General features: G+C 70.9%; 58 protein-coding genes (1 of these 58 running past the window's edge). 35 read left to right on the top strand and 23 right to left on the bottom strand.

Features of this window, described 5'->3' with window-relative positions; all coding sequences use genetic code 11:
- The 5 genes from VFZ92_RS05460 to VFZ92_RS05440 form a co-directional block, all read left to right on the top strand.
- Positions 1-1585: the 3' portion of a substrate-binding and VWA domain-containing protein gene (locus tag VFZ92_RS05460; RefSeq protein ID WP_330874651.1), read on the top strand. It extends 539 nt beyond the left edge of the window; only the last 1585 of its 2124 coding nucleotides appear in the window; its start codon lies beyond the left edge, outside the window; its stop codon occupies positions 1583-1585.
- A gap of 168 nt (positions 1586-1753) precedes the next feature.
- Positions 1754-3622, top strand: coding sequence for a molecular chaperone DnaK (gene dnaK / locus VFZ92_RS05455; RefSeq protein ID WP_330874649.1), 1869 nt, complete (start codon positions 1754-1756; stop codon positions 3620-3622).
- Entirely contained in the window at positions 3619-4242 is a 624-nt protein-coding gene (grpE, locus tag VFZ92_RS05450) for a nucleotide exchange factor GrpE (protein WP_330874647.1), read from the top strand. Before dnaK ends, grpE begins: the two co-directional genes overlap by 4 nt.
- Positions 4243-4268: 26 nt before the next feature.
- Positions 4269-5453: a molecular chaperone DnaJ gene (gene dnaJ / locus VFZ92_RS05445; protein ID WP_330874646.1), complete on the top strand. Its 1185-nt coding sequence runs from the start codon at positions 4269-4271 to the stop codon at positions 5451-5453.
- Positions 5450-5887 carry a heat shock protein transcriptional repressor HspR gene (locus VFZ92_RS05440; RefSeq protein ID WP_330874644.1) on the top strand — a complete coding sequence of 146 codons (438 nt, stop codon included), beginning with the start codon at positions 5450-5452 and terminating at the stop codon, positions 5885-5887. Before dnaJ ends, VFZ92_RS05440 begins: the two co-directional genes overlap by 4 nt.
- Positions 5888-6649: 762 nt before the next feature.
- Here the strand turns inward: VFZ92_RS05440 and VFZ92_RS05435 are convergent.
- Positions 6650-7753, bottom strand: a complete 1104-nt coding sequence (locus tag VFZ92_RS05435) for an FAD-binding oxidoreductase (RefSeq protein WP_330874643.1) — start codon at positions 7751-7753, stop codon at positions 6650-6652.
- Between the two features lie 456 nt (positions 7754-8209).
- Between VFZ92_RS05435 and VFZ92_RS05430 the strand changes: the two genes are divergently transcribed.
- Together VFZ92_RS05430 and VFZ92_RS05425 are read left to right on the top strand one after the other, a co-directional pair.
- On the top strand, positions 8210-8671 hold the full coding sequence (locus VFZ92_RS05430; protein ID WP_330874642.1) for a MarR family winged helix-turn-helix transcriptional regulator: 462 nt from the start codon (positions 8210-8212) through the stop codon (positions 8669-8671).
- Positions 8668-10299 carry an MDR family MFS transporter gene (locus VFZ92_RS05425; protein ID WP_330874641.1) on the top strand — a complete coding sequence of 544 codons (1632 nt, stop codon included), beginning with the start codon at positions 8668-8670 and terminating at the stop codon, positions 10297-10299. Before VFZ92_RS05430 ends, VFZ92_RS05425 begins: the two co-directional genes overlap by 4 nt.
- 60 nt (positions 10300-10359) lie before the next feature.
- On the opposite strand, the gene VFZ92_RS05420 is transcribed toward VFZ92_RS05425, so the two are convergent.
- On the bottom strand, positions 10360-10743 hold the full coding sequence (locus tag VFZ92_RS05420; protein ID WP_330874639.1) for a VOC family protein: 384 nt from the start codon (positions 10741-10743) through the stop codon (positions 10360-10362).
- A 138-nt stretch (positions 10744-10881) separates the two neighbouring features.
- Here VFZ92_RS05420 and clpB point away from each other — a divergent pair, with 138 nt between their 5' ends.
- The 8 genes from clpB to VFZ92_RS05380 all read left to right on the top strand — a co-directional run bounded on the left by clpB (position 10882) and on the right by VFZ92_RS05380 (position 18827).
- Positions 10882-13464: an ATP-dependent chaperone ClpB gene (gene clpB, locus VFZ92_RS05415; protein WP_330874637.1), complete on the top strand. Its 2583-nt coding sequence runs from the start codon at positions 10882-10884 to the stop codon at positions 13462-13464.
- A gap of 259 nt (positions 13465-13723) precedes the next feature.
- Entirely contained in the window at positions 13724-14425 is a 702-nt protein-coding gene (locus tag VFZ92_RS05410; protein ID WP_330874636.1) for a hypothetical protein, read from the top strand.
- A 25-nt stretch (positions 14426-14450) separates the two neighbouring features.
- Positions 14451-15245 carry an SDR family oxidoreductase gene (locus tag VFZ92_RS05405; RefSeq protein ID WP_330874634.1) on the top strand — a complete coding sequence of 265 codons (795 nt, stop codon included), beginning with the start codon at positions 14451-14453 and terminating at the stop codon, positions 15243-15245.
- Between the two features lie 41 nt (positions 15246-15286).
- Positions 15287-15841, top strand: a complete 555-nt coding sequence (pyrE, locus tag VFZ92_RS05400; RefSeq protein WP_330874666.1) for an orotate phosphoribosyltransferase — start codon at positions 15287-15289, stop codon at positions 15839-15841.
- Positions 15841-16530 (top strand): hypothetical protein, encoded by a 690-nt coding sequence (locus VFZ92_RS05395; RefSeq protein WP_330874633.1) that lies wholly within the window; start codon positions 15841-15843, stop codon positions 16528-16530. Before pyrE ends, VFZ92_RS05395 begins: the two co-directional genes overlap by 1 nt.
- Positions 16531-16593: 63 nt before the next feature.
- Positions 16594-16980, top strand: coding sequence for a DUF2784 domain-containing protein (locus tag VFZ92_RS05390; protein ID WP_330874631.1), 387 nt, complete (start codon positions 16594-16596; stop codon positions 16978-16980).
- On the top strand, positions 16940-17677 hold the full coding sequence (locus VFZ92_RS05385) for an RNA methyltransferase (protein ID WP_330874629.1): 738 nt from the start codon (positions 16940-16942) through the stop codon (positions 17675-17677). Before VFZ92_RS05390 ends, VFZ92_RS05385 begins: the two co-directional genes overlap by 41 nt.
- A gap of 55 nt (positions 17678-17732) precedes the next feature.
- Positions 17733-18827: a glycoside hydrolase family 76 protein gene (locus tag VFZ92_RS05380; protein WP_330874664.1), complete on the top strand. Its 1095-nt coding sequence runs from the start codon at positions 17733-17735 to the stop codon at positions 18825-18827.
- Here the strand turns inward: VFZ92_RS05380 and VFZ92_RS05375 are convergent.
- The 4 genes from VFZ92_RS05375 to VFZ92_RS05360 form a co-directional block, all read right to left on the bottom strand.
- Complete coding sequence (locus VFZ92_RS05375; RefSeq protein WP_330874627.1) at positions 18824-19906, bottom strand: SDR family oxidoreductase; 1083 nt, start codon at positions 19904-19906, stop codon at positions 18824-18826. The two genes, VFZ92_RS05380 and VFZ92_RS05375, sit on opposite strands and share 4 nt — an antisense overlap.
- Positions 19903-20865 carry a cytochrome P450 gene (locus VFZ92_RS05370; RefSeq protein WP_330874625.1) on the bottom strand — a complete coding sequence of 321 codons (963 nt, stop codon included), beginning with the start codon at positions 20863-20865 and terminating at the stop codon, positions 19903-19905. Before VFZ92_RS05370 ends, VFZ92_RS05375 begins: the two co-directional genes overlap by 4 nt.
- A 305-nt stretch (positions 20866-21170) precedes the next feature.
- A complete protein-coding gene (locus tag VFZ92_RS05365) occupies positions 21171-21833 on the bottom strand; it encodes a hypothetical protein (protein WP_330874624.1) in 663 nt (220 codons plus the stop codon).
- A 228-nt stretch (positions 21834-22061) separates the two neighbouring features.
- Positions 22062-23039: a LacI family DNA-binding transcriptional regulator gene (locus VFZ92_RS05360; RefSeq protein WP_330874623.1), complete on the bottom strand. Its 978-nt coding sequence runs from the start codon at positions 23037-23039 to the stop codon at positions 22062-22064.
- A 71-nt stretch (positions 23040-23110) separates the two neighbouring features.
- Between VFZ92_RS05360 and VFZ92_RS05355 the strand changes: the two genes are divergently transcribed.
- Together VFZ92_RS05355 and VFZ92_RS05350 are read left to right on the top strand one after the other, a co-directional pair.
- The gene (locus tag VFZ92_RS05355; protein ID WP_330874622.1) at positions 23111-23962 is read left to right on the top strand and encodes a PfkB family carbohydrate kinase; all 852 of its coding nucleotides are present in this window, start codon (positions 23111-23113) and stop codon (positions 23960-23962) included.
- On the top strand, positions 23944-24579 hold the full coding sequence (locus tag VFZ92_RS05350; protein ID WP_330874621.1) for a nucleoside/nucleotide kinase family protein: 636 nt from the start codon (positions 23944-23946) through the stop codon (positions 24577-24579). Before VFZ92_RS05355 ends, VFZ92_RS05350 begins: the two co-directional genes overlap by 19 nt.
- Here VFZ92_RS05350 and VFZ92_RS05345 read toward each other — a convergent pair.
- On the bottom strand, positions 24563-25249 hold the full coding sequence (locus VFZ92_RS05345) for a DedA family protein (protein ID WP_330874620.1): 687 nt from the start codon (positions 25247-25249) through the stop codon (positions 24563-24565). The two genes, VFZ92_RS05350 and VFZ92_RS05345, sit on opposite strands and share 17 nt — an antisense overlap.
- 189 nt (positions 25250-25438) lie before the next feature.
- Here VFZ92_RS05345 and VFZ92_RS05340 point away from each other — a divergent pair, with 189 nt between their 5' ends.
- Complete coding sequence (locus tag VFZ92_RS05340; protein WP_330874618.1) at positions 25439-26062, top strand: TetR/AcrR family transcriptional regulator; 624 nt, start codon at positions 25439-25441, stop codon at positions 26060-26062.
- Here VFZ92_RS05340 and VFZ92_RS05335 read toward each other — a convergent pair.
- Positions 26045-27685, bottom strand: coding sequence for an MDR family MFS transporter (locus VFZ92_RS05335; RefSeq protein WP_330874616.1), 1641 nt, complete (start codon positions 27683-27685; stop codon positions 26045-26047). The two genes, VFZ92_RS05340 and VFZ92_RS05335, sit on opposite strands and share 18 nt — an antisense overlap.
- A 124-nt stretch (positions 27686-27809) precedes the next feature.
- Between VFZ92_RS05335 and VFZ92_RS05330 the strand changes: the two genes are divergently transcribed.
- Positions 27810-29189 carry an FAD-binding oxidoreductase gene (locus VFZ92_RS05330; RefSeq protein WP_414719817.1) on the top strand — a complete coding sequence of 460 codons (1380 nt, stop codon included), beginning with the start codon at positions 27810-27812 and terminating at the stop codon, positions 29187-29189.
- A 64-nt stretch (positions 29190-29253) separates the two neighbouring features.
- On the opposite strand, the gene VFZ92_RS05325 is transcribed toward VFZ92_RS05330, so the two are convergent.
- Genes VFZ92_RS05325 through VFZ92_RS05310 form a run of 4 tightly spaced genes read right to left on the bottom strand, consistent with a single transcriptional unit; the run spans position 29254 to position 32377 of the window.
- Entirely contained in the window at positions 29254-30006 is a 753-nt protein-coding gene (locus VFZ92_RS05325) for a DedA family protein (RefSeq protein ID WP_330874612.1), read from the bottom strand.
- A 56-nt stretch (positions 30007-30062) separates the two neighbouring features.
- Positions 30063-30263 (bottom strand): hypothetical protein, encoded by a 201-nt coding sequence (locus VFZ92_RS05320; RefSeq protein WP_330874610.1) that lies wholly within the window; start codon positions 30261-30263, stop codon positions 30063-30065.
- A 27-nt stretch (positions 30264-30290) separates the two neighbouring features.
- Positions 30291-31448 carry an N-acetylglucosamine-6-phosphate deacetylase gene (gene nagA, locus VFZ92_RS05315; RefSeq protein ID WP_330874608.1) on the bottom strand — a complete coding sequence of 386 codons (1158 nt, stop codon included), beginning with the start codon at positions 31446-31448 and terminating at the stop codon, positions 30291-30293.
- On the bottom strand, positions 31445-32377 hold the full coding sequence (locus VFZ92_RS05310) for an ROK family protein (RefSeq protein WP_330874607.1): 933 nt from the start codon (positions 32375-32377) through the stop codon (positions 31445-31447). Before VFZ92_RS05310 ends, nagA begins: the two co-directional genes overlap by 4 nt.
- An 81-nt stretch (positions 32378-32458) precedes the next feature.
- Here VFZ92_RS05310 and VFZ92_RS05305 point away from each other — a divergent pair, with 81 nt between their 5' ends.
- Positions 32459-33223, top strand: coding sequence for a DeoR/GlpR family DNA-binding transcription regulator (locus VFZ92_RS05305; RefSeq protein ID WP_330874605.1), 765 nt, complete (start codon positions 32459-32461; stop codon positions 33221-33223).
- Here VFZ92_RS05305 and VFZ92_RS05300 read toward each other — a convergent pair.
- Positions 33220-33798, bottom strand: a complete 579-nt coding sequence (locus tag VFZ92_RS05300; protein ID WP_330874603.1) for a SigE family RNA polymerase sigma factor — start codon at positions 33796-33798, stop codon at positions 33220-33222. The two genes, VFZ92_RS05305 and VFZ92_RS05300, sit on opposite strands and share 4 nt — an antisense overlap.
- Before the next feature lie 66 nt (positions 33799-33864).
- Between VFZ92_RS05300 and VFZ92_RS05295 the strand changes: the two genes are divergently transcribed.
- Entirely contained in the window at positions 33865-34143 is a 279-nt protein-coding gene (locus tag VFZ92_RS05295; protein ID WP_330874602.1) for a YciI family protein, read from the top strand.
- A 15-nt stretch (positions 34144-34158) separates the two neighbouring features.
- Here the strand turns inward: VFZ92_RS05295 and VFZ92_RS05290 are convergent, their stop codons facing one another.
- From VFZ92_RS05290 to VFZ92_RS05270, 5 genes are all read right to left on the bottom strand, one after another.
- On the bottom strand, positions 34159-34614 hold the full coding sequence (locus VFZ92_RS05290) for a hypothetical protein (RefSeq protein WP_330874600.1): 456 nt from the start codon (positions 34612-34614) through the stop codon (positions 34159-34161).
- On the bottom strand, positions 34598-35119 hold the full coding sequence (locus VFZ92_RS05285; RefSeq protein ID WP_330874661.1) for a SigE family RNA polymerase sigma factor: 522 nt from the start codon (positions 35117-35119) through the stop codon (positions 34598-34600). The genes VFZ92_RS05290 and VFZ92_RS05285 overlap by 17 nt, the downstream gene beginning before the upstream one ends.
- Before the next feature lie 49 nt (positions 35120-35168).
- Positions 35169-35579, bottom strand: coding sequence for a hypothetical protein (locus tag VFZ92_RS05280; protein WP_330874598.1), 411 nt, complete (start codon positions 35577-35579; stop codon positions 35169-35171).
- A gap of 92 nt (positions 35580-35671) precedes the next feature.
- Positions 35672-36577 carry an SDR family oxidoreductase gene (locus VFZ92_RS05275; RefSeq protein ID WP_330874596.1) on the bottom strand — a complete coding sequence of 302 codons (906 nt, stop codon included), beginning with the start codon at positions 36575-36577 and terminating at the stop codon, positions 35672-35674.
- A 36-nt stretch (positions 36578-36613) separates the two neighbouring features.
- Positions 36614-37525: an aldo/keto reductase gene (locus VFZ92_RS05270; protein WP_330874594.1), complete on the bottom strand. Its 912-nt coding sequence runs from the start codon at positions 37523-37525 to the stop codon at positions 36614-36616.
- 83 nt (positions 37526-37608) lie between these two features.
- Here VFZ92_RS05270 and VFZ92_RS05265 point away from each other — a divergent pair, with 83 nt between their 5' ends.
- Together VFZ92_RS05265 and fbaA are read left to right on the top strand one after the other, a co-directional pair.
- Entirely contained in the window at positions 37609-38436 is an 828-nt protein-coding gene (locus VFZ92_RS05265) for an LLM class F420-dependent oxidoreductase (protein ID WP_330874592.1), read from the top strand.
- A gap of 137 nt (positions 38437-38573) precedes the next feature.
- Positions 38574-39608, top strand: a complete 1035-nt coding sequence (gene fbaA / locus VFZ92_RS05260) for a class II fructose-bisphosphate aldolase (RefSeq protein ID WP_330874590.1) — start codon at positions 38574-38576, stop codon at positions 39606-39608.
- 324 nt (positions 39609-39932) lie between these two features.
- Here fbaA and VFZ92_RS05255 read toward each other — a convergent pair whose 3' ends face one another.
- Positions 39933-41039, bottom strand: a complete 1107-nt coding sequence (locus tag VFZ92_RS05255; RefSeq protein WP_330874588.1) for a hypothetical protein — start codon at positions 41037-41039, stop codon at positions 39933-39935.
- Between the two features lie 136 nt (positions 41040-41175).
- Here VFZ92_RS05255 and VFZ92_RS05250 point away from each other — a divergent pair, with 136 nt between their 5' ends.
- From VFZ92_RS05250 to VFZ92_RS05240, 3 genes are read left to right on the top strand one after another with little or no spacing between them, the layout of a single operon-like run.
- Positions 41176-41322, top strand: a complete 147-nt coding sequence (locus VFZ92_RS05250; RefSeq protein ID WP_330874586.1) for a hypothetical protein — start codon at positions 41176-41178, stop codon at positions 41320-41322.
- Between the two features lie 26 nt (positions 41323-41348).
- Entirely contained in the window at positions 41349-41756 is a 408-nt protein-coding gene (locus VFZ92_RS05245; RefSeq protein ID WP_330874585.1) for a DUF3151 domain-containing protein, read from the top strand.
- Positions 41757-41759: 3 nt separating this feature from the next.
- A complete protein-coding gene (locus tag VFZ92_RS05240) occupies positions 41760-42845 on the top strand; it encodes an FUSC family protein (protein ID WP_330874584.1) in 1086 nt (361 codons plus the stop codon).
- Between the two features lie 18 nt (positions 42846-42863).
- On the opposite strand, the gene VFZ92_RS05235 is transcribed toward VFZ92_RS05240, so the two are convergent.
- The 3 genes from VFZ92_RS05235 to VFZ92_RS05225 all read right to left on the bottom strand — a co-directional run bounded on the left by VFZ92_RS05235 (position 42864) and on the right by VFZ92_RS05225 (position 44541).
- Positions 42864-43118, bottom strand: coding sequence for a hypothetical protein (locus tag VFZ92_RS05235; RefSeq protein ID WP_330874583.1), 255 nt, complete (start codon positions 43116-43118; stop codon positions 42864-42866).
- Positions 43118-43759 (bottom strand): HNH endonuclease family protein, encoded by a 642-nt coding sequence (locus VFZ92_RS05230; RefSeq protein WP_330874582.1) that lies wholly within the window; start codon positions 43757-43759, stop codon positions 43118-43120. Before VFZ92_RS05230 ends, VFZ92_RS05235 begins: the two co-directional genes overlap by 1 nt.
- 98 nt (positions 43760-43857) lie before the next feature.
- Entirely contained in the window at positions 43858-44541 is a 684-nt protein-coding gene (locus VFZ92_RS05225; protein ID WP_330874660.1) for a hypothetical protein, read from the bottom strand.
- A gap of 64 nt (positions 44542-44605) precedes the next feature.
- Between VFZ92_RS05225 and VFZ92_RS05220 the strand changes: the two genes are divergently transcribed.
- The 6 genes from VFZ92_RS05220 (at position 44606) to VFZ92_RS05200 (ending at position 50155) form a co-directional block, all read left to right on the top strand.
- Entirely contained in the window at positions 44606-45895 is a 1290-nt protein-coding gene (locus VFZ92_RS05220) for an adenylosuccinate synthase (RefSeq protein ID WP_330874581.1), read from the top strand.
- A 473-nt stretch (positions 45896-46368) separates the two neighbouring features.
- Positions 46369-46440, top strand: a complete 72-nt coding sequence (locus VFZ92_RS42400; protein WP_414719818.1) for a putative leader peptide — start codon at positions 46369-46371, stop codon at positions 46438-46440.
- Between the two features lie 71 nt (positions 46441-46511).
- A complete protein-coding gene (locus VFZ92_RS05215) occupies positions 46512-47342 on the top strand; it encodes an ABC transporter permease (RefSeq protein WP_414719816.1) in 831 nt (276 codons plus the stop codon).
- On the top strand, positions 47327-48028 hold the full coding sequence (locus VFZ92_RS05210) for an ABC transporter ATP-binding protein (RefSeq protein ID WP_330874580.1): 702 nt from the start codon (positions 47327-47329) through the stop codon (positions 48026-48028). The genes VFZ92_RS05215 and VFZ92_RS05210 overlap by 16 nt, the downstream gene beginning before the upstream one ends.
- Positions 48012-49028, top strand: a complete 1017-nt coding sequence (locus tag VFZ92_RS05205) for an ABC transporter substrate-binding protein (RefSeq protein WP_330874579.1) — start codon at positions 48012-48014, stop codon at positions 49026-49028. The genes VFZ92_RS05210 and VFZ92_RS05205 overlap by 17 nt, the downstream gene beginning before the upstream one ends.
- Complete coding sequence (locus VFZ92_RS05200; protein ID WP_330874578.1) at positions 49025-50155, top strand: LLM class flavin-dependent oxidoreductase; 1131 nt, start codon at positions 49025-49027, stop codon at positions 50153-50155. The genes VFZ92_RS05205 and VFZ92_RS05200 overlap by 4 nt, the downstream gene beginning before the upstream one ends.
- A 50-nt stretch (positions 50156-50205) precedes the next feature.
- Here the strand turns inward: VFZ92_RS05200 and VFZ92_RS05195 are convergent, their stop codons facing one another.
- A complete protein-coding gene (locus VFZ92_RS05195; RefSeq protein WP_330874576.1) occupies positions 50206-51333 on the bottom strand; it encodes a glycerophosphodiester phosphodiesterase in 1128 nt (375 codons plus the stop codon).
- Positions 51334-51569: 236 nt separating this feature from the next.
- Between VFZ92_RS05195 and VFZ92_RS05190 the strand changes: the two genes are divergently transcribed.
- The 3 genes from VFZ92_RS05190 to purD are packed head-to-tail and all read left to right on the top strand — an operon-like array spanning position 51570 to position 55843.
- On the top strand, positions 51570-53579 hold the full coding sequence (locus VFZ92_RS05190; protein ID WP_330874574.1) for a TRAP transporter fused permease subunit: 2010 nt from the start codon (positions 51570-51572) through the stop codon (positions 53577-53579).
- Complete coding sequence (locus VFZ92_RS05185; protein WP_330874572.1) at positions 53572-54558, top strand: TAXI family TRAP transporter solute-binding subunit; 987 nt, start codon at positions 53572-53574, stop codon at positions 54556-54558. The genes VFZ92_RS05190 and VFZ92_RS05185 overlap by 8 nt, the downstream gene beginning before the upstream one ends.
- Before the next feature lie 28 nt (positions 54559-54586).
- On the top strand, positions 54587-55843 hold the full coding sequence (gene purD, locus VFZ92_RS05180; protein ID WP_330874570.1) for a phosphoribosylamine--glycine ligase: 1257 nt from the start codon (positions 54587-54589) through the stop codon (positions 55841-55843).
- Positions 55844-56006: the final 163 nt, after the last annotated feature.

Raw genomic sequence — 56006 nt, 5'->3', positions numbered from 1 at the left:
CGTGACGTCCGTCGACTCCGGCACCGCCATGGCCGCCCTGGCACGGGGCTGGACCGAGGCCGACGGCCGCAGGCCCGACGTGTGGTCGCCCGCCGCGTCGGAGTGGCTGCCGCTGGCGCAGCAGCGGGCCACGCCGGAGACGAGGTCGCTGTTCCCGGACGGGAAGGCACCCGCGATCATGACCAGCCCGTCGATCATCGCGATGCCCGAGCCGATGGCCCGCGCGCTCGGCTGGCCCGAGGCCGGGATCGGCTGGGAGGACCTGGCCACGTGGGCGGGCGACCCGCACTTCTGGGCGAGCAAGGGCCACCCGGAGTGGGGCGCGTTCAAGCTCGGCAAGACGAACCCGACCTACTCCACGTCCGGCCTCCACGCCACGCTCGGCGCGCTGTTCTCGGCCAACGGCAGCATCCGCGAGGTGCGCCCGGAGGACGTGGACAAGGACGCGGTGGCGCAGCGGATGAAGGCGATCGAGCACTCCGTCGTGCACTACGGCAAGACCACCCTGACGTTCCTGTCGAACATGCGGCAGGCCGACGCGGAGGACGCGCTCTCCTACATCTCGGCGGTGACGATGTCGGAGAACTCCGTGATCGCCTACAACGCCGGGTACACCTGCGGTTCCTACAGCGACGACGAGGGCTGCTCCAAGACCGAGCCTCCCAAGACCAAGCTGGTCGCCGTCTACCCCGAGGAAGGCGTCCTGCACTCCGACCACCCGTTCATCAAGCTGAACGGGCTCGACCGGGCCAAGAGCGCCGTCGCCGACGACTTCCTGTCCTACCTGCACTCCGACGCCGTGCAGCGCCAGTTCGCCGAGTACGGGTTCCGCGACCACCAGCAGAAGCCGATCGACCTCGGCGGGTCCGCCTACGGGTGGCTGCCCGACGCGGAGATCAAACCGCTCGGCACGCCCACCAACGAGGTCGTCGCCAAGGTGCTGGCCAGCTGGGTGAAGCTCCGCAAGCCCACCAACGTGCTGGTGTGCATCGACTCCTCGCTGTCGATGGAGGAGAAGGTGCCCGGCACCGGTGCCACGAAGCTGGAGCTGGTGAAGCCCGCCATGCGGCAGCTCGCCGACGGGTTCACCGACTCCGACCGCGTGGGGCTGTGGAAGTTCTCCTCCGGCATCGGCGAGGGCGGCGCGGACTTCGTGCCGCTGGTGCCGATCGGGCCGATGGACGGCACCCGCAGGCAGGACATCGCGGCGAACATCGACGGGCTGACCGCGGACGGCGCGACGGGTCTGTACGACACGATCGACCGGGCCGTGGAGGTCGTGCGCGGCACCTACGACCCGAACTCGATCAACGCCGTCGTGCTGCTCACCGACGGGGTCAACGACAAGGCCCGCGGCATCCAGGCGCCCACCGAGCTGATCGACGTGATCAGGGGCAAGGACGCGTCGGGCGACAAGCCGGTCCGGGTGTTCACCATCGCCTACGGCAGCGAGCTCGACGCCAACAACAAGGCGGGCGCGGAGGCGCTGGCGACGATCTCGAAGGGGACCGGGGCGAAGAAGTACGACGCCAAGGACCCGACGACCATCACGAACGTGATCATCGACGTCCTGTCGAACTTCTGACCGGGGGGCGTGGCCCGGATCACTCCGATCGGGGAACAACACCGGTGGGTCGACCGTTGGACAGGCAGGAAGGTTGAGCCCGTTGGACTCAAGTCCGGCGGACCTGGCAAACTTGAGCCGGCAACGCTCAACGCAGTACCCACCAGCACGTACCACCAGGAGGAATTCATGGCGCGAGCAGTCGGCATCGACCTGGGGACGACCAACTCCGTCGTCGCGGTCCTGGAGGGCGGCGAGCCGACGGTGATCGCCAACTCCGAGGGTTCCCGCACCACCCCGTCCATCGTGGCCTTCGCGAAGAACGGCGAAGTCCTCGTCGGGCAGCCCGCCAAGAACCAGGCGGTCACCAACGTCGACCGCACCATCCGCTCGGTCAAGCGCCACATCGGCACCGACTGGAAGACCGAGCCGGTCGACGGCAAGGCCTACACGTCGCAGGAGATCTCCGCGCGCGTCCTGATGAAGCTGAAGCGCGACGCCGAGGCGTATCTGGGCGAGGAGATCACCGACGCGGTGATCACCGTGCCCGCGTACTTCGAGGACGCCCAGCGCCAGGCCACCAAGGAAGCGGGCCAGATCGCGGGCCTCAACGTCCTGCGCATCGTCAACGAGCCCACCTCCGCCGCCCTGGCCTACGGCCTGGACAAGGGCGAGAAGGAGCAGACGATCCTCGTCTTCGACCTCGGCGGCGGCACGTTCGACGTGTCCCTGCTGGAGCTGGGCGACGGCGTCGTCGAGGTCAAGGCGACCTCCGGTGACAACCACCTCGGCGGCGACGACTGGGACCAGCGCGTCGTCGACTGGCTGGTCGAGCGCTTCAAGTCCGCGAACGGCATCGACCTGACCAAGGACAAGATGGCGCTCCAGCGGATCCGCGAGGCCGCCGAGAAGGCGAAGATCGAGCTGTCCAGCTCGAACAACGCCAGCATCAACCTGCCCTACATCACGGTCGACTCGGACAAGAACCCGCTGTTCCTGGACGAGACGCTGTCCCGCGCCGAGTTCCAGCGCATCACGAACGACCTGCTGGAGCGCACCCGCGCGCCGTTCAACAACGTGATCAAGGACGCCGGCGTCTCCGTCGGCGACATCGACCACGTCGTGCTCGTGGGTGGTTCCACCCGCATGCCGTCCGTGGCCGAGCTGGTCAAGGAGCTGACCGGTGGCCGCGAGCCCAACAAGGGCGTGAACCCGGACGAGGTCGTCGCCGTCGGCGCCGCGCTCCAGGCCGGTGTCCTCAAGGGCGAGGTCAAGGACGTCCTGCTGCTCGACGTCACCCCGCTGTCCCTGGGCATCGAGACCAAGGGCGGCGTGATGACCAAGCTCATCGAGCGCAACACGACCATCCCGACCAAGCGGTCCGAGATCTTCACGACGGCGGACGACAACCAGCCTTCGGTGCAGATCCAGGTGTTCCAGGGTGAGCGCGACTTCGCCTCGGACAACAAGAAGCTCGGCATGTTCGAGCTGACCGGCCTGCCCCCGGCCCCCCGCGGTCTGCCGCAGATCGAGGTCACCTTCGACATCGACGCGAACGGCATCGTCCACGTCGGCGCCAAGGACCTCGGCACCGGCAAGGAGCAGAAGATGACGATCACCGGCGGCTCCGCGCTGCCGAAGGACGACATCGAGCGCATGGTCAAGGACGCCGAGGCCCACGCCGAGGAGGACAAGCGCCGCCGCGAGGAGGCCGAGGTCCGCAACCAGGCCGAGACCCTCGTCTACCAGACCGAGAAGGTCGTCAAGGAGAACGAGGACAAGCTCCCCGAGGACGTCAAGGAGAAGGTCAAGGCCGCCGTGGCCGAGACCAACGAGGCCCTCAAGGGCACCGACATCTCCGCCGTCCGCTCCGCGGTCGAGAAGCTCGCGACCGAGTCGCAGGCCATCGGCACCGCCCTCTACTCCAACACGGGCGCGGCGGCCCCCGGTGCCGAGGGCGCCGAGGGTGCTCCCGGCGCGGCGGGCGCGGGCACCGGGGCCAAGGGCGCTGACGACGTCGTGGACGCCGAGATCGTCGACGAGGACGAGAAGAAGTGACCCACCCACAGGACGAGCAGCCCGACCTGGTGAACGACCACCACCGCGTCGAGCCGGAAGCCGACGAGGCTGCCGAGCCCGTGCACGGCGAGGTGCTCGACGTCGAGTTCGAAGGCGGCAAGCACGCGGCGCCCGAGGTCCTCTTCGAGGAGGACCCGGCCGCCGAGTACAAGGCGCAGCTCGACGAGCGCACGGCCGACCTCCAGCGGTTGACGGCCGAGTACGCGAACTACCGCAAGCGCGTCGAGCGCGACCGGGAACTCGTCATCAGCAACGCCAAGGCGCAGGTGGCGGGCGAACTCCTGGCCGTCCTGGACGACGTCGAGAGGGCCGCCGCTCACGGCGACCTGACCGGTGCGTTCAAGGCCGTCGCGGACAAGCTCGTCGGCGCGCTCCAGCACACCGGGCTCGAAGCGTTCGGCCACGACGGCGAACCCTTCGACCCGTCGGTGCACGAGGCGGTGCAGCACGGCACGTCCCCGGACGTGGCGGGCCCCACCGTCAGCGCGGTCCTGCGTCGCGGCTACCGCTTCGGCGACCGCGTCCTGCGGCCCGCCCTCGTCGCGGTGACCGACTTCGAGGCCGGGGACGTGTCCGTGCCCGACCAGGCGCAGGACTAGGCACAAGGGGAAGGAGGAGACGTCCGGTGAGTGCTAGGGACTGGATCGAAAAGGACTTCTACCGCGAGCTGGGCGTCTCCTCCGACGCCTCCGCGGACGAGATCAAGCGGGCGTACCGGAAGCTGGCGCGGGAGATGCACCCCGACGCCAACCCCGGCGACGCCAAGGCCGAGGCGCGCTTCAAGGCCGTGTCCGAGGCGAACGGCGTGCTCTCGGACCCGGTCAAGCGCAAGCAGTACGACGAGGCCCGCAGGCTGTACGGCGGCGGAGGTGGTTTCGGCGGGGGCGGTTTCGGCGGCGGTCGCGGCGGCTTCGACGTGAACGACCTGTTCAACCGCGCCGGTGGAGCCGGGGCGCAGCCCGGCGCCGGAGGTCTCGGCGACCTGCTCGGCGGCCTGTTCAACCGCCGCGGCGGCGCCGGGTCCTCGGCCACCCGGCCGCGGCGCGGCGAGGACGTCGAGACCGACGTCCGCATCGACTTCACCGAGGCGGTCAAGGGCGCGACGGTGCCCATGCGCCTGTCCAGCCCGGCCGCCTGCGGCACCTGCAACGGGTCCGGCGCGCGGCCCGGCACCGTTCCGCACACCTGCGTCAACTGCGGTGGCGCGGGCCTGGTCACCCGCAGCCAGGGCGCGTTCGCGTTCAGCGAGCCGTGCCCCGACTGCCGGGGCACCGGCCGCATCATCGACGACCCGTGCCCCGAGTGCGGCGGCGAGGGCGTGAGCACCAAGACCCGCACGCTGACCATCAGGATCCCCGCGGGGGTCGACGACGGCCAGCGCATCCGCCTCGCGGGCCAGGGTGAACCGGGCCGCAACAACGGCCCCACCGGCGACCTGTTCGTGCGGGTCCACGTGAACCCGCACCCGTTCTTCGGCCGCTCCGGCAACGACCTCACGCTGGACGTGCCGGTGACGTTCGCCGAACTCGCCCTGGGCACGACGTTGACGGTGCCCACCCTCGAAGGCAAGGTGACCTTCAAGGTGCCCGCGGGCACCGCCAGCGGCCGCATCCTCCGGGCCAAGGGCAAGGGCATCGAGAAGCGCGACGGCAAGACCGGCGACCTGCTGGTCAAGCTGCTGGTCACCGTGCCGAACAACATGGACGCCCAGGCCAGGGAAGCCCTGGAGGCCTACGCCGCCGCCACCGCGCAGCACGACCCGCGGGCGGAGCTGAACGCACTGCTGGAGAGCAAGGGGAGGTCGGCGTGAACACCCCCGGTTTTCCCTTCCCGCCGGGCACGGACGAGGACACCCCGTTCTTCGTCATCTCGGTGGCGGCCCAGCTCTCCGGCCTGCACGCCCAGACCCTCCGCAGCTACGACCGGCTCGGCCTCGTGTCGCCGGGCCGGACGTCCGGCGGCGGCAGGCGGTACTCGATGCGCGACATCGTGCTGCTCCGCGAGGTCCAGCGCCTCTCCCAGGAGGACGGCGTCAACCTCGCGGGCATCAAGCGGATCATCGAACTGGAGAACGAGGTCGACGCCCTCCGCAACCGCCTGTCCGAACTGACCCAGGAGCTGGCGAACGCCCTGGCAGCGGCCGACCACGCCGCCGCGTCGGTCCACAAGACCTACCGCCGCGACCTCGTGCCGCTGCGCCACGAGACGGCGCTCGTGGTCTGGAAGCCCCAGCCCCGCAAGTGATCCGAGGCGTTCCGGCCGCTGCGCCGGGACCTCGTCGTCGACCACCGGGCTTTCTTCGTCGACAGGCGCCGCGGTGCCCTCCGCAGGTCGCCCTCACGGCCCCTGCTCACCGTCGTGATCGGTAGGTCGGCGGCCGGTGGTGGCGGGCCCGCTGGATGATCGGTCGAACCCGCCCTCGGAGGTTTCCACGGCCCCGCTAACCCCTGGGAATCGTGAAATTAGTTCACGGAACAACCCTCGGCCACACCCGTCGAACCCGCCCGTCGGCGACTCCGAGTAACACTCGATCTTGAGCAAGCCTCGACTTCCGACGGGGGATCCCCCCGAATTCCACTCTACCCACGAGGTCTGACAGTCTCGGGCTTTCGGTCACTGAAAACCCTTGCTGACCAGCGGCGACGCATTTTCCGAATTCGGCGTCGCACAAAAATGTCGGTGCCGATTGGTAGCGTTGAAATCAGGGTTCCCCCTGGGTGGGGTACGCCTTTGTCGAGGTGGACGAAGTGCGTGAAAGAAGTGGGATGAGCGCGGTCGGTGGACTTGTCGACAATTCAAGACTGTCGGACCACCGCGCTACCCTGTGAATCGGGGGCCCGTCATTCCGGGTGACCCCGTTCCGGTGCTGGGGTCGGCTTGACTCGCCCGAGTCAAGCCGACCGCGCGTGCTCGTGGTGCGGCCGCTCGTGGCCCCAGTGGTTCTCGCCGTCACCACGCGCTCCGGGTGCGGGCGGGCAGCCGGAGCGTCGAACGAACGCGAACCCGTCAGTCCAGGGTGAACGGGTCGTACTTGATGCGGTCCAGCGGTGTCCCCGCGACGAGCATGCGGGAGACGGTCGAGCGGATCATCGCGGGCGAGCCGCAGACGAGGACGTCGCGGTCCTCCCAGGCGCCGTAGCGGGTGACCACGTCGGCCAGCGTGCCCTGTTCGACGCCCCTGGCGCCGGGGTCCGACTCCAGCACCGGCACGACGGTCAGCCACGGGTTGGTCATGGCGATCCGCTGGAGGTTGTCCAGGTCGTACAGGTCCTCGCGGGTGCGACCGCCGACGAACAGGTGGACGCGGGGGTTCTCGCCCCACTGGGCCATTTCGTCGATGATCGCGTGCATCGGCGCGACGCCGGTGCCGCCCGCGACCATCAGGATGTCCTGCTTGGACGTCCGGTCGACACCGAGCCTGCCCATGGGCGGCCCGAGGCGCCACACATCGCCCGGCTGGGTGTGGCCGACGACGGAGCGGCTGACCCAGCCACCCTCCACCGATCTGATGTGGAACTCGATCGTGCCGTCCTCGCGCGGGGCGTTGGCGGGTGAGAAGTACCGCCACAGCCTGCCGCGCTGGGGTGTTTCGACGCTCAGGTACTGGCCCGCCCGGTAGGGCAGCGGGTGGTCGGGCTGGAGCCGCACGACGGCGAGGTCCCAGCTCACGCGCTGGTGCTCCAGCACCGTGGCGCGCCAGAAGGCCGGGCCGTCGTCGGCCGCCGCCGCTTCCTGCATGGACCGGGCCATGATCGTGTACGCCTCGGCCCACGCCATCTCGACCGCGGGGGTCCAGGCGGTGCCTGCGTACTTCTTCACGGCGGCCAGCAGCGCGGTGCCGACGGACTCGTAGTGGATCGACACGACACCGAACTTGCGGTGGTCACGACCCAGCTGGCGGAGGAACGGGATGAGGTCGTCCGGGCGGTCCACCATCTGCACGGTGTGCACGAGGGCGCGCAGCAGGCGGCTGCGCTGCACCTCCATGTTGGCCGGGAACATCTCGCGGGTGGAGGGCGAGAGGCTGAAGAGCATGCCGTAGAAGAACTTGGCGACTTCTTCGGCGCGCGGCTCCACCACCGCGAAGCTCTCCCGGATCATGCGCACCATCGCGGTGACGCCGGGAGGTGGTTCGCGGTGTGGCGGAGTAGGGATGGGACTAAGTACGGCGTTCGCTGTCATGATCCGGGCGCAGTCTCCACGTTCTTAGAGGCGCCAGCAAGGCGCACCGTCCACGTCAAGCATCCAACCCCGACGCGACGACATTAACCCTTCATCTGGCTGGTTGACTCCTTGATGCCACCTTTGAGTGCAGCTTGGTTACATAGCGTCGCACGAATACCGGCCAACGGTGGAACATTCTCCTTGGTGTGTACCTTGATCGCCCCTTGTCTCGCACCCGCCGACGTGCGTCGCCCGGTGTAGTCACCCGGCGTCCCGCCGGGGTCGGCCTCCTGAGACCCGGATTCCTCCTGTCGGGTGGTCCTCCACGTCACAGTCGAGAAGGTTGTATTGGACAACTATCTGGGCATATAGTTGTCATTGACAACTAATGAGGTGATGGACATGGGTCCGACCAGGGAGAGCTGCGTCGACGTCCTCCGAGGGCTGCACGCGGTGTTCCAGCTCAAGCACGTGATCACCACGAGGGTGTGGGAGGAGAGGGACCTCCACCCGGCGGCCGTCGGCCTGCTCGCCGAGCTGGCCCGCCGCGGCGAGTCCCGCGTGTCGGAGCTGGCGCAGGTGCACCTGGTCGACCCGTCCGTGGTGAGCAGGCAGGTCGCGCAGCTGGAGAAGGCGGGCCTGGTCGAACGCCGCGCCTGCCGGTCCGACGGCCGCGCCCAGCTCATCACCGCCACCTCCCGCGGCCTCGAAACCCTCGACGGCTGGCGCGAGGCCCAGGTCACCCTCGTCCAGGAGGCGCTCGCCGACTGGACCGAAGAAGACGTCCACGAGTTCGTGCGCCAGTTCGGCTTGTTCACCGACGACCTGCGTGCTCACCTGCTGGTCCCGGAGGCTGTTCGATGACAGACGCGACACCCATGACCCACCGCAAGATCCTGGAGGCCCTGTCCGGGATCCTGCTCGCGCTGCTGGTGGCGATCCTCAGCTCCACGATCGTCGCCAACGCGCTCCCGACGATCCTGGCCGACCTCAAGGGCAACCAGACCCAGTACACGTGGGTCATCACCTCGACCCTGCTGGCGTCGACGGCCACGACCCCGATCTGGGGCAAGCTGGCCGACCTGTTCAGCAAGAAGCTGCTGTTCCAGATCGCGATCACCATCTTCACGATCGGCTCGGTGCTCTCCGGGTTCGCCCAGGACATGGAGCAGCTCATCGGGTTCCGCGTCGTCCAGGGCCTCGGCATGGGCGGCGTGCAGGCCCTCGCGCAGGTCATCATCGGCGCGATGGTCAGCCCCCGCGAACGCGGTCGCTACAGCGGCTACACCGGCGCGGTCATGGCTGCGGCCACGGTCGGCGGCCCGCTGGTCGGCGGGTTCATCGTCGACACGCCGGGGCTCGGCTGGCGCTGGACGTTCTTCATCACCGTCCCGCTGGCGGTGCTGGCGCTCGGCGTGCTGGCGAAGACGTTGAAGCTGCCCACGGTCCGCAAGGACGTGAAGATCGACTACGCGGGCGCGTTCCTGATCACCGGTGGCGTCAGCCTGGTGCTGATGTGGGTGTCGTTCGCGGGCAGGGACTTCGGCTGGATCTCCCCGGAGACGCTCGCCTACCTCGCCGGTGCGGCGGCGGCGCTCGTGGCCGCCTACTTCGTGGAGCGCCGGGCCAGCTCGCCGGTCGTGCCGCTGCGGCTGTTCAAGCACCGCACGCTCTCGCTCGCCGTGCTCGGCAGCGTCGCCGTCGGCACCTCGATGTTCGGCGCCTCGGTGTTCCTCGGCCAGTACTTCCAGCTCTCCCGCGGCTTCTCGCCGACGAAGGCGGGCCTGCTCACGCTGCCGCTGGTGGCGGGGCTGACGATCGCGTCGACCATCTCCGGCCAGCTGATCTCGAAGTACGGGAAGTGGAAGAACTTCCTGGTGTCCGGCGCGGTCGTCCTGGTCGTCGGGCTCGGGCTGCTCGGCACGATCGACCACGAGACCAACCTGGTGCTGATGGGCGCCTACATGCTGCTGACCGGTGTCGGCCTCGGGCTGACGATGCAGAACCTGGTGCTGGCGGTCCAGAACGACGTCTCGATGGCGGACCTCGGCGCGGCCAGCTCCACGGTCACGTTCTTCCGCTCGCTCGGCGGCACGGCCGGTGTCGCGGTGCTCGGCTCGGTGCTCGCGAGCCAGGTCAGCACGAAGATCGCCGCCGGTCTGCCGCCCGGCACGCCCGCGGGCACGGGTGGCGGCACGCTGGACCTCGTCCACCTGCCCGGCCCGATCCAGGCGCTGGTGCGCGGGGCCTACGGCGACGCGATGGCGACGCTGTTCCTGATCGCGGCCGTCGCGGCCGTCGTCACGGTCGTCGCGGTCGTGATGATCAAGGAGGTGCCCCTGCGGACCTCGATGGACATCCCCCAGCCCGTGGTCGGCTCACCGACGGGTGAGGCACCTGTCCACCTGCCTGTGGATGCCGACCTGCGGAATGTGGATAACTCCACCCCCGGTGTGGACAACTCGCTACTACATGTGGGTGATCGGAGGTAGGGAGAGGCCAAGATGTGCCCTCCGCCGCGCGGCGCTCGCGGCGGAGGGCCTTTCGCGTCCTCAGGGCTTGGCGGCCTTCTCGGCGGCGCTGCGCTCGACGCAGAACTCGTTGCCCTCGGGATCGGCGAGCACGACCCAGCCGCGGCCGTCTGGCTTGCGCTGGTCGTCCACCAGGGTCGCGCCGATGCCGAGCAGGCGGTCGACCTCCTGGTCCCGCGTGGTGTCCGGCTGGAGGTCGAGGTGCACCCGGTTCCTGGCGGACGCCTTCTCGTCGGGCACGGTCACGAACAGCAGGATCGGGCCGCTCGGGGGCAGGACGGAGGCTTCGGGGTCGCCGGGGAAGTCGTCGTCGGCCAGCGGGTAGCCGGTCACCTTGGACCAGAACGTCGCCAGTTCGAACGGGTCGGTGCTGCTGAAGGTGATGTGCTGCGGTTTCGCGCTCATGGTCCGATCTTCCCCAAGGGCGTGGTCGAGACCACAGCGATTATTCAAGTTGAGCGGAACCGACTCAACTTTGCTGACGTTGTGCATGATGGGAGCGCGTGCGGAAGGCTGGCGCGCACATCTGCGATGGGGTGAGGAATGGACGCTTTCAACCCGACCACGAAGACCCAGCAGGCGGTCTCGGCCGCGGTGCAGGCCGCGACGGTGGCGGGGAACCCGGACGTGGGTCCCGTGCACCTGCTCGGCGCGCTGCTGGCTCAGGGTGACGGGCTGACCGCACCGCTGCTGGCCGCGGTGGGCGCGGACCCCGGTGTGGTGCGCAAGGAGCTGGACCAGGTGGCCCGAGCGCTGCCCGCCGCGAGCGGCTCCTCGATGTCCGCCCCGCAGTTCTCCCGCGAGGCCGTGCGCGTGCTCGCCAAGGCGCAGGAGCTCGCGACCGAGATGGGCGACGAGTACGTCTCCACCGAGCACCTGCTGGTCGGCATCGCCCAGCACGGCGGCCAGGTGGCCGACCTGCTGCGCCGCCACGGTGCGACGCCGGACGCGCTGCGCGAGGCGTTCTCCAGGGTGCGCGGCTCGGCGCGGGTCACCAGCCCGGACCCCGAGGGCACCTACCAGGCGCTGGAGAAGTACGGCGTCGACCTGACCGAACGCGCCCGCAAGGGCGAGCTGGACCCGGTGATCGGCCGCGACCCGGAGATCCGCCGGGTCGTGCAGGTGCTGTCCCGGCGCACCAAGAACAACCCGGTGCTGATCGGCGAGCCCGGCGTCGGCAAGACCGCCATCGTCGAGGGCCTCGCCCAGCGCGTGGTCGCCGGTGACGTGCCGGAGTCGTTGCGCGGCAAGCGGGTCGTGGCGCTGGACCTCGGCTCGATGGTCGCGGGCGCGAAGTTCCGCGGCGAGTTCGAGGAGCGGCTGAAGGCCGTGCTCAAGGAGATCACCGACTCCGCGGGCCAGGTCATCACGTTCATCGACGAGCTGCACACGATCGTCGGCGCAGGCGCCACGGGCGAGAGCGCGATGGACGCGGGCAACATGATCAAGCCGATGCTGGCCCGCGGCGAGCTGCGGATGGTCGGCGCGACCACGCTGGACGAGTACCGCAAGTACGTCGAGAAGGACCCCGCGCTGGAGCGCCGGTTCCAGCAGGTGCTGGTCGGCGAGCCGAGCGTGGAGGACACGGTCGGCATCCTGCGCGGCCTCAAGGAGCGCTACGAGGTCCACCACGGCGTCCGGATCACCGACACCGCGCTGGTGGCCGCCGCGACCCTCTCCGACCGCTACATCACCTCCCGGTTCCTGCCGGACAAGGCGATCGACCTGGTCGACGAGGCCGCGTCCCGGCTGCGCATGGAGATCGACTCGCGGCCGGTCGAGGTCGACGAGGTCGAACGGGCCGTGCGCCGCCTGGAGATCGAGGAGATGGCGCTCTCGAAGGAGTCCGACCCGGCTTCGGTGGAGCGGCTGGCGGCGCTGCGCGCCGAACTGGCCGAGAAGCGCGAGGCGCTGGCGGGCCTGACCGCGCGCTGGCAGAACGAGAAGGGCTCCATCGACAAGGTCCGCGACCTCAAGGAGCAGTTGGAGCAGCTGCGCGGCGAGTCGGAGCGCGCCGAGCGCGACGGCGACCTCGGCCGGGCCGCCGAGCTGCGGTACGGCCGCATCCCGGCGCTGGAGAAGGACCTCGACGCGGCGACGAAGTCGACCGAGCAGGCCTCCGCGATGCTCAAGGAGGAGGTCGGCCCCGACGACGTCGCGGACGTGGTCAGCGCGTGGACCGGCATCCCCGCGGGCAGGCTGCTGGAGGGCGAGACGGCCAAGCTGCTGCGCATGGAGGACGAGCTGACCCGCCGGGTCGTCGGCCAGGTCGAGGCGGTGCGGGTCGTGTCCGACGCCGTCCGCCGCACCCGCGCGGGCGTCGCGGACCCGGACCGGCCCACCGGGTCGTTCCTGTTCCTCGGCCCGACCGGTGTCGGCAAGACCGAGCTGGCCAAGGCGCTGGCGGAGTTCCTGTTCGACGACGAGCGGGCGATGACCCGCATCGACATGAGCGAGTACTCCGAGAAGCACTCGGTGGCCAGGCTCGTCGGTGCTCCTCCCGGTTACGTGGGCTACGACCAGGGCGGTCAGCTCACCGAGTCGGTGCGCCGCAGGCCGTACTCGGTCGTGCTGCTCGACGAGGTGGAGAAGGCGCACCCGGACGTGTTCGACGTGCTGCTCCAGGTGTTGGACGACGGTCGGTTGACCGACGGTCAAGGTCGGACGGTCGACTTCCGGAACACGATCCTGGTGCTGACGTCGAACCTCGGGTCGCACGCCATCGCGGACGCGAACCTGGACGAGCGGCAGCGCAACGACGCCGTGATGTCGGTGGTGCGCAAGCACTTCAAGCCGGAGTTCCTGAACCGGTTGGACGACGTGGTGGTGTTCCACGCTCTGGCCACGGAGGAGCTGACGTCCATTGTGGACATCCAGGTCCGCAAGCTGGCGCAGCGGCTGGGGCAGCGGCGGTTGACCCTGGACGTGACGCCGTCCGCGCGGGACTGGTTGGCGTTGAACGGGTTCGACCCGGTGTACGGGGCCAGGCCGCTGCGGCGGTTGATCCAGTCGGCCATCGGGGACCAGCTGGCCAAGGAGTTGTTGTCCGGGGAGGTTCGCGACGGGGACGCCGTGCGGGTGGACGTCCTGGACGACAACTCCGGGTTGATCGTGGGGCGTGGATGAGACCCCGGCCCCCGTCCCGGTTCGCCGGGGCGGGGGCCGAATCCTGTGCTTGCGGGTGTTCTCTTACGCTCGTTAGGTCGTATCGGTCGGGTAACGACCTGGTCCGGCCCGTCCCCGCGCCCACCGTCGCCGCGGGCGATCGTTCGCGTGGAAAGCCGGTGGTGGGGCGCACCCGTGCGAGGTAACGGGTTGATCTGTTCGTGGGAACCACGCCGTTGGTGATCTTCGTAATGCTCGGCGGGACCGCTACCCTCGCACTGTGGGAATACCTGCCTGGGTCTGGTTCACCGTCTGCGCGGTGGCGGGAGTAGCCGGTTTCGCGCTGCTCGCGACCGATCGGGCGCAGCGCACCGCGCGCAACCGCGAGCGGCGGCGGTGGGCCGCGTTGCGCGGCTGGCAGTTCGAGGAGACCGACCACGTGCTCCCCACGCGGTGGGAGAGCGGGGCCATCGCCTACTACGGCACCGGCATCGCCAGGGACGTGGTGGCCGGGTCCACCTTCACCGCCGACGGTCGGCGGCAGGTGTACGTGCTGGACCACGAGACCAACGGCAAGGTCAACTCGGTTCTCGTCGGGGTGCGCTGTCGGCGCCCGTTGTCCGTGGTCATCGAGCTGTGGCTGCCCAGCGTGCCGTTCCAGCGCGACCAGATGCCCGACCTGCTCGGGCCGGTCGGGTCCCGCTACGCGTTCGTCACGGAGCTGGCCGCGGCCCGCAAGCTGATCACCCCCGACCTGGTCGACGCCGCCGAGGAGATCGGCGCGGACGTCACCGTGGTCTGGTTCGAGGGCGACTGGGTCATGGCGGCGGCGCCGCCGAACTCCAGCCCGGCGCGGTTGGAGCGCCTGCTGCGCGACGTGGGCGAGCTGGCCGACGTGGTCGACCCGTTCGACGCCGAGCAGGACGCCGAGAGCGGCGGCGAGGTCTACCGGCCGTCGTTCGGCCGCAAGCCGGCCAGCTAGGGCCGACCCGCTAGCGTTCCGACCCATGCCCACCGCACTGGTCACCGGGGCGACCGCAGGCATCGGAGCCGCGTTCGCCCGTCGTCTCGCCGCCGAGGGCCACGACCTCGTGCTCGTCGCCAGGACCACCTCGCGCCTCGACGAGCTGGCCGAACGGCTGACCGCGCGCCACGGCGTCGCCGTCGAGGTGCTCACCGCGGACCTGTCCGACGCGAAGCAGCGGACCGCGGTGGAGGAGCGGCTCACCGACCCCGCGCGGCCCGTCGACCTGCTCGTCAACAACGCCGGGTACAGCAGCGCGGGCGGCTTCACGGACACCGACGTCGACCGGCTCCAGGCGCAGCTCGACGTGAACGTGACGAGCGTCCTGCGGTTCACCAGGGCGGTCGTGCCCGGCATGGTCGAGCGCGGGCGGGGCGGCGTGGTGAACGTGGCCAGCGTCGCGAGCTTCCTGCCCGGCAGCGGCACGACCTACAACGCCGAGAAGTCGTACGTGGCGGTGTTCTCCGAGGCCGTGTCGATGGCGGTCGAGGAGGCGGGGTCGCCGGTGAGGGTGATCGCCCTGTGCCCCGGCTTCACGCGCACCGAGTTCCACGAGCGCGCCGAGATCGACATGAGCACCACCCCGGGGTTCCTCTGGCTCGACGCGGACCGCGTGGTGCACGACTGCCTCGCCGACCTGCGCGGGGGCAAGCCCGTGTCGGTCCCCGGCCTCCAGTACAAGGCCATCGTGGTGGGGAGCAAGCTCATCCCCAGGGCGCTGCTGCGCAAGGCCTCGGCGCGGTTCGCGAGCCGCCGGGGCAGGACCTCGTCGCGCTGATCCCGGTGGGTGTGCAAAGGTTGGGACCCGTGCGAACCGAAGTGGTCCTTGACGCCGGTGCCAAAGCTGAACTGGCCCGGTTGGTGAGTGAGTTGGCCGTCGTGCACGGCAGGGTGACGCTGTCCTCGGGGCGTGAGGCGGACTACTACATCGACCTCCGGCGGGCGACGCTGCACCACGCCGCCGCCCCGCTGATCGGCAGGCTGCTGCGGCAGCTCACCTCGGACTGGGACTACGTCGCCGCGGGCGGACTGACGCTCGGCGCCGACCCCGTCGCGACCGCGATGATGCACGCCGCGGCGGCCTCCGGTGACGTGCTGGACGCGTTCGTCGTCCGCAAGGAGGCCAAGAAGCACGGGATGCAGCGGCGGATCGAGGGCATCGAGGTCACCGGCCAGCGCGTGCTGGCCGTGGAGGACACGACCACGACCGGCAACAGCCCGCTGACCGCCGTCGAGGCGCTCCGCGAGGCGGGCGCGACCGTTGTCGGCGTGGCCACCGTCGTGGACCGCGGCACCGGCGCGAAGGAGATCATCGAGGCCAGGGGGCTGCCCTACCGCTACCTCCTGGACCTGGCCGACCTCGGTCTGGGCTGATGACCGGGCTGGTCCTCCTCCTCGTGATCCTGGCCATCCTGGGGGCCGGGGTCGCGGTGGGGCTGTCCCGTCGCAAGCGCAACCCGTTCACGAACCAGCAGTTCGTGTCGGAGTGGGAACAGCGGATGCGTGCGGTCGAGGCGAGCCTCGGCTGGAGGTTCGTCGCGGAGGACCAGGGCTTCCAGGAACGCGTGCCGCACGTCGGCCGGATGCTCGAAGCCGACCGCAGCCGGGTGAAGTTCCAGCTCGTGGGCCAGTGGCGCGGCGTGCCCGTGCTCGCCGTCGAGGTCGTGCTGCGCACGGACAACGTGGTGACGCACGAGTTCCGCACCTACTCCGCCGTCGTCGTGCCCCGGCCGATGCCGGGGCCGTGGGTGCTGATCAGCCCGCGCGAGGACAGCGTGTGGGGGATCTTCGAGCAGTTCACGCTCACCGGCGACCCGGTGTTCGACCAGCGCTACGAGGTGCGCCGGGCCAACCCGGCGTTCGCGACGGCCCTGCTCGGCTCCGGTCTGACGCAGGCGCTGCTGCACGACCCGCGCGCGGCGGGGGTGGCGCTCGCGTTCGACGAGCACGCACTCGCCGCCGTCGTGCCCGGCCACCTGGTGCAGGCGCCGCTGGGTCATCTGGCGGACCTGCTGCTCGATCTGGGGGGCCGGGTGCCGTGGCAGGCGCTACCACGCGGGTGAACCGCGCGTTTATCCCGAGCGCTGGGTGGAATCCCCGTTCTACATTGGAACGGGGAGGTGGACGTGGTCTCTCAAGCGCTGGCCGAGTTGGTCATGGTTGTGCACTTCGCCGTCCTGGTGTTCCTCGTCGTGGGCGGCTTCCTGGCCTGGCACTGGCGCGGGGTCATCTACCCGCACCTGGCCATGGCGACGTGGGGGCTCCTGGTCGTCGCGTTCCCGCTGAACTGCCCGCTGACGGCGGCGGAGAACTTCTTCCGCGTTCGCGCGGGGCAGCCGGAGCTGGTGGAGGGCTTCATCGACCACTACATCGACGGGGTCGTCTACCCGCAGGCGGCGGCGGGTGCCGTGCAACTGCTGGTGGCGGTCCTCGTGGTCGGGTCGTGGACCGGGTACTGCCTGCGGTGGCGCGGTGAGCGCCACGCGGGATCGCGCCACGTCGGCGCCCACTGAGCAGACCGTCCTGCTGGAGGGCTTCCACGCGGTGAAGCACGCGTTGCGCTTCGGCGCGCCCGTGGAACCCCTCGTGACGCTGAGCCGGTCCGCGCTGCTGGGCCTCGCGGAGTCGCACGCCCCCGACCTGCTGACGCGGCTCGACCACGCCCGCGAGGTCGACCGGGCGGAGTTCACCGCGCTCGTCGGCCGCCCCCACCCGACCGGGGTCGCCGGGTTCGCCCAGCGGCCCGCCGTCGACGTCGCCCGCCTGGTCGAGGACCGCGCGACCCCGCTCGTCCTGCTCGACAACCCGCGCAACCTCGGCAACCTCGGCGCGGTCGTCCGGGTCGCCGCCGGGCTGGGCGCGGGCGGTGTGCTGTCGATCGGCGACGTGGACCCGTGGCACCCGAACGTCCTGCGCGGCAGCGCCGGGCTGCACTTCGCGCTGCCCGTGGGCCGGATCGACGTGGTCGACGGCGTCGAGGGGCCGGTGTTCGCGCTGGACGCGGACGGCTCGGACATCGCGGACGTGCGGATCCCGTCGAACGCCGTGCTGGCGTTCGGGTCCGAGCGGCACGGGCTGTCCGACGCGGTGCGCGAGCGGGCCGACCACCTGGTGTCGCTGCCGATGCGCCCTCTGGTGTCCAGCTACAACCTGACCACGTCGGTGGCGATGGCGCTGTACCACTGGTCTCTCCTCCAGCGCGCGTCTTGACCGGTCAAGAGATCACGATGGCGTCGTGACGGTCGAGAGGTCCACCCCGAAGCTCATGGCAGCGCGAGCCGGTGTAGCCGAGCGAGCGGTGCAGTCGCGCCACCTGCGCCGGGTCTGGGGGGTGCCGGGCACGCTGCTGGGCGCCGCCGCCTGGCCGGTGGACTGGCGGGGGCGCCTGCACGTCCGGTTCAACTACTGGTGGCAGGCGCACCTGCTCGACTGCGTGGTCGACGCGCAGCTGCGCGCCCCGACCGAGGCGCGCCGCCAGGTCGTGCGGCGGCTGGTGCGCGGGGTGCGGGTGCGGAACCTGGTCGGGTGGACGAACGACTTCTACGACGACGTGGCGTGGCTCGGGCTGGCGCTGCTGCGGGCGGGCGAGGACGTCGGGGTGTCCCGGCCTGCCGGGGTCTCGGCGATAGCGGCCAGGCTGCGCGACGGCTGGACCGACCACGGTGGCGGCGGCATCTGGTGGAAGCGGAACGACGACTTCAAGAACGTCCCCGCGAACGGCCCCGCGGCGATCTTCCTCGCCCGGCTGGCGAAGGCGGGCGGCTCGCACGGCGACCTGGTCCGCGCCCGGTCCACCGTGGACTGGATGGAGTCGGTCCTGGTCGACCCCGAGTCGGGGCTGGCGTGGGACGGCCTGCACGTGCACCCGAACGGTGAGATCCGCGAGATCGAGAAGAACGTCTACTCGTACTGCCAGGGCGTGCTGCTCGGCGCCAACCTCGAACTGGCGCAGGACTCCCCGACGGCGCTGGACCGGGTCGAGCGGCTCGTCCGCGCGGTCGACAAGGAACTGGCGGTCGACGGCGTGCTGCGCGGTCACGGCGGCGGGGACGGCGGGCTGTTCGGCGGGATCCTGCTGCGCTACCTGGCGCGGGCGGCCGTCGTGCTGCCGGGGTTCGAGCGCAGGGCCGCCGCGGAGATCGCCGCCGAAGTCGTGTTCGCGTCGGCGGAAGCCGTGTGGAACAACAGGACCGTGGCGGTGAGCGGGCCGGTGTTCGGTCCGGAGTGGACGGCCCCGGCCGTCGCCCCCGCTCGGGAGCGACGGCCGGAGAGCGACCTGTCCGTGCAACTCGGCGGCTGGATGGCCCTCGAAGCCGCGGCGCTGCTGGAGCGCAGCGGCTTCGACCCGCCGCGCCGCTAGCGGGCGAGCGCCTCCCGGTACCAGTCCAGGTAGTTGGCCAGCTCGGTCAGGTCGAACCGCCACGAGTGGAGCGCGGGTTCGCCGACGGCGTCGACCAGGTTCTTCTGGTCGAACCGCTTGTGGCCCGTCATGTACGAGCCGTAGAACTCGATCTTGCGGTCGAACTCCCGCTCCAGCTGGGTGAACCCGTCGACGTCGTCGGTGTGCACCGGCCGGGGCAGCCCCGCCTTCTCGAACATCACGCCGAGGCCAGGTCCGACCTGGAGCGGGTCCGGGTGGGTCAGGTGGAACACGTCGGCCGTCGACCCGGACTGGCTGATGCTCACGGCGTCCGCCACGACCAGGTCGACCGGCACGAGGTTGACCCGCGCGAGGGCCTCGGCCCGCACCCGCATCGGCTTGGCCAGGTCCTCCGGCGACCCCAGCGCCCCGAGCGCCCGCCGGAACTGCCCGAGCCGCCGCTGGATCCCGTAGAGCCCGGACTGCCCGCCGCACAGCGCGTACGTGCGGCTGTGCCCGATCACGACGCTGGGTCGCAGGGTGCGGGTCGCGAACGCCGTGGCCTCCGACACCAGGCGTTCCGCGCCGACCTTGCTGTCCTCGTACCGGTTGTTCGTCTCCACGCCGTCCATCCGGACCTCGGCGATCTCGCCGTCCAGCCGTCCGGCCACGTACGCGGTGCTCGTGTAGTTGAACGTCGACGCGCCCGCCGCCTCGGCGAGGTCGAGCGCGTTGCGGGTGCCCTCGACGTTGGTGTCCCGGAGGGCTTCCCAGTGCCGGTCCTCGTAGCGCAGGTCGGCCGCGTTGTGCCAGAACTCCCCGGCTCCGCTCAGGCCCTCGACGCCCAGGCGCGGCTCGCCGAGGTCGGCCGGGATGACCGTGACCCGCTTGTCGATCTCCCGCGCGTCCGCCCCGTACTCGCGGGCCGCCCTCGTGAGCGCCGTCCGCAGCCGCTCCTCGGGCTCGACCTTGCGGCCCGGCCGGACCAGGCACACGACCTCGTCGTCGGTGCGCGCCAGCAGCTCCAGCACCAGGGCCGCCCCGACCAGCCCGGTCGCGCCGGTGACCACCTGCTTCACGACCGCCTCCCGGTGGGGGTGAAGCACGCGGGCATCCGGCCGATCGCGTTGATGAAGTTCCCCGCGACGTAGCGGGGGGCGCCGATCCGCAGGTCCGGCAGCTGCCGGTACACCTCGGTGAGGACGTGCCGCAGTTCCAGCTTCGCCAGGTGCGCGCCGAGGCAGTAGTGCGGTCCCCCGCCGCCGAACGAGATGTGCCGGTTCGGCGTGCGGGTGATGTCGAACGTCCACGGGTCGGTGAAGACCTGCTCATCGCGGTTGGCCGACGAGTAGAAGAGCACGACGTGCTCCCCCGCCTCGATGGTCTGCCCACCCAGTTCGGTGCGCTCCACGGCGGTGCGGCGGAAGGTCATGATGGGGGTGGACCAGCGCAGGACCTCCTCGATCGCACCCGGCAGGCGTGCGTCGAGGTCGGCCAGCAGCAGGGCGCGCTGGTCGGGGAAGCGGTCGAGCGCGTGCACGCCGTGGCTGATGGCGTGCCGGGTGGTCTCGTTGCCCGCGATGAACAGGAGGATGAAGAACGCGCGGATCTCGTCGTCGGTGAGCCGCTCGCCGTCGACCTCGGCCTCGATGAGCGCGCTCATCAGGTCGTCGGTCGGGTGCTCGCGCTTCTCGTCGATCAGGTCGAGGGACATGGCGGTGAACGCGACCACGCCGTCGCGGATCGCCTGGGCCGGGTCGGTGCCGCCGAACTCGGGGTCCTTGCAGCCGATCATGGCGTTCGCGTGCACGAGGGCGCGGTCCCGTTCGTCCTCGGGCAGCCCGATGATCTCGCAGATGGTCCAGATGGGCAGCCGCTCGGCGATGCCGGTGACGAAGTCGACCTCGCCGAGGTGGGCCACGGAGGCGACCACGTCGCGGGCGGCGCGCCGGATGGCGGCGTCCATGAGCGACATCCGGCGCGGGGTGAACGTGGTGGTGATGAGCTTGCGCAGCCGGGCGTGCTTCGGACCGTCCATCGCGATGATGGACTGGGTGGCCTCGGCGAGCGCGGGAGGCAGGATTTCCAGCGTGACGCCGCCGAAGTACGCGGACGAGGAGAACGCACGAGGATTGCGGCTTACCGAGGAAACGTCGTTATGGTTTACGACCGCCCAATAACCCTGCGTTTCGACGGACGGGATAACGGGGTTTTCAATGGGAGCCTGCCACGAAACCGGCCGATTCCGTCTCAACTCGGCGAATCGCGAATCCCGGTCTTCGGGAGTCAGTGCCCAGAATTCCTCGGAGGAGAGGTCGGTCGATACCGGGCTGTGGAGGGCTGTCATGGTGTTTCCGCGAGTTCCGACGCGATCTCGCCGCGCAGCACGGACTCCAGCTCCACCAGCGCCCTGGCGACCGTCGAGCCGTCGAGCACCCGGTGGTCGTAGGTGAGGCGCACGTCCAGCGTGCCGTCGTCCTCGAACTGCCCGTAGTTCAGCGTGGTCGTCAGCGGCGAGAGCTGGTGCAGGCTGGCCCCGCCCTCGGACGCCGTGGTGCTGGCGGCGAACGTGCCGAGGAAGTACGCGCGGAACGGGCCGCGGGCCTGCACGGCGAGCCACCAGATCAGCCTGCGGACCGGGAACGGCAGGCTGCTGAGCCCGATGATGCGCCGGTAGCTGCGCAAACTCTCCAGCGGAGCCGTCTTGTACCTCCGCACGACGGCGTCGATCTCGCGCAGCGACAGCGTCTCCGGGCGGGGGATGCGGGTGAAGAACACCGCGCTCTCGCCCTCGTACGCGCGCTCCACGCTGAACGACGCGGCCGTCTCCGGGTGCTCGTAGAGCTGCGCCCACGGGAACGAGAAGTACGCGCGGCGCAGCTCCGGGTGCCGGGCGCACACGACGCCGTAGGCCTTCATGAAGATCGCGCACCAACTCACGTGGTCGGTCGCCGTGGCCCGCGCGGCGACCACGCCGCCCAGTCGCATCCGCCGTTGCATCGGCACGCTGGGAACCTTGCGCGAATGGTGGAGCAGGTCGCGCATGAACTGTCGGGGCGGTGAAAGCCGCAGTGTTCGTCCGCGTCGAACGGGAACGTCCCGTGCGGGGCTCGGAAGCTCCCCTGATTGCCGTGTTATCGGTGTCCTGATGAGCATGCGTCCGACGATAAGGACGAAAAGTACGCTCTCGGAGAACGCTGTCCGGAATAGGGGTTGATGTAAATCATATTGCGCTCAGTGGCAGCCGCAGGACTGGCGGTGCTTCAGGGTCGGGGCGAGCCGGATGGTTTCCGGCGGGCGGTTCGGATCGGTGATCCGCGAGAGCAGCAGCCGGACGGCCGTTCGGCCGATCTCCTCGATCGGCTGGGCCATCGTCGTGAGGGCCGGTTCGACCAGCTCGGACCACTCGACCTCGTCGTAGGAGACCAGCGCCAGGTCGCGACCGATGCGCAGCCCTCGGGTGCGGATCTCGTGCATCACGCTGGTCAGGACCATGTGGTCGCCCGCGACCACGGCCGTCGGCGGCGACTCCAGGTCGAGCAGCGGGGCCAGCTTGCCGTCGGAGGACACCAGGTCCTCGTCCCACTGGAGACCGGAGCGGCCGAGCCCGAGCCGGTAGCCGAGCACGCGCTCGTCGGTGGTCGCGAGCCCGATCTGGCCGGTGACCATCCCGATCCGCCGGTGCCCCAGCTCGGCCAGGTGCCGGGCGAGCTGCGACGTGGACTGGACGTTCTCCGGCCCGACCTGGTCCATGTCCTGGCTCATCGTCAGGCGGTCCACGAGCACCGTCGGGATGCCGAGGCGCCGCAGCTCCGGCAGCACCGCGCCGCCCGCCCCCGCCGACGGGGTCAGCAGCAGGCCGTCCACGCGACGGCCGCGCAGCATCCGCACGGCTGCCTGCTCGGACTCGGCGGTGTCGCGGGTGTCGATCAGGACGAGCGAGTAGCCCGCGGTCGTGGCCTCGTTCTCGATCGCGGCGATCAGCTCGGCGAAGTACGGGTGCGACACCAGCGAGACGGCCAGTCCCAGGGACTTCGTGCCGCCGGTCACGAGGGAGCGGGCGATGGCGTCCCCGGTGTAGCCGGTCTCCTCGATGGCCTTGAGGACGCGCTCCTTCGTCTCCGGGGCCACCGACCTGGTCTCGTTGATGACGTGTGAGACCGTGGTGATGGAGACCCCGGCCAGGGTCGCGACCTCCCGCATGGTGATCATGTGGTGCTTGCCCCGTTCCGCCTGTGCGCAATCGCTTGCGACCGGACCCTACCTGCTAGGAGGCGCTCGCGATGGTTGTCGTGGTGTGTGTCGGCCTGACGACCGTGGACGTCATCCAGCAGGTAGCTGAATTCCCCGTTCCGGGTGACAAGGTCCAGTCCACGGGTGTCCACCTGACCCCCGGCGGACCCGCGGCCAACGCCGCGACCACGGTCGCCGCGCTCGGCCACGAGGCCGTCCTGCTGACCGCGCTCGGGCGGGACGCCTTCGGCGCGTTCGCCGCCGCCGGGCTCGCCGAGCGGGGGGTCGAGTTCCACGACCTCGCGCCCGACTCCCGCATCTCGCTCAGCATGGTCGCCGTCCGCGAGCGCGACGGCGAGCGGACCGTGATCTCCCGCAACGCCGCCGAAGTCGACCTCCGGGCCACTGTGGACGCCGTAACACCGTTTGTGTTGCGGGCGGACGTCCTCCTGCTCGACGGACACCTCGGCCGGATGGCCCTGACGGCCGCGAATGTGGCCAAAGATGCCGGTTTGCCGGTGGTGCTCGACGCCGGGAGCTGGAAACCTGTGCTTGAAGACCTGCTGCCGCTGGTGGACGTAGCGGCGTGCTCGGCGGCTTTCGAGCGGACCGAGGACGAGCTGCACGCCCTCGGGGTGCCGCTGGTGATCCGGACGAACGGTGCGAACCCGGTCGCGTGGTCGTGTGACGGGAGACTCCACGCACTGCCGGTACCCCCGGTGGACGTGCGCGACACCAACGGCGCGGGGGACGTGTGGCACGGTGCTCTCGCCGTCGCGCTCGCCCGGCAGGACCCGGTCGCCGACGCGATCGGGTATGCGAACGCGGTGGCGGCGGTCAGGGTGCGCAACACCGCGCAGGACTGGCTTGAGGAGTTGGCAAGGTGGCAGGACAGCAGGTGAAGTTCGACGAGCTGCTCGACCGGGCTCGCGGGCTCGTGGACACCGGTGAGCGCAGGCTGCTCGGCATCGGCGGCGCACCTGGCTCGGGCAAGTCCACGCTCGCGCGCCGGTTGGTCGACGCGCTCGGAGCCGACGCCGCGCTCGTCGAGATGGACGGCTTCCACCTGGCCCAGCGCGAGCTGCTCCGGCTGCGCATCAGCGAGCGCAAGGGCGCGCCCGACACGTTCGACGTCGCCGGGTACGTCGACCTGCTCGGCAGGCTCAAGGCAGCAGGCCCGGACATCGTCTACGCGCCCGAGTTCCGGCGCGAGATCGAGGAGCCCATCGCCTGCGCCGTGCCCATCGGCCCGGACGTGCCGCTCATCGTCACCGAGGGCAACTACCTGCTGCTGAACTACGACAAGTGGAAGCGCGTCCGCATCGTGCTGGACGAGGCCTGGTTCCTGTTCATCGACGACGACCTCAGGGTGCAGCGGCTGATAGACCGCCACCTGAGGTTCGGCCGGACGCTGGCGGAGGCCGAGGAGCGCGTCCTGCACGGCACCGACCACGTCAACGCCCTGATGGTGAACTCCTCCAAGTCGGGCGCCGACCTGCTCATCACCGACGTGGTGTGAGGTCCGCTTCCGCGTCGAGGTCGATCGGCTTGCGCATCTCCTGGCGGTAGCGCCACACGCCGTACGCGGTGCCGAACACGAAGAACGCGATGCTGACCACGACCGCCGTCGTCTCCAGCCACGGCATCGACGTCAGCAGGCCGGCCCCGTAGTACCCGGCCAGCACGAGCGTCGGCACCCACGCGAGCGCGCCGAGCGTCGTGGCCAGCAGGAACCGCTTCTTGTCCATCTGCGCCGCGCCCGCGACCATCGGCGCCAGCGTGCGGACCCACGGGATCCAGCGGGCCAGCACGATCGCCCAGAACCCCCGTCTGTCCAGGAAGTCCCTGGCCTTCTCCAGGTTCTGCCGGTTCAGCATCCGGCCGCCCTTGCGGGCCAGCAGGTGCGTGCCGGTCGTCTGGCCGATGTAGTAGCCGATCAGGTTGCCGACCAGCGCCACCAGCATGGCCGCCGCGGAGAGCAGCCACGCGTTCCACGCACCGGTGTGCTGCGCCAGGATGACGCCCGCCGCGAAGAGCAGCGAATCACCGGGCAGGAACAGCCCGAAGATGAAGGCGCACTCGACGAACAGGAATCCCAGCGTGATCAGCCACACCGCCACGGGCCCCGCGGTTGCCAGCGGGTTGAGCGGGTCGATCGCGAGAGTGAGGGTCGAACCGGACAGAACCACCCGGTCAGCCTACGTCGGAGTGGGGTGCCCGCAGGACGACCTTGACTCAACCGGTAGCTGAAAGCTGTGCGTCGTAACGGATTGCGCACAACCGGTCACGGTCCAGAGTGGCATCGACCTGCCACACGACCCTGTGGTGCGAACGACCGGCACCGCTCAGCGCTGATCCGCCCTAGCCTCTGCGGTGCCATGTCGAGCACCCGGATGACCAAGCCGCAGCGCCGTGAGCAGATCCTCGCCACGGCGGCGGAGGTGTTCGCCACCACCGGCTACGCCCACGCGGGCATGCGGGAGGTGGCGACCAGGGCGGGCATCACGACGCCCGTGCTCTACGACCACTTCGCGTCCAAGGCGGACCTGTACTCGGTCCTCCTCGGCAAGCAGGTCGACTCGCTGGTCGGCGAGTGGGCCGCGCCGGTGGCCCCGGTGAGCACGTACGACCTGTTCCACGGACGCGTCTGCTCGATCTACGCGTGGATCGAGCAGAACGAGCTCGCCTGGCGGATGATCTTCGGTGAGCCGCCGCGCGACGAGGACGCGGCTCGGGTGCACCGCGAGGGGCAGGCGAGGGCCACCAGGCACCTCACGGCGCTGTTCCGGTCGGTGCCGCACCTGGACCTGTCCGTCGACCTCGACCGGGACCGCGCCGACGAGGTGCTGGCCGAGGCGGCGAAGAGCGCGTTGAACGCCATCGCCACGTGGTGGTGGAGCAACCGGGACGTCTCGCGCGAGCACGTCGTCGCGCTGACCACCGACCTGCTGTGGCGGGGCGTCCGCGAACTCACGGGCTCGGCGTCACACGTGCGGCACTGAGTCGAGGTCCGTGGTCGTCGTCCGCAGCGGGATCTCCTTGATCAGGAACGTGGTCGCGAACGCGACGACCATGACGAACGCGCCGGTCAGGAACACCGCGTCGATCGACTCCGCGAAGCCCTCCAGGAACGGCCTCGCCAGCCGGGGGTCGACCTGCTGGAGGAACGACGAGTCCTGGAGGACGCCCGCGTCGCCCCCGCCGCCCTGGAGCGCGTCGAGCACCGGCTTGTTGACCGGGTCGGCCAGCACCGCCGGGTCCTTCAGCGCGGCCTGGAACTCCGGTGTCGGCACGATCCGGGCGAACGCGTCCCCGATGCGGTCCGGCACCGTGCTGAACATGATGGACAGGAACACCGCGACGCCGACCGTGCCGCCCATCTGGCGGAAGAACGTGGCGGACGCGGTCGCGACGCCGAGGTCGCGCATCGGCACGGCGTTCTGCGCGGCGATCGTGAGCGTCTGCATGCAGTTGCCGAGCCCGAAGCCGAAGATCGTCATGTAGACCGTCGGCTGCCAGATCGGGGAGTCGACGCCGACCGTGTAGAACAGGAACATCGCGATCACCATCAGCGCGGTGCCGATGATCGGGAACACCTTGTAGCGGCCGGTGCGCGAGGTGATCTGGCCGGACAGGATCGAGCCGACCATGATGCCCAGCGTCATGGGGATCATCAGCAGACCGGCCTCGGTGGGCGTGTGGCCCTTCACGATCTGGAGGTACTGCGGGATCATCGAGATGCCGCCGAACATGCCGATGCCGACGACGAACCCGGCGATGATGATCATGGTGAACGTGGACGAGCCGAACAGCTTGAGCGGGATCAGGGCCTCGTCGCCCATCTTGGACTCGACCCGGATGAACAGCGCCACGCCGACCACGCCGACGACGTAGCAGGCGATCGACCCGACCGAGCCCCAGCCCCACTCGCGGCCCTGCTCGGCGACGATCAGCAGCGGCACGATGCCCGTGGTCAGGAACAGCGCGCCCCAGTAGTCGATGCGGTGGTCGTGCGCCTCGTGCGGGAGCCGCAGCACGCGCCACACGACGGCCAGCGCGACGACGCCGATCGGCACGTTCACCAGGAACACCCAGCGCCAGCCCGTGATGCCGAGGATGGTGTCCTGACCTGCGAGGAAGCCGCCGATGACCGGCCCGAGCACGCTGGAGGTGCCGAACACGGCGAGGAAGTAGCCCTGGTACTTGGCGCGCTCGCGGGGCGGCATCATGTCGGCGATGATCGTGAACGCCAGCGACATCAACCCGCCCGCGCCGAGGCCCTGGAGGGCGCGGAACGCCGCCAGCTCGTACATCGACGTGGAGAACGTGCAGGCCAGCGACCCGATGACGAAGATGGTGATCGCGGCCAGGTAGAACGGCCGCCTGCCGTAGATGTCCGACAGCTTGCCGTAGATCGGTGTCGAGATGGTCGACGTGATCAGGTAGGCGGTCGTGGCCCACGCCTGGAGGCTGAGACCCTGGAGGTCGTCGGCGATCGTCCGGATCGACGTGCCGACGATCGTCTGGTCGAGCGCCGCCAGGAACATGCCGACCATCAGGCCGCTCAGGACGGCGAGGATCTGCCGGTGGGTGAGCCTGCCGCTCCCAGTCTCCGCGTTGACCATCCACCGAGTCTGCGCCATGCCCCCGGATGCCGCCGCACGATCGTCCCGGCGCCGGGGACCTCTGTGCCCGGATGTCGCAAACGCACCGTTCCGGTGTGACGAAGACCCCGCTAGCGTGCTGGGCATGGCCCTGGTCGAAGAACTCCGCGCGGCGTTGGGTCCGAACGCCGTCCTGACCGACACCGACGTCACCGCCGCCTACCAGCGCGACATGATGCCGCTCGCGCCGTACGGCTCACCGCTCGCGGTCGTCCTGCCCGCCGACACCGAAGAGGTCCGGGCCGTGGTGCGCGCGTGCGCCGCGGCGGGCGTCCCGATCGTGCCGCGCGGCGCGGGCAGCGGACTGTCCGGCGCGGCCAACGCGATCGACGGCTGCGTGGTGCTCGTGACCACGAAGATGAACGCGATCGTGGAGATCGACGCCGACAACCGGCTCGCGGTCGTGGAGCCGGGGGTGGTCAACCTCGACCTGCGCGGGGCCGTGGAGAAGAACGGCCTGTTCTACCCGCCGGACCCGTCGAGCTACGACTGGTGCACGATCGGCGGCAACCTGTCCACGAACGCGGGCGGGCTGTGCTGCGTGAAGTACGGCGTCACCACGGATTCGGTGCTCGGCCTCGAAGTCGTGCTGGCCGACGGCGAGGTGCTGAAGACCGGCCGCCGGACCGTGAAGGGCGTGGCGGGCTACGACCTGACCAAGCTGTTCATCGGCAGCGAGGGCACGCTCGGCGTGATCACGAAGGCCACGCTCGCGCTCCGACCGCTGCCGCAGGCGCCGGTGACGCTGGTGGCGGCGTTCAACACCACGGAGGCGGCCGGGGTCGCGGTCAGCGCCGTGGTGCGCGAGGGCCTGGTGCCGTCGCTGATGGAGATCATGGACCGCACGTCCATCGAGGCCGTCGAGACGTACCTGAAGACCGAGCTCGGCGCCGGCCCCGGCTGCGCGGCGCTGCTGATCTGCCAGTCCGACGCCGGTGCCGAGGTCGGGATGCGCGAGCTGGCCGTCATCGAGCAGCTCTGCACCAACGCGGGCGCCGAACTGGTCTACGCCACCGAGGACGTCTCCGAGGGGCGCGACCTGCTGACCGCCCGCCGCGCCGTCCTGACGGCGCTGGAGGTCTACGGGGCCTGGCTCACCGACGACGTCTGCGTGCCCCGCACCAGGATCGCCGAGCTGATCGCGGGCTGCGAGCGCGTCAGCGCCGAGGTCGGCCTGCGCATCGCCGTCGTCGGCCACGCCGGCGACGGCAACATGCACCCCACCATCGTCTACGACCCCGCGTCCGAGGACGAGTTCTCCCGCGCCCGCAAGGCTTTCGACGAGATCCTGTCCGTCGGCCTCGCGCTCGGCGGGACCGTCACGGGCGAGCACGGCATCGGCAAGATCAAGCGGGAGTGGCTGGAGCGCGAGATCGGACCGGTCGGCCTGCGCGTGCACCGCGAGATCAAGCGAGCCCTCGACCCGGAGAACCTCTTCAACCCCGGCTCGATGTTCTCGATGTGACGTCCACAAAGGACGACGCCCGTGAGGTGGGACCTCACGGGCGTCGTCGTGGAGCTGGAGGGGATCAGCGGTCGTGGTCGACCTTCGGGAAGACCTGCGTGGCCTCCGAGGAGGTGTCCACCCTAGGGAGGACCTGCGTGATGTCGTCGGCCTCCTGCTGGACCAGCGACTTCTTCTCGCGCTTCGCCTTGATGAACTCGATGATGATCGGCACGACCGAGATCAGCACGATCAGGATCAGCATCATCTCGATGTTCTTGCGCACGAACTCGATCTGGCCGAGGAAGTAGCCCAGGACCGTCAGGCCCGCGGCCCAGGCGATGCCGCCGATGGCCGAGTAGGTGAAGTACTTCCTCGCGTCCATCCGACCCACGCCCGCCATGGCGGTGATGAAGGTGCGGACGATCGGCACGAACCGGGCCATGACGATCGCGCGGGCGCCGTACTTCTCGAAGAAGCCCTCCGTCTTCTCGACGTACTCCTTCTTGAAGATCTTGGACTCCGGCTTGTTGAACAGCGCGGGCCCGGCGCGCAGGCCGATGTAGTACCCGACGACGTTGCCGACCATGGCGCACACCGTCACGAGCACGCAGACCAGCCACAACGGGTAGTCCAGCGCGCCGGTGGCGACGAACAGCCCGGCGGTGAACAACAGCGAGTCACCCGGCAGGAAGAAGCCGACCAGAAGGCCGCACTCGGCGAAGATGATGAAGCAGAGCGCGAAGAGCGCGAACCCCCCGAAGCTGCTCAAGAGGTATTCGGGGTTCAGCCACTGCGGGCCGAGGGCAACCGTGGAGGTGGTGAGCGCAGCCGTCACGCGTCACACGGTACAGGCATTCCGAGACGGGCAATTCCGGCATCGGTGATGGGCGGTCAGCGCAACGTGACCACGGCGACGACCGTTCCGGCCGCGAGTCCGAAGAGGAGCGCGAGCAGCAGCACCCACCGGGCGGCCAGCGCCGGCGGGCGCGCGGGCTCCCCGGCCGCGGGCGCGGAGCGCACGACGTGCATGCCGGAACTGGTGGCCTGCGCGCGCAGCGCGTCGGCCACCAGCCGCTCCTGGTCGTCGGGCATGGCTCCGACGCTAGCCCAGACCGGGTCCTAGTCCTTGACCCACGCGCCCCTGCTCATCACATCGCGTGGTCGGAGCTCGGCGTCGAGCACCACCAGGTCGGCCGCGAGGCCCGCGCGGAGTTCACCGGTCCGGTCGCTCAGGCCGAGCAGCGCGGCCGGTCGGGTCGACGCCGCCCGGGACGCCTCGACGATGCTCAGCCCGCACGAGGTCACCGCGTTGCGGAACGCGGCGTCCATGGTCAGCGTGCTGCCCGCCAGCGAACCGCCGCCCGCGAGCGTGGGCACGCCGTCGACCACGCGCACTTCGAGACCGCCCACGTCGTACACGCCGTCGCCGACCCCGGCCGCCGCGATGGCGTCGGTGATGAGCACCGTGCGGCCCGTGCCCGCGTGCCGGGCGGCCAGCCGCACCGTCGTGGGGTGCAGGTGCACGAGGTCGCAGATCAGCTCGACGGTGACGCGCTCGTCGTCCAGCAGCGCGCCGATCGGGCCCGGCTCGCGGTGGTGCAGCGGGCGCATCCCGTTGAACAGGTGGGTCGCCACGGACGCGCCCGCGTCGATCGCGGGGCGGATCTGGGCCTCGGTGCCGTCGGTGTGGCCGACCGCCGCGAGGACATCGTTGTCGACCAGCAGCTTCACCGCGTCGACCGCGCCCTCCAGCTCCGGAGCCAGGGTGATCATCCGGACGGCGCCCCCGCCCGCGGCGAGCAGCTTCGCCACGGAGTCGCGGTCCGGCGGGCGCAGGATCGCCGGGTCGTGCGCGCCGCAGCGCGCGGCGGACAGGAAGGGGCCCTCCAGGTGCAGCCCGGAGATCAGGCCGTCCTGCGTCAGCTCGGCGAGCTTCGCGATCTGCTCGACCATCTCCGGCACCGGCCGCGACACCAGGCTGGCGAGCAGCGTGGTGGTGCCGTGCCTGCGGTGCGCCGACGCCGCCTTGCGCACGCGGTCCGGGTCGGCGTTGGTGAACGCCTCGCCGCCGCCGCCGTGGCAGTGGATGTCGACGAAGCCGGGCACCAGCCACGACCCGCTCACGTCCGTCGTCGGCCCGTCCGGGACCGTCCCCTCGCCGACGGCCAGGATCCGGCCGTCGCGCACGGTCAGCCACCCCGATTCGAGCACGCCGTCCGGCGTGACCACCCGACCACCGGTCAAGGTCACGTCCACCGGTCCGCCCCACGTGCTCATGAACCCTCCAACTCGTCGATGGCGAGCAGCGCCGCGCCGAGGCATCCGGCCTCGTCGCCGAGCGCGGCCAACCGAAGTTCCGGTCGTCGCTGGAAGGTGATCAACCCGTCCAGCTTCTTGCCCAGTGGCGCCGCGAGCAGTTCGCCGGACAGGGCGAGACCGCCGCCGAGCACCACCGCCTCGGGTCCGAGCACGCCAGCCAGGAGCACGATCCCCCTGGCCAGCGCGTCGATCGCCTCGTCCCACACGGCGCGGGCGTCCGGGTCGCCCGCGCGCACCATGGCCGCCACCTCGGCCGCGCCGCCGACGGGGATGCCGGTGCGCTCGGTGAACCGGCGGGCGATGCCGCCCGAGGACGCGCGCACCTCCACGCACCCGACCTGCCCGCAGCCGCAGGGATCGCCGTGGCCGACGTCGACGTGGCCGACCTCGCCCGCGTAGCCGTCGCCGCCGTGGATCCGGCCGTCGAGCACCAGCGCGCCCGCTATCCCGGTGCCGATGGGCATGATCACCCCGTTGCGCAGCCCCCGCGCGGCGCCCATCCGGCACTCCGCGAGGCCGCCCGCGCGCACGTCGTGTCCGAACGCGACGGTCAGGCCCGTGCGCTCGGCGATCCGGTCGCGGAACGGGAAGTCGTTCCAGCCCAGGTTGGTCGAGTACACCCCGACCCCCGTGCGCTCGTCGACCACGCCGGGGACGACGACGCCGACGGCGTCGACCCCGTGCTCCGCGGCGGCCCGCAGCCCGTCGACGACGTCGACGACCAGGTCCACCACCGCCTCGGCGGTCGCCGTGCCGTCCGCGCCCCTGGGGGTGCCCCGCCGCTGTTGTTCCACCGCGACCACGCGCTCCGGCGTGCCCGCCACCAGCGCTGCTTTGGTCTCGGTTCCGCCGACGTCGACGGCGACCACGTGTCTCGTGCGTGCCACGAGGGTCGATACTGCGGCATGCACCGCCCATTGGTCTATACCAAGGCCCGGAATGGGTCCGGTCGCGGAATCATGTGGGCGGTGAACCGGTACGAACGGCTGACGGCGTTGCTGGAGCTCCTGGCCGCCCGCGGCAGGCTCGGAACCGACGAGGTCGCTGTCGAACTCGGCGTCTCGGCGGCCACCGTCCGGCGCGACCTCGACCACCTCGCCGAGCAGCAGCTGCTCAGCCGCACCCACGGCGGTGCCGTCGCCCAGGCCGTCTCCTACGACCTGCCGATGCGCTACAAGGCCTCCCGCAGGGCCGACGAGAAGCAGCGCATCGGCCAGGCCGCGGCGGCGCTGGCCGCGCCGGGTTCGGTCGTCGGGCTCACCGGCGGCACCACCGTCACGGAGGTCGCGAGAGGACTCGCGACCAGGCCCGACCTCGACGTGACGGTCGTGACGAACGCCCTGAACATCGCCGGTGAACTGGTCGTCCGCCCCCGCGTGAAGCTCGTCGTCACGGGTGGCGTCGCGCGCCCGCAGTCCTACCAGCTGATCGGCCCGCTCGCCGCCAGGATCGCGGACGAGCTGTCGCTCGACCTGGCGTTCCTCGGCGTCGACGGGCTGGACCCGGTGCTGGGCGCGACCGCGCGCCACGAGGGGGAGGCCGAGCTGTGCCGGGTGTTCGCCGCGCACGCCGAACGCGTCGTCGTGGTCGCGCACTCGTCCAAGCTCGGCAGGCGGACGCTCGCGCGGATCGTCGGCGTCGACCAGGTGGACGTGCTCATCACCGACACGACCGCGACGGACCAGGCCGTCGCGCCGTACCTGGAGCGCGGGGTGGAGGTCCAGCGGGTCTAGCGGGCCGCCATGATCTTCTGCAACGCGTCGAGGGCCCGGCTGGCCGTGGACTTCACGGTGCCCTTCGAGATGCCGGTGGCCTCGGCGATCTCCGCCTCGGACATGTCGCCGTAGTAGCGCAGCACCAGCACCTCGCGCTGCCTCGGCGGCAGCTGCTGGAGCGCAGCGACCACGGCCTGGTGCTCCGCGGTCAGCATCGCGAGGCTCTCGGCCGAGCGGGCGTTCACCGCGTGCGGGGGTGTGTAGTCGCGCGCGGTCTTGCGGCGGCGCAGCACGCTGCGCGACCCGTTGACCACCGCCGTCCGCAGGTAGCCCAGCGCCGCCTGCGCGTCGCGCAGGTTTCCCCAGTTCCGGTGCAGACCGGTGAAGGCCTCCTGCACCACGTCCTCGGCTGTCGCGGGTTCGTCGACGAGCAGCAGCGCGAGGCGCACCAGCCGCATCCGGTGCTGGCGGTAGAGGTCCTCCAGCGTCAGGGGACCGGCGGGCGCCGGGGCCGCGCCGTCCTGGATGCGGAGGTTGGTCAGCGTGTCCTGCACGCGCACGACGCCGCTGCTGTTCTGCTCGGGACCGACCACGGGGAGGACGTTACCGGTCGGCGGGTAGCTTCGGCTCGGCAACACAGGTTCTCGGTGGAGGTGCGCATGGCCAGGTTCGCGGTCCAGTTCGTCTACGGGCCAGATCGGGACAGGTTGGCCGAGGTCAGGCCCAAGCACCGGGACTACCTCGACACGTTGGTGGACAAGGGCGTTCTGCTGCTCTCCGGCCCGTACGCCGACATGGAAGGCGCTCTCCTGGTCTTCGAGGCGGCCGACGAGGCGGAGCTGCGCGGCTACCTCGCCGCCGACCCGTACGCGGGCGCGCAGGTGCTCGCCGAGACCACCGTGCGCGAGTGGAACGCCATCAAGGGCACGTTGGTCTAGCTCCCCCGCGGATCGTCAGGACGGGTCCGCTCGCGGTTCCCCCTCCGGGGCGATCGGCGGGTGGCCCTCGTCCGGCCCGTCGCCCGACGAGGCGGGGGGCACGTCGAGCGGTGGTCCGCTCGACGGGGCCGGGACGCCCGGCGGTGTGGTCGACGGCGCTGGATCGACCGGCGGCGCTGGATCGACCGGCGGGGCGGGGTCGGCCGACGGCGCGGGGGTGCTCGTCGTCGTGCCGGTCGCCGGGCCCGCGGGCGGCACCGGGGTCGGCGACCGCTCGCCCGGCAGCAGCACGATCGCCACCACGACGGCCGCGGCCGTGGCGAACCCGCTGCCCGCGGCGGCGGCCGCGCGCCGCCCGCGGCGGACCCGTTCGCCCGCCCGGACGACGTCGGAGACGTCGAACCCCAGGTCGGCGTCGTCGGCGGCGTGCAGCGCGCCGAACACGTCCCTCAGGTCATCTCCCCGCACCACGTCGCACCTCCATCCGAAGTTCGTCGAACCCCGGACCCAGCCGCCGCCGCAGCGCGGCCAGGCCCCGGTTGCCCTGGCTCTTCACCGTGCCCACCGAGCAGCCGAGCGCCGCCGCGGTGTCCTCCAGGCTCAGGTCGTGCCAGTACCGCAGCACCAGCACGGCGCGCTGCCGCGCGGGCACCGACCCGAGCGCCTGCCAGAGCACGATCCGCACCTCGGTGGACGGATCGGGCTCCGGCAGTTCGGGCGGATCCCCGACCAGCCGCTCCCGGCGCCAGCGGACCCGCCGCCGCTCGGTGATGAAGGTGCGGACCACGATCTGGCGCAGGTACGCGTCGAGCCCCTCCCGGCGGGCCGCCCCCGGCCCGGCCAGGTAGAGCTTGAGGAACGCCGACTGCACGACGTCCTCGGCCTCCGGGTAGTTCCCGCACAGCAGGTACGCCGTGAAGCGCATCGAGCGGGCGCTGCGGGCGAAGTGCTCGGCGAACTCGACGTTCCAGTTCAGGTCTGTCACCGCGTGGTGGTCTCCGGCTCGGGTCTCCTGGCGGCGTGGATCAGCGCTCGGCGACCGAGGGCGCGTCGACCGGGGCCGGAACGGCCCGCGGGCCTTCCGCGGGCGTCGCGGAGGGGGCTTCGTCGACCGGCGGCGTCCCGACCGACGGGAAGCCCTCGGCGGGTGCCGCGGAGGGCTGGTCTCCGACCGGGACCGCGCCGGGGACGCCCTCGGCCGGGACCGCGACGGGGGCCTCGGCGGCCGGGACCGCGACGGGGGCGTTCTCCGCCGGGACCGCGACGGGGGCTTCAGCGACCGGGTGCGGCTCCGCCCGCGGCGCCTCGGCCGGGGACGGGGTGCTCGACGACGGGACGGGACCGTTCCCGCTCACCGCGCCCGCGATGGCGGGCACGGCGATCCCGACGCCGCCGAGCACGATCGCACCGACCACCAGAACCAGACGTTTGCGCATGTTCCGCTCCTCGCGTTCGACGAGGGGCACCGGTGCGGCGCCCCCAGCCGCTCTACGCGATCGGCCCGCCCGAACGTTGCACGGGGTTTTCGCTAGCGGATCGCCGCCCGGCCGCCGGGACCGACGGGCCGCGACGACTCCTCAGCCCCGCGCTCCGCGATGTCGGCGAGCATCGCCCGGTCACCCCGCGGCACGATCCCGGCCGACCGCCGCTCCACGACGACCGGCGTGAACGCCCGCAGCACCTTGATCCGCCCGACCCAGCCGGGCACGTGGATCGCCCGCGACCGCTTGCCGATGCCCTTGACCACGGCCCTGCCCACGTCGGACACGTCGTACTTGCGGCTCGCCAGCCCCGGCAGCGCCTTGCGCATCGGGCCGAACACCGGGTGCTCGTCGGCGCCGTTGACCATGTCCGTGTCGATCCACGAGAAGTACGCGATGCCGACGTCGACGCCCAGGTGGCGTACCTCGGCGCGGAGGCTGTTCGCGAACGCCTCGACGCCCGCCTTGGCCGCCGAGTAGGCCGCGTTGCCGGGGATCTGCACGATGGCCGCCAGCGAGGACACCACCAGGCAGTAGCCGCGGCTCGCGACCAGGTGCGGCAGGCACGTCCTGACCGTCCGCCACACGCCGAGCAGGTTGACCTCGACGACCCGCTCGAACGCGGCGGGGTCGATGGAGCGGACGAACCCGGCCGACGCGATGCCCGCGTTGGCCACGACGACGTCGATGCCGCCGAAGTGCTCGACCACGCCGCCGACGGCGGTCTCCAGGGCCTGCCAGTCCGTGACGTCGGCCTCCCACGCCCGGCCGCCGCACTCGGCGGCGACGGCGGCGAGCTGCTCGCCCTCCAGGCCGACCAGCGCGAGCCTGGCCCCCTGTGCGGCCAGCCGCCGGGCCACGTCGGCGCCGATGCCCCTGGCCGCGCCGGTGATCAGGACAACCTTGCCGTTGACGTCCACGGTGACCTCCCGAAGCTGTTCCCGGAAGGCCACCGTAGCCCAACTTACCGCTAGTAAGCTACTGGCGAGTTAAACGCTCGCGTCCGTGAGCCGCTGCACCTCGGCGGGCGACAGCCGGAGGTCGAGCACGGGCAGCAGGGCGTCGAGCTGCTCGGCGTTGCGCGCGCTGGCCAGCACGGACGGCACCGTCGGCTGCGAGGTGATCCACGCCAGCGCCACCGCGCCGACCGACGTCGCCCGCGCGGCGGAGATCTCGTCCAGGGCCGCCAGGACGCGCAGACCCCGGTCGTCCAGGTACTTGGTCGCCCCGGCCGCCCTCGGGCTGTCCACGTCGACGCCAGGCCGGTACTTGCCCGTCAGGAATCCCTTCGCCAGACCCCAGTACGGCAGCGCGGACAGGCCGTTCGCCGCCACCACGTCCGCCAGCGCGCCCTCGTACGCCGATCGCGCGACCAGGCTGTACTCCGGCTGGAGCGCGACGAACCGGGCCAGGCCGTCCCGCTCGGAGACCGCCAGCGCCTCCGCGAGCCGCGCCGCGGAGAAGTTCGAGGCGGCGATCTGCCGCACCTTGCCCGCCCGGACGAGCGCGTCCAGCGCGCCCAGGTACTCCTCGGCCGGGGTCTCCTCGTCGTCGCGGTGCGCGTAGTACAGGTCGACGTGGTCGACGCCGAGGCGCTTGAGCGAGGCCTCGGCGGCGGTCGTGATCGTGGCGGCCTTGATGTTGTCCAGGCCCTTCGTCATCCCGACCTTCGTCGCGATGACGACGTCGGCGCGGTTGCCGCGCGCCGCCAGCCACCGACCGATGATCGTCTCCGACTGGCCGCCCGCGTACAGGTCCGCCGTGTCGATGAAGTTGCCGCCCGCGGCCGTGTACGCGTCCAGCACCGCGAACGACTGCTCCTCGTCCGCGGTCCACCCGAAGACGTTGCCGCCGAGCGCCAGCCGGGACACGTCCAGATCGCTGTTGCCGAGTTTCGCCATGGGTCGAACCTACTCGGAACTAAATCGCGGCGCGGCTCCGTTGTCGCAGAGGTCCGAACCCGAATCCGTGGGGAGATACCGACATGACCTTGGCGCTGGGCGACTACGGGGTGTGGAGCAGGGCGGGGCTCTGGGAGCGGGAGGGGGACGCCGCCGCCGAGCTGGAGGAACTCGGGTACGGCGCGCTGTGGCTCGGCGGGTCGCCCGGCGGCGACCTCGACGCCGTGACGGCCGTCCTGCGCACCACCCGCGCGCTGCCCGTCGCCACCGGCATCGTGAACGTCTGGTCCGAGCCCGCGGAGCGGCTGTCGGCCACCTTCCGGCGCATCGACGGCGAGCACCCCGGCCGGTTCCTGGTGGGCGTCGGCGCGAGCCACCCCGAGGCCGTCAGCCAGTACGAGAAGCCGTACGACAAGCTCGTGGGCTACCTCGACGAGCTGGACGTGCCCGTCGACCGCCGGGTCCTCGCCGCCCTCGGGCCGCGCGTCCTCAAGCTCGCCGCCGACCGCACGGCGGGCGCCCACCCGTACCTCGTGACGCCCGAGCACACCGCCACCGCCCGCGAACTCGTCGGGCCGGGCAAGCTCCTCGCGCCCGAGCAGCACGTCGTGCTGGAGACCGACCCGACCGCGGCCCGCGCGCTGGCCAGGCAGTCGATCGAGCTGTACCTCGGCCTGCGCAACTACACCGGCAACTGGCTGCGCCTCGGCTACACCGAGGACGACCTCGCCGGCGGCGGCAGCGACCGCCTGGTCGACGCGCTGGTCGCGTGGGGCTCGGTCGAGCAGGTCGTCACGAGGCTGCGCGCGCACCTCGACGCGGGTGCCGACCACGTCGCCGTGCAGCTGGTGACGGCGGACGGCGGCCACGACCGCGAGGGCTTCCGCGAACTGGCGGGCGCGCTCTTCTGACGGGAGATCCCGCGCAGGTCACCGGCAGTTTCGGCTTACTCCGATCGCCAAGTGGGCCCATGATCAACTGTATCGTTCGGGTGGGGTCGTAGGATGCCCCCTGATACGGCGTTCAGGGCACCTGAGGAGGACGACCGATGCCCATCGCAACCCCCGAGGTCTACGCCGAGATGATCAGTCGCGCGAAGGCGAACGAATTCGCCTACCCCGCGATCAACGTCACCTCGTCCGAGACGCTCAACGCGGCACTCCGCGGATTCGCCGAGGCTGAGAGCGACGGCATCATCCAGGTCTCGACCGGTGGTGCGGAGTTCGCGTCCGGCACCAAGGTCAAGGACATGGTCACCGGCGCTGTCGCACTGGCCGAGTTCGCCCACGTGGTCGCGGCGAAGTACCCCGTCAACATCGCGCTGCACACCGACCACTGCCCCAAGGACAAGCTGGACGGCTACGTCCGCCCCTTGGTCGCGATCAGCCAGGAGCGCGTCGCGCGCGGCGAGAACCCGCTGTTCCAGTCCCACATGTGGGACGGCTCCGCGGTGCCGCTCGACGAGAACCTGCAGATCGCGTCCGACCTGCTCCAGGAAGCCGTCAAGGCGAAGATCATCCTGGAGATCGAGGTCGGCGTCGTCGGCGGTGAGGAGGACGGCGTCGACAACGAGATCAACGACAAGCTCTACACGACCACCGAGGACTTCCTGAAGACGGTGGACGCGCTCGGAGCGGGCGACCGCGGGCACTACCTGCTGGCCGCCACGTTCGGCAATGTGCACGGCGTCTACAAGCCGGGCAACGTGAAGCTGCGCCCCGAGGTGCTCAAGCAGGGCCAGGACGCGGTCGCGGAGAAGCTCGGCCTCGCGGCGGGCTCCAAGCCGTTCGACCTCGTGTTCCACGGCGGCTCCGGCTCGCTGCTGGAGGAGATCCACGAGTCGCTCTCGTACGGCGTCGTGAAGATGAACATCGACACGGACACGCAGTACGCGTTCACCCGTCCGATCGTTCAGCACATGTTCACGAACTACGAGGGTGTGCTGAAGGTCGACGGCGAGGTCGGCAACAAGAAGGTGTACGACCCGCGCAGCTACCTGAAGGCGGCTGAGCAGGGCATGGGTGCGCGCATCGCGCAGGCGTGCGAGCACCTGAAGTCGTCCGGTCGCATGATCGCCGGCTGATCTGTTTTTTCGGGGACGCCCCTCGGAGCTCCGGCTCCGGGGGGCGTTGTCGTCTCCTCGGGTTCGACGTCCGACCGGATCGCCTGAGGTGGTCGGGTGTTCGGCCGACATGACCGGGGGACCCCTCGGGTGAGCCTTTGATCGGGACAAAGGGCAGCCACGAAAACCTGCCCGATCATCAATTCAAGGCAAGTCGGTCAACCAGCCACAGGGCCAGGTCCCCCACCTGCCCTTCTCGGCCCGACGAAGGGGCAGGTCGAGGGGCCCCAAGTCGAATCGACCACACCACCGCACCGGGACCCCCGCCACGCCCCAGCGAAGGCGTCAGGAAACCGCGGCCACCCTCCGCCGCGTCCAGAGGTCCACCCCCACCCAGCACGCCGCCAACACCGCGAACGTCACCGCGGCCGACGGGTACAGGATCGGCGGCGCCTCGACCCACTGCTGCTGCACCCAGATCCCCCCGTAGCCGATCCCGGTGACGGCCGCCGCCCCCAGCACCCCCGCCGAGAGCGCGGGCAGCGAGGCCGTGTGCGCGAGGTCCACGCACACCCCGACCAGCACCAGGAACAGCGGAACGGCCGAGGTCGGGAAGTCGACCCCCATCAACACCGGCCAGATCAGGCACCGGTACGCCACGTAGCCCCCGGCGACGGCGGTGGCCGCCCACCGCCTGCCGATCGTCCGGCGAGCCAGCACCAGCACCACCCCGGTGGACACCAGCCCCCACAACGGGTACACCCAGTCCGCGATCGGCAGCGCGAAGTTCAGCACCGCCGTCCGGTCCACCGGCCGCCCGATCTGGTCTGCGGCGAACTGGAGCAGGATCGGTTCGGCCTCCGGCTTCCCCGCGTCCCACGCGCCCAGCGCGATCACGCCGTACTCCTGGTGCTGGTTGGGGAACCAGGTGTTCTCCAGGAAGAACATCCACAGCGCCGCGAGCCCGAGCGTGCCCGCTCGGCCCCGCGGGTAGAACCGGAGCCAGCCGCGGATCGCGCCCGCGAGCATGATGCCGGTGCCGAGGTACAGCAGCGCGTGCGAGCCGCTCCACGACGTGATGTCCAGGCCGTTGACCCGGTGGTTGATCAGGTCGATCGGGAGCGCCACCAGGAAGACGCCGGTGCCCCACTGCATCAGGCGCAGCGCGATCCGGTCCGCGCCGTACCCGGTGAACGTGTGGAAGAGCGTCAGGCCGACCACGATCACCGTGCCGACGGTGTTGATCATGTGTGGTGGCGCGAGCTCGTCGCGCAGCCACTTGAAGTGCCAGGCGACGTCCCACGACGACCCGATCAGCTTCAGCAGCAGGCCGACCAGCCACAGCCGGTAGAGCGGCTGGGCGAGCGCCTGCGGGGTCTCGCGGCCGGGTTCGCCGCGCTCCCAGTACTGGTCGCGGAACTCCGCGACACGTCCCCTAACCCCCGTGTTCACCCCGACATGATGCGTCCCCGGTGTCCCGCGTGGAAGCGCGGTTTCCCCTGGTCTTTCCCACACGGTCCCCTAGGGGAACGCCCTGGCCTGCGCGAATGCCGATTCACGCGACCGGACGGACTATGGTCGTTGCTCCGTGCGGCCGTACCCGACGAGCCGCGGCGCTGAGAACGCGCTGAGAGTCGAGGAGATCAACATGGGTGTGAAGGTCGTCGCCGCCGTCCTCGTCTCGGCCCTGCTGCTGACGGCCGTGGCCGTGGTGGCGAGGGTCTTCCTGTCCTGACCGGGCCGGTGGGGCACGATTACCCCATGACCAACCTCCTCGGACCGGACCCGACCCTGCTGCCGGAGCGCCCGGAGGCGCAGGCCGCCTCAGACGGCGGCACCGATCCGGGCAAGATCGTCCGTGCCTACCCCGACTTCAGCGAGGCGTGGGCGCTGCTCGCGGAGCGCGCGCTCCAGGGCGGCGACCCGGTCGCCGCCTACGCCTACGCCCGCACCGGCTACCACCGCGGGCTCGACCAGCTGCGCCGCGCGGGCTGGAAGGGCTTCGGCCCGGTGCCGTGGAAGCACCGCCCGAACCAGGGCTTCCTCCGGGCGCTCGCCGCGCTGGCCCGTGCCGCCGACGAGATCGGCGAGACCGAGGAGTACGAGCGCTGCTCGAAGTTCCTCGCCGACAGCGACCCGCAGGCCCCCGCCGCACTCGGCCTGAGCTGATCGATGGGCGCGGTGCGGGCGGAGCTGGGGCGCAGGCTCCAGCGGTGGCGGCGCACCGCGCTGCCGATCCTCCAGGCGGCGCTGGCCGCCGGGCTGGCGTGGTTCGTGGCGACGACGCTGGTGGGCCACCCGCACCCGTTCTTCGCACCGATCGCGGCGGTCGTCTGCCTCGGCGTCTCGCTGGGGCAGCGGCCCCGCCGGGTGGCCGAACTGGTCGTCGGCGTCTCGGTCGGCGTCGGGGTCGGGGACGTGCTGATCTCGCAGATCGGCTCGGGCCCGTGGCAGATCGCGCTGGTCGTGGCGCTGGCGATGTCGGCGGCCGTGCTGCTCGACGGCGGCGCGGTGATCGCCCTCCAGTCCGGCTCGTCCGCTGTGCTGGTGGCGACGCTGCTGCCGCCCAGCACCAACGGCGGGCTCGACCGCATGGTGGACGCGCTGGTCGGCGGCGTCGTCGGACTGGCCGTCACGGCGCTGCTGCCCGCGAACCCGCTCACCATCGCCCACCGGCAGGGCAAGGTCGTGCTGGGCGAGCTGTCCACGGCCCTGCGCGGCATCGCGAGCGCGGTGGCCGAGCACGACTCCGTGAAGGCCGCGGGCGTGCTCGCGCAGCTGCGCGGCAGCCAGTCGGCCATCGAGGACTTCAAGGACGCGCTCGCGGCGGGCAAGGAGATCGCGACCATCGCGCCGATCCGCTGGCACCGCCGCAACGAGCTGGAGCACTACCGGGCCGCCGCCGTGCCGATCGACCTCGCGCTGCGCAACACCAGGGTGCTGGCGCGCCGGGCCCTGGCGGCGCTGAGGGACGGCGAGCGGACCCCGGACATCCTCCCCGACGTGCTGCGCCGCTACGCGGACGCCGTGGACCTCCTGAGGACCGAACTGGCCAGGGGTGAACGGCCGGAACTGGCCCGCGCGGCCGTGCGGGACGCGGCGAGCACCGCGACCACGAACGAGCTGGGCGGCGACGGGTTCTCCACCAGGGTCGTGCTGGCCCAGATCCGCTCGGTCGCCGTCGACCTGCTCCAGGCCACCGGCCTGGCGCGCGGGGAGGCGGTCGAAGCCCTGCCGCCGCTCACCCGCAAGCGGTGAGCGGCGGCAGCGCCCTCGTCAGCCCTCCGGCCGGTTCAGCACGCCCACCAGCAGCTCGTGCACGGCTGAGAGGTCTTCCGGGTCCTTGAGGGCGCAGTGGCCGCCGGTGAGGGCGTACCACTCGTCAGCGCCCTCGTAGCGCACCTCGGTGCGCACCGTCGACCCGTCCTCGGCCAGCACGGTCCGCAGTTCGAGCTCTCCGGTGATCACGCCGACGTCGTCGGTCATGATCCCGCCGGGGCCCGCGACGAACGGTGACGAGTATTCGGCCATCAGCACCTTCCGAGCATGTCCTGCAACGCGGTCTTCTCCGAGGTGTTCACGGTAAGGGCCCACTTGTGCTTCGTGCGCGTCCACATCTTGGCGTAGGTGCACCAGTACGACGTCAGCGGCGGCTTCCAGGTGGCGGGCGTCTGGTCGCCCTTCGCCTGGTTCACGTTGTCCGTCACCGCGATCAGCTGCGGCCCGCTGAGGTCGTTCGCGAACTGCTGCCGCTTGGCCGTGGTCCAGTTCCGCGCACCGGACCGCCACGCGGCGGCCAGGGGCACCACGTGGTCGATGTCCACGTCGGACGCCGCGGTCCAGGTGGCGCCGTCGTAGGGGGAGTACCAGCGGCCCGACGTGGCGGCGCAGCTGGAGTCGACCACGACGTTCGTGCCGTCGCGCTTGAGCACGGTCTCGCGGGTGTTGCAGGAACCGGAAACCGTGCTCCAGTGCGGGAAGAGGTCCCGCGAATAGCCCGTCATCGGCCCGTCGGCCGCGACGGACAGCGCCGCCAGTTCCGCTTTCGCGGTGGCGGTGCTGGGAATGCTCGGTGGTGTCGCGCTCGCCGCGGGAACGAGTCCCAGGGTGAGCGCGGCGGTAGTCAGCAATGACAGGGCCGCCACTCGGACGGCATTGTTGACCGTTGACATGATTCCGACCTTCCGCTGGGGAAATCGGAATTACTGTCGGATAATCAGACGGCCATAACAATGCTTTCGAGTGACACTCGAACGAATTACTTCGGTACTTACAACCCGCGCACCAGCCGCAGGTCCTCCGTGTGGCGGTACCAGGTCCACTTGTTCATCTGGCGGGGGTGCGCGAACCCGTCGGACGTCACCGAGGTCGGCAGGCACCCGAGTTGGAACGCCCGCCCGGCGGTCTCCTTCACCTTCTTGCCCAGCAGCCGCTTGTGGACCACCCGCACCACGAGCCCCGCGCCGCCGTCCGGGTCGGGCGTGACCTCCAGCCGCGTCGCCTGGCCGCGCAGCACGTTGTCGTCGTCGCAGTAGCCGACGCCGCGCACCGGGCTGATCACGCCGAGCCCGACGAGCACGCCGCCCGCGTCGTCGCGCAGGAACGGCACCTTGTCCGGGTCGCCGCGCAGCGCGAGGTCGAGAGCGCGCGCGGTGTCGGTCGGCAGGCCCCACAGCTCGGCCACCGCGGAGTCGGGCGACGACGGCACGTAGGCCAGTTCGACGTCCGCGACACGCTCGGACCGCAACAGCCGCAGGACGACCGCGTTGAGGTCCGCGTCGGTCCCGGCGACGACGAGACGCTGATCACCCAAATCGGACACGACGGCGTCGACATGCGCTTTTCCCGGTCGCGGGGGCACGGCGAGCACCTCGACGTCGTCACGCTCGGTGATCAATGGCGACTCTTTGTCGAGGCTGTCGTTTCCGCAGGCCAGCACGATTCCGCGCACCATCAGCTCCTGGTCTACCCTCATGCACCGGCATTGCCCTTCCCAGTCCTAACCCTTGGAGTTTCACATGCCGGCCGTCGTGCTGATCGGTGCCCAGTGGGGCGATGAGGGCAAGGGCAAGGCAACGGACCTGCTCGGAGAGCGCGTCCAGTGGGTCGTCCGCTACCAGGGCGGCAACAACGCGGGTCACACCGTGGTGCTCCCGAACGGCCAGAACTTCGCCCTGCACCTCATCCCCTCGGGCATCTTGACCCCCGGAGTGATGAACGTCATCGGCAACGGTGTCGTCGTCGACCCCGGCGTCCTGCTCGCGGAGCTCGGCGGACTGGAGGCGAAGGGCGTCGACACCGACCGCCTGCTGCTCTCCGCCGACGCGCACCTGATCATGCCGTACCACGTGGCCATCGATAAGGTCACCGAGCGGTACCTCGGCAAGGCCAAGATCGGGACGACCGGCCGGGGCATCGGCCCCTGCTACCAGGACAAGCTCGCGCGGGTCGGCGTGCGCGTGCAGGACCTGCTGGACGAGAAGATCCTGCGCCAGAAGGTCGAAGCCGCCCTGGACATCAAGAACCAGATGCTGGTCAAGGTCTACAACCGCAAGGGGCTGGAGGTCGACCAGGTCGTCGACACCGTCCTGGAGCACGGCTCCAAGTTCGCCGGTCGGATCGCCGACACGCGGCTGCTGCTGAACCAGGCCCTGGAGCGCGGCGAGACGGTCCTCCTCGAAGGGTCGCAGGGGACGCTGCTGGACGTCGACCACGGCACCTACCCGTTCGTCACGTCGAGCAACCCGACCTCCGGCGGGGCCTGCGCCGGGTCCGGCATCGGGCCCACCCGCATCACCACGGTCATCGGGATCCTCAAGGCCTACACGACCCGCGTCGGGTCCGGGCCGTTCCCGACCGAGCTGAACGACGACATGGGCGAGTACCTGCGGAAGACCGGCGGCGAGGTCGGTGTGACCACCGGGCGGAACCGCCGCACCGGGTGGTTCGACGCGGTCATCGCGCGGTACGCGGCTCGGGTCAACGGGATCACCGACTACTTCCTCACGAAGCTGGACGTGCTGTCCAGCCTGGAGAAGGTGCCGGTGTGCGTGGCCTACGAGATCGACGGCACGCGGGTGGACGAGATGCCGATGTCGCAGACGGACGTGCACCACGCCGTTCCCGTGTACGAGGAGCTGCCGGGGTGGTTCGAGGACATCAGCGGGTGTCGGAGCTTCGAGGAGCTTCCCGCGAACGCGCGGGCGTACGTGGAGTACCTGGAGCAGATCTCCGGGGCTCGGATGTCGGCGATCGGTGTTGGCCCCGGGCGGGATCAGACGATTGTTCGGCACGACATGCTCGGGTAGTTGCCGGCCGGCCCTGGGGGGTTCCCCAGGGCCGGTTTGGCTTTTCCGGGGAATCGTGGGGATCGCGTGCCGGTCCCGGCGTGGTGTGGCCGATGTGACTCGGGCCTCCTGGATTTGCCCCTTTGATCGGCCCTGTCTCGCTGTTGGGCGTGGGCTCTCAGCGGCTTGGGTGGGATGGGCAGCGTGCTGCCACCGCTTCCCGTTTCCCGTTTCCCGTTTCGTCGGCCCCCGGTTCTCGGCTTCCGGTTTCGTCGGCCCCGGTTCGCGGCTTCTCCGGCCCCCGGCCCCGGCCCCCGGTTCTCGGCTTCCGGCTTTCGGATTCCCGGCTCCTCCCGTTTTCCGCTTCCCCTTGCCGACGCCTGCCTCCTCCCCCCTCCCGCCCCCGGAATGCTCGTAGTCCGAGCTATATCACTCTTCGGGACGGGTGTGTTCATGCGTTGACATTGTGTTGCCCTGCACCAAAACTCGGGGTCATGAGTGGGCGCGAGGTTCTGGTTGCTCGCCTGCACGTCGATCTTCGGCGGCAGGCCAGCGCTATCTGTTGAGCGTGCTGATCACCGCGTTGTCCTTCGGGCGTTGAGGCCCGTCCCCCTTTTGGTCACCGCTGGGAGAAATCGTGTCGATTTCCGCCGCGGGTGTACTCGCGCGCCCTGATGACGACAAAGGCCTGGTGCGCTCCACCCCGAGAACGCGAAAGCGTCGCCTGCCCGATCTTCGCCGATGGATCAGTCCGATAGCGCTCGTCGTGGTCTGGCAGGTCGCCAGCGCGGGCGGTGTGCTGCCGCCCGACAAGCTCGCTTCGCCGTTGACCGTGTTCGACTCCGCTGTCGGGCTGGTCGCCGACGGCCAGCTCGGCAGTGCCTTCCTCGTGTCCATGAGCCGGGTGCTGGGTGGGTTCGCGATCGGCGCGGCCGTCGGTGTCGTGCTCGGCCTGCTGTCCGGGCTGTCCCGGTGGGGTGAGCGGATCTTCGACCCGCCGGTGCAGATGTTGCGCACGTTGCCCCACCTGGGGCTGATCCCGTTGTTCATCCTGTGGTTCGGCATCGGTGAGCAGCCGAAGCTGGCGCTGGTCGCGGCGGGTGTCGCGTTCCCGCTCTACCTCAACCTGCACGCGGGCATCCGGCAGACCGACCCCGGACTGCTGGAGGCCAGCCGTGTCCTCGGCTACACCGGTCTCGAACGGGTGCTGCACGTGGTGCTCCCGTCGGCGTTGCCGCAAACGCTGGTGGGACTGCGGATCTCGCTCGGGGCGGCCTGGTTGTCGTTGATCGTGGCCGAGCAGGTCAACGCCGACGCGGGCATCGGTTACCTGATCAACAACGCGCGGGAGTTCCTGCGCACCGACGTGGTCGTGGTCGGCCTGCTCGTCTACGCCCTGCTCGGACTGGCGACCGACGCGCTGGTGCGCGCACTGGAGAGGAGGGTGCTCCGGTGGCAAGCGCGGTGAGCGTTCGGGGCCTGGTCAAGGCGTTCGGTGAACGCCGGGTGCTGGACCGGGTCGACCTGGACATCGCGCCCGGCGAGTTCGTGGCGCTGCTGGGGCGCAGCGGGTCGGGGAAGTCGACGCTGCTGCGCATCCTGGCGGGCCTGGACACCGACGTCGACGGCGCGTTCGAGGTGCCCGGCACGGTGTCCGTGGCGTTCCAGCAGCCCCGGCTGCTGCCGTGGCGGCGGGTGTGGCGCAACGTGTCCCTCGGCCTGCGAGGGGTGGACGGTCGGGCCGTGGCCGAGAAGGCGTTGGGCGAGGTCCGGTTGGCCGACCACGCCGACGCGTGGCCGCTGACGCTGTCGGGCGGTGAGGCCCAGCGGGTGTCGCTGGCCCGCGCGCTGGTCCGCGAGCCGGACGTGCTGCTGCTGGACGAGCCGTTCGGGGCGCTGGACGCGTTGACCAGGCTCGCGATGCACCACCTCGTGGACCAGTTGTGGCGCGAGCACCGGCCCGCGGTGCTGCTCGTGACCCACGACGTGGACGAGGCGCTGCTGCTGGCCGACCGGATCCTCGTGCTCGACGAGGGCCGGATCGTGGCCGAGCACCACGTCCGCCTCACCAGGCCGCGCCGTCGTGCGTCCTTCGTAGACCTTCGAACCAGGGTGCTGGCCGATTTGGGAGTCGATGATGTCGAAGCCGCGTAGGAACCTGCTGGTCGGTGCGCTCACGGCGGTGCTGCTGGCGGCGTGCGGGACGCAGGCCACCACGTCGAGCACCGTGCCCGCCCCGGTCGGCCCCGAGGAGCTGGCGAAGGTGGTGCTGAAGGTCGGCGACCAGAAGGGCGGGGCGAAGTCGCTGCTCACGGCCGCGAACCTGCTCGCCGACGCGCCCTACGAGATCGAGTGGGCGACGTTCACCTCCGGGCCGCCGCTGCTGGAGGCCGCGTCCGCCGGGGCGATCGACATCGGCGCGGTCGGCAACACGCCGCCGATCTTCGCCGCCGCCGCGAACGCGAAGATCGCCGCGGTGTCGGTGATCAAGGGCGACGTGAGCAGCGACGCGTTCCTCGTGCCCGGCGACTCGCCGATCAAAGACGTCGCCGAGCTCAAGGGCAAGAACGTCGCCGTCGCCAAGGGCAGTTCCGCGCACGGGCAGGTGCTGCTGACGCTGCGCGGGGCAGGTCTGTCCACGAAGGACGTCAACCTGAACTTCCTCCAGCCGTCGGACGCCTACGCCGCGTTCACGCAGAAGCGGGTCGACGCGTGGGCCGTGTGGGACCCCTACACCGCGCAGGCGCAGCAGGAGGCGGGCGCTCGGGTGATCGCCGACGGCACCGGAACGGCCAACGGCTACGGGTTCCAGGTCGCGGGCACCGCGGCGCTCGGCGACGCGGGCAAGAACGCGGCGATCAAGGACTACGTGGTCCGCTACGCGAAGGCCAGGCTGTGGGCCGACTCGCACCGCGAGGAGTGGGCGACGGCGTGGGCCGCGGAGACCGGGCTGAAGATCGAGGTCGCGCGGGCCGCGGTCGACCGCGCGGGCGACCTGCCCGTCGCCCTGGACGACGCGGTCGTGAAGTCCGAGCAGGACCTGGCGGACGCGTTCACCGAGGACAGGACACTGCCCGGCAAGGTGGACTTCGCGAAGTTCGTCGACCGCCGGTTCGAAGCCGACCTGAAAGCCGCCAGCGGAGGCAACTCATGAGCGTGACACTGCACTGGTTCCTGCCGACCTCCGGTGACGGGCGGACGATCGTCGAGCGGTTCCACGCGAACCGCACCCAGGGCGCGCCCGCGCGGCGGGAGGCCGACATCGACTACCTGGCGCAGGTCGCCCGCGCCGCCGAGGCGAACGGCTTCGTCGGCGTGCTCACGCCGACCGGCACGTGGTGCGAGGACGCGTGGCTGACGACCGCCGCGCTCATCGCCGAGACGAAGACCCTGAAGTTCCTGGTGGCGTTCCGGCCCGGCGTCGTCTCGCCGACGCTGGCCGCGCAGATGGCGTCGACCTACCAGCGGATCTCCGGGGGGCGGCTGCTGCTCAACGTCGTGACCGGCGGCGACGCGGTCGAGCAGCAGCGGTTCGGCGACTGGCACGACCACGACCAGCGCTACGCGCGCACCGACGAGTTCCTGCACGTCGTGCGCGGCGCGTGGACCGGGCAGCCGTTCGACTTCTCCGGCGAGCACTACCGGGTGGCGGGCGCGACCGTGCTGGCACCGCCGAACCCGACGCCGCGGATCTACTTCGGCGGCTCGTCCGAGGCCGCCCTCCCGGTCGCGGCCCGGCACGCCGACGTGTACCTGACGTGGGGCGAGCCGCCCGCCGCGGTGGCCGAGAAGATCGGCCGCGTGCGGGCACTGGCACAGGCGCGGGGACGGACGGTCCGGTTCGGCGTCCGGTTGCACACGATCAGCCGCGACACGTCCGCGGAGGCGTGGCTGGAGGCGGCGAAGCTGCTGGACGCGCTCGACCCCGAGCAGGTGCGGAAGGCCCAGTCGCAGCTCGGTGCGAGCCAGTCCGTCGGCCAGCAGCGGATGGTCGCGCTGCACGGCGGCGACCTCAGCGCGGGCGTGCGCGGACTGGAGGTCCACCCCGGCCTGTGGGCGGGCATCGGACTCGTGCGCGGAGGTGCGGGCACGGCGCTGGTCGGCAGCCACAGCGAGGTCGCGGACCTGATCGAGGAGTACCACGCGATCGGGGTCGAGGAGTTCGTGCTGTCGGGCTACCCGCACCTGGAGGAGGCGTACTGGTTCGGCGAAGGCGTCCGGCCGGAGTTGGCCGCCCGCGGTCTCCTGGCAGGGCAGGAGGAGCTGGTCACCGCCGGATGAGGGAGAGGTGGCCTCCCCCGCCGCCGCGGGGGAGGCCACCGGCCTTCAGGTCATCCGCGGACGGCGGCGCGCGCCTCCACGGCGGTGTCGGAGTTGTCGCTGAAGAGGCCGTCGATGCCCGTGGCGAAGAACGCCGAGTACTCGTCGAACGCGCGGCCGTACGCCGCCGGGTCGGTCGAGGAGCGGAAGTCGGCGGGCAGGAACGTGTTCTCGTTGCGGAAGGTGAACGGGTGCACGAGCAGGTCCACCGCGTGCGCGTCCCGGACGAGGCTCGTCGGCGCGAGCAGGAAGCCCGCCGCGTCGCGCGGGATGATCCGGTCCTTCGAGGGGCCGATGCCGTCGGCGTAGGACGCGACCTCCTCCAGCCCCGCAGGCTTCACCAGGTCGTCGTAGGTGCGCCGGTCGCCCGCCCTGGTGAAGTCGTAGGGGGCGCCGGTCGCGTTGACCAGCTGCACGATCGGCACGCGCAGCGACCTGTTCAGCGTCTTGAGGTTCGCCACCTCGAACGACTGCACGAACACCTTGGCGTCCCGCCGGTTCAGGCCGTTGCGGTTGAGCGCCTCCACCAGCTTCGGCTCCAGCGCGAGCCCGATGTCCTGGAAGTAGGTGGGGTGCTTGGTCTCCGGGTAGATGCCGACGTCCCGCCGCAGCTCCTTGGACAGCCGCCGCTGGAGGTCGACCACCTCCTGGAAGGTGGCGATCTCGTACCGGCCGTCGTAGAGGGTGTTGCGCGGCCTGGTCTGCGGGATGCGCTCCTCCGCGCGCAGCGTCTTCAGCTCGGCGAGGGTGAAGTCCTCGGTGAACCAGCCGGTCAGCGCCACGCCGTCGATGGTCTTCGTCGTCTTGCGCGCGGCGAACTCCGGGCGGTCGGCGACGTCCGTCGTCCCGCCGATCTCGTTCTCGTGCCTGGTCACGAGCTTGCCGTCCTTGGTGGAGACCAGGTCCGGCTCGAAGTAGTCCGCGCCCATCCGCACGGCCAGCTCGTAGGACGCCAGCGTGTGCTCGGGCCGGTAGCCCGACGCGCCGCGGTGCCCGATCACCAGCGGGCCGCTCGGCCGCGACCACTGCTCGGCGCGCTGGTCGGCTTCCTGCGGGGCGGCGGACGCGGTGGGCAGCACCGCGATCCCGACGAGTGCGAGGGCGGTGAGCACCGCCCCGGCCAAAACGGAACGCGCCATGGTCGTGGACCTCCTGGTGCCGGAACGGGACGGCCGGAGCCTCGTTGCCCGCGGCGTCGTCCCGACCACCGTAGGAGGAACCGGTGGCCACGTCGTGGTGAACAGCGGGAACCGGTCCCGCGGCGGTGCGGCTCCCCCCGGACGCGGCTCGCGCGGCACCCGGAGCGGGTCAGGCTGTTGCTGTGAGCGCGGTCACGGGTACGGTCATGCCCTGCTGATCGACATCGGGGGTGTCCATGGCCGGTCCCGTCGAGCGCGTCAGCTCGTCACCGGACGAGCGCCCCGACGTCGCCGAACTGGTCGCCGAGCACGACGAGGAGCGGCCGTCGCGCAGGCTGGGCACGCGCTGGGAGCTGGGCGTGTGGATCGCCGCCCTGGTCGTGGCGCTGCTGGTGCTCAAGCAGGTGTTCGACCCGTTCAGCAAGGGCAACCAGTACTACCTGGTGGTGTTCCTCGGCCTGACGCTGCCGCTGGTGTTCCTGAGCTACCGGCCGTGGCGCTCGGCCCCCGACGACCCCGGCCCGCTGGACTGGGTGCTCGCGCTGGTCGCGCTCGTGGTCGGCCTCTACCCGGTGCTCGGCGGCTACGACGCGTTCCTGGACCGCCAGGGCCAGCTCTCGACGCTGGACGTCGTCGCGGGCGCGCTGCTGCTGCTGCTCGTGCTGGAGGCGTGCAGGCGCACCACCGGCCTGGTGCTGCCCGCCGTCTGCCTGGTGTTCCTCGCCTACGCCTACTACGGCGGCTTCCTGCCGCAGGGCTGGTCGGTCGCCCACGCGGGCATCGACTTCAGCCAGATCGTCAACGCGCTCTACAACGACGCCAGCGGCTTCTTCGGCACCCCGCTGGACGTCGCCGCGACCTACATCGTGCTGTTCACGATCTACGGCGCCGTCCTGGAGTCCTCCGGAGCGGGCAAGTTCTTCGTCGACATCAGCTTCGCCGCGTTCCGCAGGTCGCGCACCGCGCCCGGCCGCACCGCCGCGCTGTCCGGGTTCCTGCTCGGCACGGTCTCCGGCTCGGGCACGGCCACCACCGTCAGCCTCGGCGCGGTGACGTGGCCGATGCTGCGCAAGGCCGGGTACCCCCGCGAGAACGCGGGCGGGCTGCTGGCCGCCTCCGGCATCGGCGCGATCCTGTCGCCGCCGACCCTCGGCGCGGCGGCGTTCATCATCGCCGAGTACCTCCAGACGTCGTACCTGGACGTCCTGCTGTGGGCGATGGTGCCGACGCTGCTGTACTACCTGGGCATCGTGCTCGCCGTGGAGGCCGACGCCCGCCGGTTCGGCGCGAAACCGGTCGCCGTCGACTCGCCGAGCGCGTGGAGGCTGCTGCTGCGCGGCGGCTACCACTTCCTGTCGCTCGGCGTCATCGTGCTGTTCCTGGCGCTGGACATCCCGCCGTTCGCCGCCGTCGTCTACGCCAGCGGCGTCGCCGCGCTGTTCGCGCTGATCAGCCGCTGGCGGTCGCGCGAGGACGGGTGGCTCCTGGCGTGGGTGCGCTCCGTCGCCGACTCGCTGGCGACCGGCGTGCGCGGCGCGCTGCCGGTGATCGCGGTCTGCGCGGCGGCCGGGATCATCACGTCCACCATCACCAAGACCGGCCTCGGCCAGGTGCTCGCCTCGGCACTGGTCGACGCGGCCCGCTCGGTGTCGTCGAACCCCACCGTCGTGCTGGCGCTGACCGTCGTGTTCGCGGCCGTCGCCGTCGGCGTGCTCGGCCTCGCGGTGCCCGTGACGGCGTCGTTCATCATCTCGTGGGTCGTGATCGGGCCCGCGCTCGCCGACCTCGGCGTCGCCGCGCCGGAACGCGCGATGTTCATCTTCTACTACGCCGTGCTGTCCGAGGTGACACCGCCGACGGCGCTCGCCGCGGTGGCCGCCGCCGCGATCACCGGCGGCGCGGTGGTGAAGACCATGTGGCAGACGTGGAAGTACACGCTGCCCGCGTTCCTCGTGCCCCTCGCGTTCGTGCTGACCGACAACGGCTCCGCCCTGCTGCTCCAGCGCTCCTGGCTGGACGGGCTGTGGGTGACCGCCGTGTCGGCGCTCGGCGTCGCCGCGCTCGCGGTCGTCACCGGCGGCTGGCTCATCAGCCGCGCGGGCCTGCCGGAGCGGCTGCTCTGCGTGCCCGCGGCGCTGCTCTTGCTCTACCTTCAGCCGATCACCGTCGCCGTCGGGACCGGTTTCCTGGCTGTCGCGGTGGTCGTGCACCTCGTGTTGCGGAAGGGGAGGACCCAGGATGCGTAGCTGGATGCTCAAGGTCGCCGTCGGGACGATCGCGGTCGGACTGGTCGCCGCGGGCTGCGGCGGCAAGCGGGACGCCATTCCCTCCGCCGCCTCCGGGGGGTCGTGCGAGGCGGCCGAGGGTCGCATCACCATCGCGACCGGCAACGCGGGCGGCGTGTACTTCGTCGTCGGCGGCGGGCTGGCGCAGGTGATCAGCGCCAACACGAAGCTCAAGGCCACCGCCGCCGAGACCGGCGCGTCCGTGCAGAACATCCAGCAGCTCGTCGCGGGCGACTACGACGTGGCGTTCTCGTTGGCCGACACCGCGGCGGACGCCGTGAACGGCAAGGACGCGTTCGACGGGAAGCCGCAGAAGATCCAGGCGCTGACCCGGCTCTACCCGAACTACACGCAGGTGCTCGTGCGCACCGACAGCGGCATCAACAGCATCGCCGACATGCGCGGCAAGCGGATCTCCACCGGCTCGCCCAAGTCCGGCACCGAGGTGATCGCCAACCGGCTGCTGACCGCGGCGGGCCTCGACCCGGCGGTCGACGTGCAGGCGCAGCGGCTCGACCTCACCAAGACCGCCGACGGCATGAAGGACGGCAGCGTCGACGGCCTCGTCTGGTCCGGCGGGCTGCCCACCGCCCAGATGACGGACATCACGACGTCGTTGAAGGACAAGGTGAAGCTGATCGACATCAGCGGCCAGCTCGACGCGCTGAAGAAGATCAACCCGGTCTACGACGTCGCCCCGATCCCCGCCGCCACCTACGGCATGGCGGCCGACGTGAAGACCATCGTCGTGCCCAACGTGCTGCTCGTCCGCGAGGACTTCCCGGCAGCCAACGCGTGCGCCCTCACGACACTGCTCTACGACAAGAAGGCCGACCTGGAGAAGGTCCACCCGGCCGCCAAGGACATCGCGAAGGACAGGGCCGCCGAGACCTCGCCGGTGCCCCTGCACCCCGGCTCGAAGCAGGCACTGGAGGGGTAGCCCGGTTAGTCAACTACGCTGCTCCATCGTGCGTGTCCTGGTCATCGGGTCTGGCGCCCGTGAACATGCCCTTGTCCTCGCTCTGGCGAAGGACCCCGAGGTGATCGCGCTTGCCTGCGCACCGGCGAATGCCGGGATAGCGGGGCTGGCCGAGGTCTACGGGGTCGACGTCGGCGACGCCGGGGCCGTAGCCGCCCTGGCCAAGGAGTGGAACGCCGACCTCGTCGTGGTCGGCCCCGAACAGCCCCTCGTGGCGGGCGCGGCCGATGCCGTGCGCGCGGCGGGCGTACCGTGCTTCGGCCCGTCGAAGGACGCGGCCCGCATCGAGGGCTCCAAGGCGTTCGCGAAGGACGTGATGAACGCCGCGGGCGTTCCCACGGCCACGAGCGAGGTCGTCGACACCTCCGCCCGCCTCGACTCGGCGCTGAACCGGTTCGGCCCGCGCTGGGTCGTGAAGGACGACGGCCTGGCCGCGGGCAAGGGCGTCGTCGTCACCAGCGACCGCGCCGTGGCCCGCGCCCACGCCATGACCCTGCTCGAAGGCGGCCACCCCGTCCTCCTGGAATCCTTCCTGGACGGTCCCGAGGTCTCCCTCTTCTGCCTCACCGACGGCACCACCGTCGTCCCCCTGCTGCCCGCGCAGGACTTCAAGCGCGTGGGCGACGGCGACGCGGGCCCCAACACCGGCGGCATGGGCGCCTACGCGCCCCTCCCGTGGGCGGGCCCCGACCTCGTCGACACCATCGTGTCCACCTGCGTCCAGCCCGTCGTCGACGAACTCCGCGCCAGGGGCAACCCCTTCACCGGCCTCCTCTACGCGGGCCTCGCCATGACCTCCACCGGCCCCCAGGTCATCGAGTTCAACTGCCGCTTCGGCGACCCCGAGACCCAGTCGGTCGTCTCACTGCTCCGCACCCCCCTCGCAGGCCTCTTCCTGGCCGCCGCGAAGGGCGAGCTGGCCGCCCACCCGGCCCTGGAGTGGGCCGACGGCTACGCCGTCACGGTCGTCATCGCGGCCGAGGGCTACCCCGGCAGGCCCCGCACCGGCGACGTCATCGGCGGCGCCGAGGCCGAGGGCGTCCTGCACGCGGGCACCCGCCGCCGCGAGGACGGCGCGGTCGTCTCCACGGGCGGCCGGGTCCTCTCCGTGGTCGGCACCGGCGCCTCGCTGGCCGACGCCCGCACCGACGCGTACACCCGCGTGGCTGGCGTGCACCTGACCGGCTCCCACCACCGCACCGACATCGCCCTGAAGGCCGCGAACGGCGAGATCGAAACCCCCTGACCCCGTCGCCGGTGGGTGGCGGACGACACGGGGTTCCGTGGAACCGCCCGTGGCCGGGGTTCGTCCAACCACAGGTGCGTCTCACGCCGGCGTTGGTAGCCTGCGAAACGAGACCGGACCGTCACCGACCGTACGGGGGTAGGACGACGTGGCACAGGAGAAC

Origin of the sequence: Umezawaea sp., from assembly GCF_036375055.1 — a bacterium.
GTDB lineage: Bacteria > Actinomycetota > Actinomycetes > Mycobacteriales > Pseudonocardiaceae > Umezawaea.
This window is presented reverse-complemented; position numbering and strand designations above follow the sequence as displayed.

Coding starts and splice junctions, on each gene's coding strand:
- dnaK (WP_330874649.1), top strand. CDS start 1,754: ATGGCGCGAGCAGTCGGCATCGACCTGGGGACGACCAACTCCGTCGTC.
- VFZ92_RS05435 (WP_330874643.1), bottom strand. CDS start 7,753: ATGGTGCGCATGATCCGGGAGAGCTTCGCGGTGGTGGAGCCGCGCGCC.
- VFZ92_RS05430 (WP_330874642.1), top strand. CDS start 8,210: ATGGGTCCGACCAGGGAGAGCTGCGTCGACGTCCTCCGAGGGCTGCAC.
- VFZ92_RS05425 (WP_330874641.1), top strand. CDS start 8,668: ATGACAGACGCGACACCCATGACCCACCGCAAGATCCTGGAGGCCCTG.
- VFZ92_RS05420 (WP_330874639.1), bottom strand. CDS start 10,743: ATGAGCGCGAAACCGCAGCACATCACCTTCAGCAGCACCGACCCGTTC.
- clpB (WP_330874637.1), top strand. CDS start 10,882: ATGGACGCTTTCAACCCGACCACGAAGACCCAGCAGGCGGTCTCGGCC.
- VFZ92_RS05405 (WP_330874634.1), top strand. CDS start 14,451: ATGCCCACCGCACTGGTCACCGGGGCGACCGCAGGCATCGGAGCCGCG.
- VFZ92_RS05395 (WP_330874633.1), top strand. CDS start 15,841: ATGACCGGGCTGGTCCTCCTCCTCGTGATCCTGGCCATCCTGGGGGCC.
- VFZ92_RS05380 (WP_330874664.1), top strand. CDS start 17,733: ATGGCAGCGCGAGCCGGTGTAGCCGAGCGAGCGGTGCAGTCGCGCCAC.
- VFZ92_RS05370 (WP_330874625.1), bottom strand. CDS start 20,865: ATGGACGGTCCGAAGCACGCCCGGCTGCGCAAGCTCATCACCACCACG.
- VFZ92_RS05360 (WP_330874623.1), bottom strand. CDS start 23,039: ATGATCACCATGCGGGAGGTCGCGACCCTGGCCGGGGTCTCCATCACC.
- VFZ92_RS05355 (WP_330874622.1), top strand. CDS start 23,111: ATGGTTGTCGTGGTGTGTGTCGGCCTGACGACCGTGGACGTCATCCAG.
- VFZ92_RS05340 (WP_330874618.1), top strand. CDS start 25,439: ATGTCGAGCACCCGGATGACCAAGCCGCAGCGCCGTGAGCAGATCCTC.
- VFZ92_RS05335 (WP_330874616.1), bottom strand. CDS start 27,685: ATGGTCAACGCGGAGACTGGGAGCGGCAGGCTCACCCACCGGCAGATC.
- VFZ92_RS05330 (WP_414719817.1), top strand. CDS start 27,810: ATGGCCCTGGTCGAAGAACTCCGCGCGGCGTTGGGTCCGAACGCCGTC.
- VFZ92_RS05320 (WP_330874610.1), bottom strand. CDS start 30,263: ATGCCCGACGACCAGGAGCGGCTGGTGGCCGACGCGCTGCGCGCGCAG.
- nagA (WP_330874608.1), bottom strand. CDS start 31,448: ATGAGCACGTGGGGCGGACCGGTGGACGTGACCTTGACCGGTGGTCGG.
- VFZ92_RS05295 (WP_330874602.1), top strand. CDS start 33,865: ATGGCCAGGTTCGCGGTCCAGTTCGTCTACGGGCCAGATCGGGACAGG.
- VFZ92_RS05280 (WP_330874598.1), bottom strand. CDS start 35,579: ATGCGCAAACGTCTGGTTCTGGTGGTCGGTGCGATCGTGCTCGGCGGC.
- VFZ92_RS05270 (WP_330874594.1), bottom strand. CDS start 37,525: ATGGCGAAACTCGGCAACAGCGATCTGGACGTGTCCCGGCTGGCGCTC.
- VFZ92_RS05265 (WP_330874592.1), top strand. CDS start 37,609: ATGACCTTGGCGCTGGGCGACTACGGGGTGTGGAGCAGGGCGGGGCTC.
- fbaA (WP_330874590.1), top strand. CDS start 38,574: ATGCCCATCGCAACCCCCGAGGTCTACGCCGAGATGATCAGTCGCGCG.
- VFZ92_RS05245 (WP_330874585.1), top strand. CDS start 41,349: ATGACCAACCTCCTCGGACCGGACCCGACCCTGCTGCCGGAGCGCCCG.
- VFZ92_RS05240 (WP_330874584.1), top strand. CDS start 41,760: ATGGGCGCGGTGCGGGCGGAGCTGGGGCGCAGGCTCCAGCGGTGGCGG.
- VFZ92_RS05235 (WP_330874583.1), bottom strand. CDS start 43,118: ATGGCCGAATACTCGTCACCGTTCGTCGCGGGCCCCGGCGGGATCATG.
- VFZ92_RS05230 (WP_330874582.1), bottom strand. CDS start 43,759: ATGTCAACGGTCAACAATGCCGTCCGAGTGGCGGCCCTGTCATTGCTG.
- VFZ92_RS05225 (WP_330874660.1), bottom strand. CDS start 44,541: ATGGTGCGCGGAATCGTGCTGGCCTGCGGAAACGACAGCCTCGACAAA.
- VFZ92_RS05220 (WP_330874581.1), top strand. CDS start 44,606: ATGCCGGCCGTCGTGCTGATCGGTGCCCAGTGGGGCGATGAGGGCAAG.
- VFZ92_RS05205 (WP_330874579.1), top strand. CDS start 48,012: ATGTCGAAGCCGCGTAGGAACCTGCTGGTCGGTGCGCTCACGGCGGTG.
- VFZ92_RS05200 (WP_330874578.1), top strand. CDS start 49,025: ATGAGCGTGACACTGCACTGGTTCCTGCCGACCTCCGGTGACGGGCGG.
- VFZ92_RS05195 (WP_330874576.1), bottom strand. CDS start 51,333: ATGGCGCGTTCCGTTTTGGCCGGGGCGGTGCTCACCGCCCTCGCACTC.
- VFZ92_RS05190 (WP_330874574.1), top strand. CDS start 51,570: ATGGCCGGTCCCGTCGAGCGCGTCAGCTCGTCACCGGACGAGCGCCCC.
- VFZ92_RS05185 (WP_330874572.1), top strand. CDS start 53,572: ATGCGTAGCTGGATGCTCAAGGTCGCCGTCGGGACGATCGCGGTCGGA.